The following is a 57,671-nucleotide window of genomic DNA, read 5'->3' on the forward strand; positions in this document are numbered from 1 at the left end:
AAAGCTTTATCCCAACCCCGATGTCTTTGACGTCACCCGCGTCCACACGACGCCGCTGCTGACTTTCGGTGGGGGACCCCATCGCTGTCTTGGCGGTGCACTTGCAACTCTCGAAATCGAGGAAATGCTCCTGGCACTCTCCCAGGGCTACCCCGAGGCCCGAATCGCAGGAGACGTCGAGATCGGAAACAACGGAGAGGTCCAATTCGTGACTTCACTTCCCGTCATCGCCGGGCAACGCGCCGCGGCAAAAGTATCAGCCTGAAAGGAAAGACCATGAAATTTGAAGTCGACTATGACAAGTGCATCGGGATCGGCATGTGCGAAGCCGTCGCCTCGGGAATCTTCGCAGTGAAGGACGACGGCACTTTGGACGTACTCGTCGATGTCGTACCTGAAGACGAACGCGCAGTGCTTGAAGAAGCGATCGCGGTATGCCCGACGTCCGCAATTCGCTTGATCGGAGACTAAGTCATGCATCTCGTAGTTGTAGGTGCGTCCCTCGCTGGGCTCAAGACAGTAGAAGCCGCGCATCGCAAAGGCATCGCTAAGCGCATTACACTTGTGGGCGCAGAACCACATGTTCCTTACAACCGTCCACCGCTGTCCAAGGAGTTCCTGGCCTCCGACCAGGGAATTGACTCCCTGGCCTTTCAACCAGAAGCTCACTTTGACTCCCTCGGAGTTGAGCTGAAGCTCGGAAACCCAGCCGAAAAGCTGGATCTCGCGCGAAGGGAAATCACGGTTGGCGGGGAGCAGATCGGCTTCGATGCCCTCGTGATTGCCACAGGGACCAGAACTCGCGCGCTCCCCTCAAGCCTTCCCGGCCACGACCTGGGAAACGTGTTCTATCTCCGCTCTATCGACGACGCGGCGGGTCTTCGCGCTTCGCTCAATAGTGCACAACGGGTTGTCGTAATCGGCGGCGGTTTTATCGGCGCCGAAGTTGCTTGCGCTGCGAAGAAGAAGGGCGCGGCCGTTACGGTGGTAGAGGCCGCCCCGGTGCCGTTGGTTAGAGCCGTAGGCGAGGACATGGGGGCATATTGCGCCGGGCTGCACGGACAGAACGGCGTGGAGTTGCACACCAGCGCAGCGGTGGTTGCCCTGAAGGGAACCGACTCGGTGGAAGCAGTCGTTCTGGCCGATGGGCGGGAGCTGGCCGCGGACGTGGTTGTAGTGGGCATCGGAGCTGTTCCCAACATCGAATGGCTAGCTGACTCCGGACTGGACGTCAGCAATGGTGTCCTCGCTGACGAGTTCCTAAATGTAGGTCATGAAGGTGTCTACGCGGTAGGCGACGTCGTTCGATGGCCGAACCCGCTCTTTCCCGGGACGATGCGGCTAGAGAGCTGGACTTCCGTTGTCGAACAAGCCGAGCGAGCAATTGGTCACCTCGCCGACCCATCGAACCAGCTTGCCTGTGCTGTTGTTCCGTATTTTTGGTCGGACCAATACGGGGCACGCATTCAGTGCCTGGGAGTGCCCACCGCCGAGCCGCCAGTTGTGGCACACGGGTCTCAAGACACAGGCCGGTTCCTGGCACTGTATCGGCGCGGTGACACTTTCTCGGGTGTCTTCGCCTTTAACAGTCCCCATCTGATCATGAAGTTCAGGCCGCTTATTCAGCGCGGCGCGAGCTGGGAAGAGGCTCTTTCCTTCTGCGCCTCCCTGCCCGACAGTGCCCCGGTGGTGGCCGTATGAGCCTCCGGCTCCTAAAGGGAATCCGCGTAGTCTCCATAGAACAGTTCATAAGCGCGCCCTACTGTACTTCGATGCTGGCGGACAGCGGGGCGGAAGTCATCAAGATCGAACGCCCGGGCTCGGGGGATCCCCGCCGGTCCTACGACCCCAAACTTGGACCTGAAGACGACTACCTGAGTGGAGGATTCGTCTCATACAACAGGGGAAAGAAGTCTGTGGAATTGGATCTTTCAGATCCAAATGACGGTGAGACGTTTGAACAGCTTCTCCGAGACGCGGATGTGTTCGTTCATAACCTCCGGCCAGGCAGTCTCGCCAAGCTTGGATGGGGTGCCGACGAACTGCGGAAACGCTTCCCTCACATGGTTGTCTGTGAAATATCAGGTTTTGGCGTCACTGGCGGCCCATATGCGAAGTGGCCGGCGCTCGACTCCGTCATTCAGGGAATGAGCGGTCTAAGCAGTCTCTTAGGCACCTCACCTGCGGCACCCCCCGGGCTTGCCCCCATGGGGACAATGGACATCCTCGCCGGCGTCTATGCGGCCGTTGGAATTCTGGCTGCTCTCGTCCAGCTGGAACGGACTGGCCAAGGATCCCACGTCGATGCTGCGATGTATGACATCGGAGCGGCTTTCCTTGAACGCCCCCTGACGCTGCACGAATTTACCGGGGAGCTCCCCGCGCGCGGACAGGACAATTACAGCCCCGTAGCTACCTTCCAGACCGGGGACAGTGCATGGATCTCGATTGTGATCCCAACCGACGACATGTGGGCTCGGACTTGTCGAGCGATTGAAAGACCGGATCTGACCAACCACCTTGAACTGGATACTAGCGTAAAGAGGGCTGCCAGAATGAGGGACACTGTCGTTCCGGCCCTCGAACTTTGGGCACGGGGTCTATCAGCCGATGAATGTCTGTCTGCCCTCCGCGCGGCGGGCCAACCCGCAGGTCTGGTGCAGTCGATCGCGCAGGTTCGAGCCTGTCCACAATTGGCTCACCGCGAGCTTTTCGTGGACGTTGAGGACCCGCGGGCCGTCCACGACGATGGGCGACACATAGCGCTGCCTCGGTTGCCGTTGTTGTTTGACGGTCGACGCGCAGAACCTGGGGCAGTACCCCGCCTTGGAGCGCACAACGAAACAACCCGCCAACCAGAATCGATAGTAGGACACCCGTGATTACAGCTGAACGAAACCTTTACGTTGGTGGGGATTGGACCCCGTCCTCCGATGGCCTTTGGCTGCACGTCGAGGATCCCGCTACCGCTACGCCATTTGATGCTGTAGCTGACGCGACGCCCAAAGACGGAATTCGAGCAGCGGAAGCAGCACATGCGGCGTTTGATTCATGGTCCGCCACCACCCCCAGAGAGCGGGCAGAGGTCCTCCGACGCGCCTTCGAGCTCCTGACGGAACGGAAAACCGAACTTGCCCACCTGATCGTCAGGGAGAATGGCAAGAGCCTTCAGGATGCGTTGGCCGAGGTGACGTACGCGGCCGAGTTCTTCCGCTGGTACGGCGAAGAAGCCGTCCGCAATTATGGCAACTTTCTTCAGGCGCCCAACAACCCGGATCGTAAGATCCTCACATTGGAGCAACCCGCAGGTGTTGCCCTGTTGATTACCCCATGGAACTTGCCGGCGGCGATGATTACGCGCAAGGTTGCGCCCGCACTGGCGGCTGGCTGCACCGTTGTCGTCAAGCCATCGTTCCAAACACCGCTAACAGCGCTGGCGATCGCGGCCATTCTTCAGGAAGCCGGTGTACCGGATGGAGTCGTCAACGTCGTCCCAACCACACGGGATAAGGAATTGGTAGCAGCAGTTCTGGAATCCGGAATCGTCCGTGTCCTTTCTTTCACTGGTTCCACCGAAGTTGGACGCGCACTGCTGCAGCAGGCCGGTGACCGCGTCATTAATTCCTCCATGGAACTTGGCGGAAACGCACCCTTCATCGTCTGCCAGGACGCAGATCTGGAAGCCGCAGTCGCGGACGCTCTCACGGCCAAAATGAGGCACAACGCCGAAGCATGTATTGCCGCGAACCGTATTTATGCGCACAACTCCATCCGCTCAGAGTTCGCCGAGCGCCTCGCCAGCGCCCTCGACTCACTCGTAGTGGGCGCAGGAAGCGACCCAGCGACTCAAGTGGGGCCGCTGATCAGCAGGGGATTCCGAGATCGGGTCCAGTCAGTCGTAGACAAAGCTGTCGCCTCCGGAGCCCGCATCTCTACCGGTAGCCGTCCACTGCCCGACGATGGTTACTACTTCTCGCCTGTAGTCCTTGACGGTGTCCATGCAAATGCCGACATTGTGCAAACGGAACTCTTCGCTCCTGTAGCACCAGTGATTGGCTTTGACGACGACGACCAGGTTATCGCTTACGCCAACTCCTCGGAAATGGGTTTGGGATCTTACGTCCAAAGCAGGGACCTGGGACGTGCTCTCCGCATTGCCGAGAAGCTGGAGGCGGGAATGGTGGGCATCAATACCGGACTGATCTCGGACCCAGCAGCCCCCTTCGGCGGAGTGAAGCAAAGCGGTATTGGCCGCGAGGGCGGTCAGCATGGGATGCACGAATTTACAGAGACGAAGTTCATCTCCGTGAGTTGGTCATAGGTGGCACGCACAGTTTCCAGCGGTTCGTTCGTGCCTTTCGCTGACGACCTCACCTTGGGTCGGAGCCTACCTCTCGCACCGGAAATCACCATCGACGAAGGCATAGCTGCTCAGTATCACGCAATTTCGGGAGACAGGATGCGCCTGCCCTTGTCGACCCCGCTGACTACAGCCGTTACGGGAGAACACCGGCGGTTGGTGAATCCCGGGTTGGTAATGCAGATAGCCATCGGACAATCAACCGTTGCAACCCGACGCGTCATAGCCAACCTCTTTTACCGGGGCGTCAAGATCCATCAGCCCGTTTACGTTGGGGACACGCTTTCAACCACTGTCACACCGATAGCGGCACGTTTAGCGAGCTCGGGGGAGCGCGCAAAAGTGTTGCTCCGCATGCTGACAACCTTAGGCGACGGGTCGACAGTCATCGACTTTGAGCGGGTGGCACTCATACCTGTTAAGGACAGGCAATCCTTCCACGAGGCCGGCGAAATCGGGATCGCGGACCGCGAAACACCCCTCCATGACTTCGTTCCGTTCGTGCCGGCCTCATGGACGGTGGAGGCGTATCCGTCGGTGACTCCTACCATCCGAGAAAACGTCATAGATGAGCTGCGTGAGCCGTTGACTGACTCGTTGGCTTTGGTCCGACTGACCGGAAACCACGCCGCCGCCCATAGGGACATTGATGCCGGCGTAGCCGGTCGGAGACTGGTCTACGGCGGCCATGTTGTGGCTCTGGCGCAAGCGGCGCTGACGCGACAAACTGATCCTTTGACGGTGATCGGCTGGCGCAGTTGCGACCATCTGGCGCCAACGTTCGAAGACGAATTGCTCCAGGTTTCGATCGGGCTGGAGGACACTCTTGGACTGTCCGCCGGCGCCGTTCAAGGCTATCGAGTTCGCGCATCGGTGAAAGGGTCCGATGGTTCCAGTCGGGATGTGCTGGACTGGCGCCCTGTCGTATTCACCGCTCCTGCCAGCTAGGCTCGGGCGGTAGCTCCCGAAGCCCCATTTAGTTGAGATGGTCTGATGCTGCACCCGCTCCAGCGGGTAAAAAGCTGGCCGTTGCAGATCGGTGACTGATTCATACAGGAAATAGAACGGCGGGATGAGTCCAGCGTCAAACGCTGCCTCATCCCGCCGTTCCGGTTAACTCCCGGGTTGCCGCATACGCATGCGAGCAAGCACCGCGGCACTGAGTAGGGTCCTATGACTTCAGCGGCCGAACAGTGACACTACCCGAAAGAACCGTTGAGAAGGGCAGGCTTGGTATCCGGAGAACCTAGAAACGCCAAGCCCATTTTCCGCCACCAAACGGCTACATCACCAGAACAGGCTTGATGACACTTCCGTCCCGGCTCGCTCGTTCGGCTTGGTCAATCTCCGAGAAGGGAAATGTCTGGATCAACCTATCGAACGGGAAGTCGCCGGACCGCCACATCTGCAGCATTTGTGGGATGAAAACAGCCGGCTGAGCTCCGCCTTCGCAGATACCTATCAAACTTCGCCCCTCCATGACCAGGTCCATTGGACCAATGACAGGATCTGCCGTCCGCCAGCTGACGACGCCGCAACGACCAAGGGGGCGAAGGACGCCAACGGCCGCCCGGATCGCCTCAGAAGCGCCCGTTGTGTCCAAGGTGCAGTCGAGGGCGCCGGCGGTGTCCTTGATCTCCTCCACCACGTCAGGTCCGGGGTTTACGGCGTGAGTGGCCCCGAGAGAGAGCGCTAGTTCCCGCCTGTATTTGTTGGGTTCAACGACAACAATCTTGCTGGCACCGGAAGCCTTCGCCGCCAGGACGCCGGCCAAACCCACGGCACCGCCTCCAAAAACGCCGATGCTTCCCCCAGGTCCAGGCTGGAGAACATTGAGGACAGCACCCGCACCGGTCTGGATACCACATCCCAGTGGGCCAAGCAGCTCCAGCGGAAGATCGCGATCGACACTGACGGCATTGCGTGCCTTTGCTACGGCATATGTAGAAAAGGAGGACTGACCGAACCACCGATGATGGATGGTCGCGCCAGCCTCATCGTGCGCCGTCCCGGCGCCATCGACAACGTGTCCTCGTGTATTCAGATCGATAAAACTTGTGCAGTAGGACGAAGCACCGCTTTGGCAGCTTCGACACGCTCCGCAGGAATCAAAACTAAGAACTACGTGGTCCCCGCGCTGCAGTCCGCGGACACTGGATCCCACATCCTCAACGACGCCGGAGCCTTCATGCCCCAACACGACAGGCAATGGGGCGATTCCGTTCCGAACGAGCAGATCGGTATGGCACATGCCAGCGCCGACAACGCGAACCAATACGTCGTCAGGGGCGAGCGGAGGAAGCCAGACTGGCTCCAGGGAGAATCGGCCCTCGACTGTCCGGAGCACGGCGGCTTCGGAGCGGACTTTAGGCGGGGTCTGTGACAGTAGTGGATTCAACATGCTCACGGGGTATCTCCTCAACGTTAAATTTACCTCAATATAGCGGAAGTGCTGGCAAATAGGGAGATGTACGAGTAATTTCGCTATAACCAACGGATTGTTGCTCTCCCAGAGCTGTCCGTACCCGCCAACATCCAGAAACACGGAAAAGGAGACTTCCATGCGCGACCTAAGCGCACTGCCCAAGGGGCATCTGCATGTTCATTTAGACGCGGCTGCACGCCCTGAAACGATCATTGAACTGGCGCGAGACCAAGGTGTCGCTCCTCCCAGGCTGTCCGGATTTACGAACTTTGATGAATTCATCAAGTCTTTCTTCGCTCTGTTGGAGGTCACATCATCGCCAGCTGCTTTGCGCCGAGTCATCGACGAGTCTGTGGCCGATGCAAAACGAGACGGCGTGCGCTACTTGGAACTAGGCATCAACCCTGCCTTCCGTGCGGAGGTTTTCGGGTCGGTAGAGGCTGCTTTGGAAACTATTCTGGACCAGGGCATGCTTTCCGCCGAGAAGCATGGAGTCAGCTTGGGGTTCAACCTCACGATTGATCGAATGGCGGGCTATGACCAGAGCATTGCTACAGCCCGTCTAGCTGCTCATTACGCCGACCGAGGCATCACGACCATTGGCTTGGCCAATGAGGAACGCGGGTTCCCTGTTACAGACTTCCGAGACGCATTCCGGATCGCCAGGGACGCAGGGCTGGGCATCGCCCCTCACGCCGGGGAGCTTGTAGGCCCGGAGTCTGTTCGGTCCTCCCTGGAGGTTGGGTCCACGCGCATTCAGCACGGTGTCCGCGCAGTCGAGGACCCTCGGCTGATCGAGAAACTGGCAGACGAGGCGGTCTGCCTTGATGTCTGTCCGACCTCAAATGTGGTGCTGGGTGTTTACGAATCCATTGAGAACCACCCGTTGCCGCAACTGCTGGAAGCGGGTGTCCGATGCTCGATAAATGCCGACGACCCTACGCTGTTCGCCAACAGTGTGACTTCGGAATACGAGCTGGGCCGTTCGACCCTGGGCCTCAGCGATCACCTGCTGGCCGCCTGTGCTTGGGCGTCAATTGACTGCTCAGCTGCACCGGAGGACGTGAAGGCGGCGGCGAAGAGGGATATTGACGGATGGCTCACCAATGATCTTTAGCCGCGGAGGGCCTTGCGGGGTGCAGCCCTTTCGCGCACCCCGCCGGCTTGACAGCAGCTCCAAAGGAGGGTTGGGGGAGATCCTCTATTGACCATCAACCATTTATAGTGTTTCCTATCGTATGTAAGGTGAATCACAAGCGGAACCGCAGTCTTGATTTCGGTTCAAGTTCTCTCACAGTCCACACCCGCGCAGTGATTCAAGAGGCGTCCCTCCTGTGGCCGCCTTCTTGAACCATCGCGGCAAGTTGTTTACAGGAACGAGTTACAGTGTCCCAAAACGTCATCGGAGAGACCGAGTCCCTCTCGTTCTTCCCCATGGATCGCGGATGTCCGTTCGCCCCGCCGCCCGAGCTGGTGAAGATTGCCAAAACCACGCCAACCCCGGAAGTTCGGCTGTGGAACGACACCACCATCCACTTGTTAACGAAGTGGGCCGACATTCGGGCCGCCTACTCCGACAGCCGGTTTAGCGCCAACGATAAATCGCCGGGCTATCCGCGTATCACTCCGTCCAATGCGAACACCATGGATCCCCAAGTTTTCCTGCGCCTGGACCCCCCGCAGCAACTGCAACAGCGCAGGATGGTGACCAAGTACTTTACCGCCAATGCGGTGCAGAAGTGGCGTCCCCACATTGAGGACATCACGGCGAAACTCATTGCCGAGATGCGCGCAGACGGCAATTCAGCAGACCTCGTCGCAGACTTCGCCGCCAAGCTTCCCGCGTACCTGATCTGTGACATCCTGGGCGTGCCGCGATCGGAACGACCACGATTCCAAGGGCACGCCGAAGTGCTTTTCGGAAACTCAGCGACGCCAGAGGAGGCCTACGCCTCCATCCGCATGATGGAAAATTTCCTGCGAGGGCTTCTCCGCGAACGGCAGGCTGAACCTCGTGACGACCTGATCAGCCAGTTAGTGCAGGAGCAGCTGGACACAGGAAATATTGATGAGCGCCACTTGGGCGGAATACTCGACCTGCTCCTTAACGCCGGCCACGACACGACCGCCAGCATGATCGCAATGAGCATGGGTCTCCTCCTCCAAGACGCCGATGCCGCCGACCGCCTGCGAAACGATGAGACCGTCCTAGCAACCGGGGTCGAAGAGTTGATCAGGATGTTGGGACCCGTCGAGTTGACCCAGACAAGGGTCGCCGTCGACGACGTCGAGGTCGGCGGACAACAGTTCCATGCAGGAGATGGAATCCTGCCGGTCATCTCTATGGCAAATCGTGATCCCGAGGTGTTCGAAAACCCCGATACGCTCCAACTCGACAGAAAAGACAATCCGCACCTGTCTTTCGGCTACGGAACCCACCAATGCCTGGGGCAGAACCTGGCCCGGCTGGAACTCCAGATCATCCTTCCTACTCTGCTTCGGGAGTTCCCGACCATGCGCCTTGCGATTCGCCCAGAGGATATTGTCCCCAATAACGGGTACACCATTTTTGGTATCAAGTCTCTGCCGGTTGTGTGGTGAACCAGATGCCCCTTCTGAATGACTCACTCAGCGTTTTGCCACCGGCTCTGACAATTAATGGAGCGGAGGTCTCCGCGCTCGAGAACTTCGACATTGTCAACCCGGCTACGGGCGCGGTCTTCGCGAAAGCTCCCAGCGCCTCGCCTGACCAGGTCAACGCCGCGATGCAGGCGGCCGCGAAGGCACAGTTGGAATGGGCGGACGACGAGACCGCCAGACGACGTGCTCTCCACTCGGTCGCCGACGTCCTCGTGGCAAATGTCGACGTGCTGAGCCGGACGCTCACGGCCGAGATGGGACGTCCGCTCGCTGGTTCCAGGTCCGAAATCGAAATGTCCGCGCAGTGGGCACGGTATTACGCCGAATTAGATACTACGCCCGAAGTCATCCAGGACGATTCCACGGCCAAGGCAGTCGTAAGGCATCGACCTCTTGGCGTTGTAGCGGCAATTACCCCGTGGAATTTTCCCATCTCCCTTGCGATGTGGAAGTTGGCACCAGCGCTGCTGGCCGGTAACGCTGTTGTTCTCAAACCGTCTCCCTATACGCCGCTGACGACCCTGCAGGTCGGTCAGCTTCTCCAAAAGGTGTTGCCTGCCGGTGTCCTCAGCGTCTTGACGGGTCCGGACCCTCTCGGAGCCCTTCTGACTGCTCACGAGATTCCTTCAAAGGTCGCATTCACAGGTTCTGTGGCGACGGGAAAGAAGGTTGCGGCCGCGGCCGCCGCGGACCTCAAGCGGGTCACTTTGGAACTCGGGGGTAACGACGCGGCAATTATTCTGGACGATGTCGACCTTGTCGATGCAGTCCCAAGGATCTTCTGGGATTCGTTCTACAACACCGGTCAAATCTGCTGCGCCATCAAGCGCGTTTATGCTCCGGCATCCCGCTATGGGGAAATCGTCGAGGCTTTGGCCGAATTCGCCCGATCGGTGCACGTGGGTGACGGCTTCGACGAGGGGGTGGAGCTCGGCCCGCTGAACAATGCACCCCAGTTGACCAAGGTTCAGAACTTTGTTGGTGACGCCTTGCGCCGTGGAGCAGCAATTGCCTCGGGCGGGAACAGGCTGGACCTTCCTGGCTATTTCTACGAGCCGACTATTCTCTCCAACGCACGTGATGGCATGCCGGTTGTTGATGAGGAGCAGTTCGGACCGGTGCTGCCGATCGTCTCCTATGACCGCGTTGAGGAAGCCTTAGCCGCCGCCAACGCAAGTCGGCTCGGACTAAACGGCTCGGTCTGGACGGCCGATCTGGACAGAGGCGCGGAGATCGCAGCGAGGCTTTCTGTCGGCACGGCTCTCGTCAATGCAGGGTCTGCACCCGAACCGCACTTGCCCTTCGGCGGAGTCGGTTGGAGTGGTCTCGGGCGGGAAAACGGTCGGTGGGGTTATGAGTCCTTCACCGAAGCCCAGACGCTGTATGTAAAAAGAGGAGGCAGGCAGGCATAGGTATCCCGTAGGCGGATAGGGGGTCTGCCTGACCTTTTTTGACACGAGACCCCGGCGCATTGGCTAGTCATACCTCGCCGGATCTAGGCGTCGCTCAAGAGAATATCCAGTACTCGAACAGGCTTGCTGCCTCTCGTGGCGATAGCGCACAGCCATTAGCCGCCGAGAGCCAACCCGGCCAGCCTTGCACGATCCAAAGAATCGCATCAGCCCCGGATACCCCTGGTATCCCGTATCTCCCACCCGTCCGAGAAAGGACAAAGGACATGGCAACAAAGAATGCAGGCATCGCCATCTTGGCGCTGCTGGGCTCCCTCGCGCTGGCCGGCTGCAGCAACAGTGCAGATGCTACAGCGCAGTCCACGGCAGGATCCAAAGCACCCGAAAAGCTGAAAGTCGCGGTACTCCTCGCAGGAGCAACGAGCGGATTCGGGCAAGCCGTTCACGACGGCTTCATGAACACAGCGAAGGACCTGAACGTAGAGGCCACGGCCTTTGACGCTGGCTTTGATCCCAACAAGCAGTTCAGCCAGCTGCAGACCGCAATCGCTTCCGGTCAGTACAACGCCATAGCCGTTCATCCGATTGCCCCGGAGCAGATGTGTAAGACCCTGCAAGCCCAGGCGGCGAAGGGCATCGCGGTGATTGCGATGGATCAGCCAGTGTGCTCCGACCCGTTGACGCCATTTGAGAAATCGGCACCAGAAGGGATCACAGCATTCGTCGGCGGTGACACGTCCGTTGACCAACTGGGGGAGTGGGCCAAGAAAGTTGTAGCGGACAACGCCGGCGGGAAGGTTCTTGTGCTCAACGGACCCGAAGGTTCAGCGATCACCAAAATCCTTGACACGGCCACACAACAGGCCGTAAGCGATTCCTCGGCTGGGAAGGACGTCAAGATCATCAACGCCTTTACCGACTTCTCCCAGGCAATGGCGCAGAGCCAGACCGCGAGCCTCCTGGTGTCCAACCCTGACATCAGCGTGATTGGCGTCAGCGGAGCAGAAATGGCGCGAGGTGCCCTCGCGGCGGTGAAGAGTACCAATGCGAAGAACGTCAAGGTATACGTCTACGCAGGTGACCAAGCCAGCATCGAGATGATGACCGAGGGGGAAGCAAGCGTGGTGCGTGCGGCGCGCCCGTTCACCGCCGGCATGGAAGCGGCCAAACTGTTTGCTGATCTTCAAGAGGGCAAATCCGTACCCCAACTCGTGTACACCCCCACGTCCGAACCCAACCGGCCTCCTGCCACACTTCTGACGCCGGAAAACCTCGGTAGCTACAAGGCGGAGTACTAGGCCGTGGAAACGCTCCATGCAGAGCAGCAGGCGGTGGGTCGTAGCGGCCCACCCCCAGCTGTCACCATTCGCGGCGTGCACAAAAGATATGGCGAGTTTGAAGCCCTCAAGAACATCAATCTTGAGATAGCCCCAGGGACAGTTCATGCTTTCCTCGGCGCCAACGGTGCCGGCAAATCCACTCTCCTTGGAATGATCGCCGGAAAGTCCGGCGTTAGCGAAGGAACCATCCACGCTCTGGGTACCGACGTGAGCCATGCAAGCCCCCGGCACGCCCGGGACGCTGGCATTGTGGCCATCTACCAAGAGCTGACGATCGTTCCTCGTCTCAATGCTGCCGATAATGTGTACCTTGGGAAGGAAAAGCACTCCCTCGGCCGACTTGATCGACGTGCAATGCGTCGATCGTTCGAACAATTGACCGAAGACCTTAAGGTCTCGATCCCCGCAATGACACTGGCCAGCAATCTCAGCGCCGGCGATCAACAGTGCATCGAAATCATGCGGGCCGTTGCCAGCCAGGCACAACTGGTTCTTTTGGATGAACCCACATCGTCTCTCGCAGGACCGGAACGTCAGGCACTGTTTGAGTTGATGCGACGCCTGCGATCTGACGGCGTCACGATGATTTTGGTCAGCCACGACCTCGACGAGGTACTCGACATCGCTGACCGCGCCAGCGTCTTCCGTGATGGCCAACTAATCGAAACCAAGGACACTGCGGACTGGACCAAGGATGATCTGGTCCGCGCCATGCTCGGGAAAGACATCGCTTCGGTCGCCCGAAGAGGCCCCGTCGCCTGCACCGACGCCAATGAAGAAGCTGGATTCGCGGTCCGGGGTCTCCAGGTTTCTCCCGCTCACGAGCCTTTCTCCTTTTCCGCACGCCCCGGCGAGATCGTGGGAATAGCGGGCCTAATGGGATCAGGGCGATCCAGCATCCTTCGGGCGCTGGGGGGATCCTGCGCTGCAACTGCCGGACAAATTCAGATTGGCGGAAGACTCATCCGTGCTCCGCGGACTCCAAAGGACGCCTTGGACCAAGGCATCGTCTTTGTTTCGGAAGACCGACGCGCTGACGGGTTTGTGCCGGCGCTTTCGGCAGCAGAAAACTTCTTCGTGGGCAACTCCTCGCCCGTATCTAGGCTGGGAGTCTTCAGCAAGGCTTCACTGCGGAAACGAGCAGCGGAGCTCGCCGATGTGGTCAAGCTGGCTGAGCACAGGCTCGCCCGTCGCGTTGACGAGCTCTCCGGCGGCAACCAACAAAAGGTGGTCCTGGGGCGGGCCATTGAACGGCGGCCCCAAGTGCTGCTGGTTGATGAACCAACCCGGGGCATCGACATTGGGGCCAAAGCTGAACTTTTGGCGGTACTACGGGACCTTGCCGTCCGCGGAGTTGCCGTGGTCATCGTGTCCTCCGAGATTGATGAGTTGCTCGAACACTCGGATCGCGTCCTCGTCGTCGCGCATCACCGCTTGGTGTCAGATATAGACAATCAGAACCGTCACCTCACTGAGGCCGATGTTCTGGAATTAGCTTTTGGAGTTGAGATCTCGTAATGCAACAGCAAATTGACACAAGGCCGGAAACGGTCGGCGCCGGGCGTACGCCCGTTGCCGGCCGGACTGGCCAGCAACGGGTTTCTTTCTCGTTCCGTGCTGCGTTCAGGGACTACGGCATGCTCTGGCTGCTGGGGCTTACCCTGGCGGTTACGGCCGTCGTGTACCCCAACTTCTTCACGCCAATCAACCTGCAAAATGTGTTGGTACAGAATACGCCGCTCGGGATCGTTGCAGTCGCAGTCACCTTGTTGCTGATCGCCGGCGGACTCGACTTCTCACCGGCGGGCACCTTCGCCCTCAGTGCGGTGGTTTTCGCTCTGATGGCAGACCGGGTTCCCCTGGGGCTCGCTTTGATTATTGCCCTCGTGACGGGGCTGCTGTGCGGACTCTTGACTGCACTGGCCGTGGAACTGCTCAGGGTCACAGACTTCATCGCCACCTTGGGCACCGGCTCGATCCTGGGCGGCTTGGCCTTCTTGATCAGCGGATCCAGCCCTGTTATCCCGGAGAATCTGGAATTCAGCCGAATCTCCACCACACTGATTCTCGGAATCCCCCTGCCGATCATTGTTCTGGCACTGGTCCTGGCTGTCGGGTGGTTCCTCTTGGAAGGAACGGTGTTTGGCCGCTGGCTCTACGTCGTCGGAGGAAACCGCGAAGCTGGGCGACTCGCAGGAGTGAATGTCCGTGTGGTCAAGGCTTCAGCCTTCGTCATCGTTGCAGTGGCTGCTGCACTGGCAAGTGTTTTGGCCTCGAGCCGGCTCGGAGTCGCTCAAGGAGGACTGGGCGGAAACCTGGCGCTGGACGCCTTCACCGTTGTCATCATCGGCGGCACTTCAATGTTTGGGGGTGAAGGGCGCATGTGGCGCACCGTGGTCGGCTTCGCCATCATCGCTTCCATCAACAACGTCTTCGACGCTCTTGCAGTCGACTCAAGCTGGCAGTCAGTCGCCAAGGGTGCCATCCTCGTTTGCGCCGTCGCACTCGACGGGTTGGCCCATCGGCGCCGATAGATAGCAATCCGAGACTTGGATCCTGCATCAGGTAGCGATCCAGACAGAAGTGACCGGCAAATGGAAGTGTTGGTCACTGGCAATGCGGTCGCCCGGAAGTTCGGCACTCAGCAACCGAAGTGCTCCCAGCAGTCGAGCGCTGGGGTGATAACGGTGGTGAGAATGGGCGAGGGTTGGAGCTCTCCGTTCTTTGGGGTGTCTTTACTTTCCGGGCGACCGTTATGAAGCTTACTTTTATAGCCCTCACGGGCACTGAGGAGAACACAAGTGACAGGCTCGTACATCAGGGTCAATGGTGAAAGCCGCAGTTGTGAGCGGGTTGGGCCACACACTCGGTTACTCGACTGGCTCAGGTCAGAGGGTTTAACAGGCGCGAAGGAAGGATGCGCTGAAGGGGAGTGCGGCGCCTGCGCCGTAATGGTCGCCCGCCCGGATGGCCCCGACCGTACCCGTTGGACGGCTGTCAACGCCTGTCTGCCGCCGGCTCTTGCTTTTGACGGCCAGGAAGTCGTGACCGCCGAAGGGCTGGGCGCGGCCAAGGGCCCAATCGCTGGCAGTAGCCTGCACCCCGTCCAACAAGAGATGGCTGCTCGTGGCGGGTCGCAGTGCGGGTACTGCACGCCTGGTTTCATCTGCTCCATGGCCGCAGAGTTCTACCGGCCTGGACGCACGGCAGTTCCGGACACGGACAGTGGTGTGCTTCAGGACAATGAGGAAACTCATCCGGGACATGAGTGCGGGCCTAACGGTTTTGACCTACATGCACTCAGCGGTAATCTATGCCGGTGCACGGGTTACCGTCCAATTCGTGACGCTGCCTATGCGCTGGAGCAACCGGACGAGAGCGATCCCTTGCACCGACGACAAAACCACCCGGCTCCACGTTTTCTGCCTACGAACGTCTCCGACGGAACAGCCCGTTTCATCAGGCCATCGACGTTGGACGAACTTCTTGCACTCCTTTCGCAGAACCCCGATGCCAGCCTCAGCGCAGGGTCCACCGACATCGGCGTAGAGGTAAATCTCCGACATTCCAGGAGTGCTTGGACCGTCGCAATCGACCGGCTGGAACCTCTTCGAGTGCTGCATATCGGCGCCGACTGCCTGGAAATCGGGTCGGCATTGACGCTTACTGAGATTGAACACGGCCTGGACGGACAGGTACCGCTTCTAGCGCAGTTGTTCCCACAGTTTGCCTCGCGCCTCATCAGGAACGCCGCAACCTTGGGAGGAAATCTTGGAACCGGGTCACCAATTGGAGACTCAGCCCCAGCCCTGCTGGCATTGAATGCATCAGTGGTCCTCGCATCACTGAATGGTGAGCGGCAGGTGCCCCTGGCCGATTACTTCACCGGCTATAGGCAAAGCGTGCGCCGACCGGGGGAGTTGCTCCGATCCGTGCGGATTCCACTGCCATTGGCAGAACATGCGGCTTTCTACAAGATCGCCAAACGTCGATTCGACGACATCTCCAGCGTCTCGGTGGCCATCGCCATGCGGATGGAAGAGGGACGGATCTCTTCGATCCGCGTCGGCATCGGAGGCGTGGCGGCCACGCCGCTCCGGGCCACCAAAACGGAAGCAGCTCTGCACGGTAAACCTTGGAACCTTGAAGTCATCCAAGCAGCCGCAGGGATTCTTGCTGGCGAGGGCACTCCCATAGATGACTTGCGAGCCACGGCGGCCTACCGTTCGGCCATGCTCGGCAACAGTCTGCTCCGATTCTTTTCCCAAACGAATGCCACACTTGCGGGGGTAACTCGATGACATCGCTAGCCACACGTCCGACAAATCCCGTCGTCGGGCTGCCGCTTTCCCACGAGAGCGCAGACCTGCATTCCACGGGAGCAGCGCTCTACACGGACGACCTGGTGGTCCGTCACCAGAACGTCCTCCACGCGTGGCCTGTCCAGGCACCATACGCCCACGCTCGAGTAACTTCCCTTCGAACCGGACCTGCACTGAATGTACCCGGGGTTGTTCGTGTGTTGACCGCAGACGATGTCCCAGGTGTGAACGATGCCGGCGTCAAGCACGACGAACCGCTGTTTCCCTCGGAAGTTATGTACTATGGGCATGCCATCTGCTGGGTGTTGGGTGAAACGCTTGAAGCTGCCCGTCTGGGATCGGATGCGATTGAGGTCGAATACGAACCGCTGGCCTCCATTCTGACGCTTCAGGAAGCCATCACACACGGTAGCTATCAGGGACACAAGCCAGTGGTTTCACGGGGCGACGCAGCCGCAGGACTCGAGAAGGCTGATCATGTGTTCTCCGGCGAATTCGAATTCGGCGGACAAGAACATTTCTATCTGGAGACCCACTGCTCGTTCGTCCATGTCGATGAAGGCGGACAAGTCTTCGTCCAGTGCAGCACGCAACACCCCTCTGAAACACAGGAAATCGTCGCCCACGTCCTTGGGCTGAACAGCCATGAGGTCACTGTCCAGTGTCTGAGGATGGGCGGCGGGTTCGGCGGCAAGGAGATGCAGCCACATGGGCTAGCGGCAATTGCGGCCTTGGGTGCAGTGTTGACTGGCCGTCCCGTACGTTTGAGGCTGAACCGTACCCAGGACATCACCATGTCTGGGAAACGCCATCCTTTCCATGCCCGCTGGGAAGCGGGATTTGATTCTGACGGCCGTATATTGGCCCTTGACGCAACCCTCACTAGCGACGGCGGTTGGAGTCTGGACCTTTCCGAACCTGTTTTGGCGCGGGCACTATGCCACGTCGATAACAGCTACTTCATACCAGACATTCACGTTCAGGGCCGGATTGCGAAAACAAACAAGACCTCCCAGACTGCATTTCGTGGGTTCGGAGGCCCTCAGGGCATGCTCGTTATCGAAGACCTGCTCGGCAGGTGCGCGCCACTTCTCGGTTTGGATCCGGCTGAACTTAGGCGCCGCAACTTCTATACTCCCGGACAAATTACTCCGTACGGGCAGCCCGTAAGGCATGCCGAACGGCTCGCGCAGATCTGGGAAACCCTCAACGAGCGGGCTGATATCTTCCGCCGGCAAGAAGAAATCGCAGCTTACAACGCAACCCATGCCCACACCCGGCGAGCCCTCGCCATAACACCCGTGAAGTTCGGTATCTCCTTCAACTTCACAGCCTTCAACCAAGCAGGAGCCCTAGTCCACGTCTATAAGGACGGGTCGGTGCTCATCAATCATGGCGGGACTGAGATGGGCCAGGGGCTCCACACCAAAATGCGGCAAGTAGCCGCCACTGCCTTGGGAGTCCCGCTCGATTTTGTCCGGCTGGCGCCAACCAGAACTGACAAAGTACCCAATACATCCGCCACTGCAGCGAGCTCGGGTAGTGACCTAAACGGCGGTGCGGTAAAAGATGCATGCGAGCAAATCAGCGAACGGCTCGCTCAAGTTGCTGCCCGGAAGATGAACATCCACCCGGACGATGTCCGCTTCGTCGACGGTAAAGTCACAGGAATAGGATTCCATGATCAGGAAATCAACTTCACAGATCTGGTTAGCGATGCATACTTCCAGCGAATCCAATTGTGGGCGGCAGGATTCTTCCGAACAGAGGGCCTGCACTGGGACAGCACGCGGATGCAGGGAGAACCCTTCAAATACTTCGCGTACGGGGCATGCGCTGCCGAAGTCGAAGTCGATGCATTTACCGGAGCATACCGGCAGCTACGCACAGACATTGTCCAAGACGTCGGTGACAGTCTGTCACCACTTATCGACGTTGGACAGATCGAAGGGGGATTTGTTCAAGGCGCTGGTTGGCTAACACTGGAACAGCTGCTGTGGGACGAAAGTGACGGCCCGCACCGCGGCCGGCTGGCAACCCAATCCGCCAGCACTTACAAGCTGCCCAGCTTCTCGGAAATGCCCGAAGAATTTAACGTCCATCTCTTTGAGAAAGCGACGGAAGACGGTGTCGTATACGGCTCTAAGGCGGTCGGTGAGCCTCCCTTCATGTTGGCATTCAGCTTGAGGGAAGCTCTGCGGCAAGCCATCGCGACCTACGGTCGGGGCACTGCGGCCGTAGAGCTCAGCAGCCCGGCCACCCCGGAGGCTGTTTTCTGGGCAATCCAGGCTGCGAAGGATTCTTCATCCACGAGTACCACGGTCACCACACAAACATTGGCAGGGGCACCCGCCCCTGCCCACTGACATGGACTGGCTTCAGGCACTCGCGAAGCTGCGCTCTGAGGGCATCGCGAGTGTCCTCGCAACCGTTATGGACGTCAAAGGACACGCACCCAGAGAGGCCGGGGCAAAGATGGTCGTCACAGCGTATGAAACGTGGGGGACGATCGGCGGGGGTAACTTAGAAGCCAGCGTCATCGACCGCGCCCGAGAATTGCTCAGCAACGGTGCAGACTCGCCGGAGAACCTTACTTTCCGCCTCAACGAGCACGCCCCAAATGAACACGGCAGCCAGTGCTGCGGAGGTACAGCAAGCGTATTCATCGAACCGATGCGCTCCCGTGCAACGGTGGCCATTTTCGGCATTGGCCACGTTGGTCTGGAACTTGCGAGAATTCTCTCTCGGCTTCCGGTACACCTGCTCCTCGTGGACAGCAGGCAATCACAGCTAAGTCCCGAGAGGCTCGATGCCGTGACCCGCGGGACGGCTGATGTTCACCCGGAGCACTCAGCTGTTCCTGACTCCCTTATCGCCAAGCTCCCACCGGGAGCCCACGTCTTGATAATGACCCATGACCATGCGGAAGATTTTCTGCTGTGTGACGCGGCCATCCGCAGGGAGGATCTTGGTTCCCTCGGCCTCATTGGCTCCTCCGCAAAATGGTCGAGGTTCCAGCAGAAACTCCGGGCCGAAGGGCACCTGGACACGGCCATCGCTCAGATCCAGTGCCCCATCGGCATTCCCGGTATCCCGGGGAAGAGCCCGGCGGTCATCGCCATCAGCGCCGCGGCCGCCCTGCTTCGAGCATTCTCGAACGCTCAGTCCCATGCCGGATAAATGATTTCCACTTATAGGCTTCACAACAAACCAGGGAGACGAAATGCGATGGATACTCCAACACCGCAGTCACGGTAGGTTAGACCGACCAGTTCGGCCGCCAGTGTGCTCCAGGGCTCTTCGTCGGATCCCTCATACGTGGTTGGCCGGTGCCAGACGGGCCACCGGTCCCCGTCAAATGACACCACCTCCGGATGCCGAGCGTTTGGTTGCCTCGCCGTGGGTTGGGTTGTATCCCACCAGTGACTACTGCTGACGCTGCCCACGCCGTCAGAACATATCCATGGAACCCAAAAGCTCAATTCAAAAGGGAAAGAAACCCGAAAATGGCACTACATAATCACGCGACGTGGAATTGCTTGGTGGGGGCCTACGTCGAGATGCGGAGAAAGGGCGAGGTTTTCAGGGCTGGGACTGTGGAAGACGTCATGCACGACTCGTCGGCGCTCTGGCTTGCGGCCGAAGGGGCTCATTCCCGGGCCATCTTTGAAGCGGCAGATGGATTCGAAGTCTGGATAGATTCTCGGCAACTGGCGCACAGGGGTTGTGGAGAGTTCAACCCCATTCTGCTTTATCCGATGCCCTGAGCCGTCGGGTCCGTCCGACCCGAAGCTTAAACCTCCAAGCCACGGTTCTTTAGTCGCTGTGGAGAGAGTCTTTCCTCATGACCCAACGACGGGGCGCATTGTGCGCGCATCTGCATTGATTGTGACCAGCATGGCCTCGGCAAGGAAGAAGTAAACCAAGGCTCAGGTCCCTGTCACGACCGGATCCTCCGTTCCTTCAATGGAGAGAGGCCCGGTGCTCCACCCATCGCCAAACCTGCAGACCGGGATTGACAGTTCCTGACAGATTCCCATGGATATGCAAACAGGGGCGACTGCTGGGTGACCAATTCTGGAACGTCGCTGTGTATTTTGGCGTGCCCTCCTAGCAAACTGATCCCGAGCCTTAACATAGTTTGGGTATGGTCCCTGATTGACTCGCAACTGAGGCTCACCGGCGAATCTTATTGCCAGGGCTGGTGGAGAGGATCGACGGTTCGTTCACCAATTGGAGGCGTACACCGTTCAGATTTTCGGGAGGAACGCGGAATCAGCGTCGGATATACCCACGGCGAGGCCGGTCAGCAGGTTCTCGGCGTGGTGATTTCGAACCTAGTTGCGCTCGATTCGGGCTGGGCGCCCGACAGCTCCGGCCTTCAAATCGGGCACATCCGGTTCCGGATGCTGACCGTCAAAAGCGGCCTGTCGACTCCATGCAGCCAGGCATGGGAGTTCTCCCCGGGCGCACTCTGCCTTTGATGATTGGCGCGCCCGGCGAGAAGGTTTAGCTGGCGTTCTTCTATCCCTTGTGGTTTACAGGCAATGCAGCTTCCCTGGCTTGGCGAATGCGTTCGGCATACCATCTGAAGCTTTGCTTCGGCGTGCGTTTCTGGGTGCTGTAGTCCACATATACGAGTCCGAACCGCTTTGAAAAGCCTTCCGCCCATTCGAAGTTGTCCAGTAGCGACCACGCCATGTAACCGCGGACTTCTACCCCTTCATCGATGGCTTCGGCCACAACATCCAGATGCCTGCTGATGTAATCGATTCGTTCTCCGTCATTGATAACTCCGTTGGGAGCGATGTAGTCGTGAAAGGCGCCACCGTTCTCTGTTATGTAGACCGGAAGCTTGTAGCGGTCGCGGAATAGCTTTAGTACGGGAAGCAATCCATCCGGCACGATCGGCCATCCGAACGCTGTGGTCGCGTATTCGCTCGGTATTTCTTGTCGGACGCCGAGTCCGGGCGGCACGCCGGGACCGCCGGGCCCGTTCTGGTCTGCTACGACGTATAGCGGCGCGTAGTAGTTCAGGCCGTAGTAGTCGAGCTGGGCCGCGGCGTCGTGCAAGTCACCGTCTTGGATGAAGGGCTTACCTCCGATTCCGTTATGCCACTCGATTAGTTCTGCGGGGTACTCCCCGTGGACGAGAACATCCATACAAGATCGGTTGATGACGAGGTCGAGGTGCCCAACGGCTTTCTCATTCTCGGCGCCAGGTGCGAAGGGCTGAAAGGGCCAATAGGAACCGACGATGCCGAATTCTCCGTCTGGCTGGGAAGCGCGCATAAGAGTTATGGCCCGCCCGTGAGCGACCATCTGGTTGTGGATTGCTGGTAGCACTAGGAGCTGATCATTGAGGGCAGGCGGGAAGTAACTGGTCCCGACACCGAACCATGCCGTCAGGCCCACTTCATTCATCGTCGACCAGAGGCTAACTCGGTCCTGAAGCCGCGCGTGAACGACCCGAACGTAACGGACATATGCATCGATGGTGTCGCGATTGAGCCATCCTCCGCGTTCGGCCAGCGGAAGTGGCAGTTCCATGTGGTTCAAGGTGACCATCGGGGTGATGCCACGCGACTTCAGTGCGTCGATAAGCCGGCTGTAATAGGCAAGGCCCGCCTCATTTACGTCCCCAATCCCGTCTGGGATCACGCGAGTCCATGAGATCGAGAGTCTATAGGTATCAACGTTTAGTTCACTAAGAAGATCGAAGTCTTCAGCGAAACGATGGTAGTGATCGACGGCGATGTCAGCTGTATCCCCGCGGTGTATCGTACCTGGCTGGCTTGCGAAGCTATCCCAGTCTGTTGGGCCGCGACCGTCTTCGGCGGTTGCCCCTTCTATCTGGTAGGCCGACGTGGCGGTTCCCCAGCGGAACGTGGAGGGAAATGTCATAGCAGGTATCTTCCTGTTAACGATGAATGTCGATTGGGGTCGGGGACTGCTAGCGTTTACGAATTTTTGCAATGAGCGGAATGCCAGCAAGCGTAATTACCGCTCCGGTGACGAACAGAGCGACGTAGTTATCGCCAGTTCCCCCAATTCCAAGTAACAATGGGGCGGCCAGAGGCACAAGCGAGCTAGGCAGCGTGAGCGTCAGGTTGACCAGTCCGAGGTCTCGCGCATTCGACGTCGAGTCGACGAGAGTAGTCCGAGCAACCGCTATGTACATGCCAGCCAGAAACCCGTAGCCAAGACCTGCGATCGAGACACCAGCGAACAACACGGGGAGGTTAGGGGCCAGTGCAACGACGACTGCGGCGCCGGCGAGCGCCACGCCACCGAGACCGAAGATTACCCGCCGGCCTCCGAACCGGTCGGACAAGGCGCCAGACACGAAACTCACCACAATTGAAATCACGTTCATCACCAGGACGAGGTAGAAGACTACGGTGGGGACTTGGTCCTCGGTTACGTCTGAGTTCGCAGCGGCAAGGAAGAAGAGGTAAGTCTGCACGACAGCCAAGCCGACGCAGATCAGGAATAGAGAGAGCAGGAACCAGCTGAACGATGGCTGCTTGCGTGGACTGACTACGAATGTCCGGGAAAACTCCTTGAACCCAAAATGACCTCGCTCGGAGCGGTCCAGTACCCGGTCTCTAAGAACGAATAGGAAGACCGTGATCGTAATCACCGCGATCCCGGCCGGCAGCACGAAAATCATAAACGTGTTGTCCGGGACCAACTGGGTTATGAACGACCCGGCTAGAATGGCGGCGACAGGCATGGTTCCCACGATGCCTGACAGCAGGCCGGTCTGTTCTTCAGGGATCTGGTCTGCGACCACCGCTACCAAAGCTGCAAGAGCCGCATTGACCAGCGTTTGCATAAGTGCCCAGCCCAAGAACAACATGGGGACAGTGGGGGCTAAAGCCAACAGCACGGCCGCAAAGGCCCCTCCCGCAGTGCCAAGGACAATCCACGGGCGTCGCATGCCGAAACGTGACGTTGTATTGTCGCTGAGGCGACCGAACAACGGGTTCGCTACGAGAGCAAACAGTGCACCCGCTCCGGCAACGAACGAGTAGCTGTTGGCTGCGTTGTCCGGATCAATCTGACTTATCCTCAATGCCAGACTCACCACAGCGGGAGTCATGATGAGGATTGAGATGCCGAACAATGCTAGGGCGTAGGCAGCGATGAAGCCCAGCCCCACCGTGGGCAAGGGTGAGCGCGGCGGGGAATTCTCCGCAACCCGGGCTGCGACTTCTTCTGGGTTAGAGCGCTCCCCAGCGACTGCGTTCGGCAGCTGTGACATCTCTTCATGCGTCATTGCAATACTTTCGTGAAGGAAATCGGAATCGGTTCCGGAATCGGTTCCGTTTAGTATGAGAGTATAAATACTTAGTTGTCAAGCAAAGGGTTTTCATGGACGAACTCCACCGCAAGGTTTCCTTGGCCGATGTAGCGAGGGCGGCCGGCGTCGCCAAAGCCACTGCCTCAAGAGCGCTGTCGGACCGCCCCCAAAGGGATATCGGCTCCCGCACCCGGGACCGCGTTCGGTCGGTGGCCGCGGAGTTGGGTTACACGCCGAATCGAGCAGCCCAAGCGCTGAGAACCGGGACTGTCCGAGCCTTGGGTATCGTGGTCCCGGTGGACGCGTGGAGCTGGTGGGCGCCCGTCGTGCAGGGAGCAGCGGCCGAAGCCTCACGTGCAGGAGTTCAACTGTCCATTGACCCCGTGGAGCACACCGCGGAACTGGACGAAATGTTGGACCAGCTCCATGCCCGGGCTGTCGACGGTGCCATCATACTGACCGATCATCGAGTCTCCCATCGAGGGGAAGCTCGCATGCCTGTGCTGCTAATTGACGACATCGAACTCAGCCCGTCCCTGCCGACCATTCGATCGGCGAACTTTGAGGGAGGATATGCCCTGGGCCGGCACCTCGTGGAACAAGGCCGACGCTTCCCGTTAATTATCGTTGCCGACCTTGACGCTCATTACACTCAGGAAAGAGTCAAAGGCTTCCGAGCGGCATTTGCTGAGGCTGGCCTGGCGGTCAAATCTACGCACGTACACGTGGTGGAGGAGGTAATCGACCTCAATCCAGCTCTCCACGCAGGTATTGAGAAAGCCATCGCATCCGTGGAGGGGTCAATCGATTCCATCTTCGCGATCGCGGACTACATGGCCGCCTCCGTCCTTCGTACGTTGCGCCAAAGAGGGTTCACCGTGCCAAAGGACATCGCAGTTGTGGGCTACGACGACGAGCGGGCCGCGCTTCTTCTGGACCCTCCGTTGACGACCTTCCATCAACCGCTGAAAGAGATGGGGGCTGCAGCGGTGCAATCGATGATTCGGCATCTAAACAATGAGGAGATACCGCTGATTCAGATGCTTTCCGGGCACCTTGTCATCCGATCCTCAACCTGAAGCAGTGCGGCGTGGTGGATGTAGTCGGCTCCGCAATGAAGGCCCGGAGCCTCGTGGTGGGGCTCCGGGCCTTTATCGGTTCGATAACTGCAGTCGGCGAAAGTTAGCTACCGATGTGGACGCCATTCTTGCGCTTTGCAGCCAGATAAATAACAACACTGAGGAGACACAGTGCGGCTATATACACGGCAAAGAGCCAGCCAAGATTGAGGGACTGGAGCCAAACCAGGAGGTATGAGGCCGTCCCGCCGAACAGAGCAACACCAATACCGTAGCCGAGCGCGACCCCTGTGCCTCTGCTGTTCTTAGGCATCAGGGAAGTGCTCACGACGTTGTAGAGGGTGGTGTTCAGGACAAGAACAACAGATCCTCCAAGCAGCACGAAAGCGAAACCCGCCAAGCCCGGTTGCACGTAGAGAAGCATGAGAAACACAGATGGAACGGCCAGCAGCCTTGTGGCGATGAACCAACGAGAAAGCTGGCGCCCATCCGCCGCCTTGCCAACAATCCAACTGCCGACCATCATGATCACACCCATGATGGTCGTGATCGCAAACACGGCGGTGGGATCTTCGTTGAAGCTGCTCCGGGCTGCGTTGGGCAGGCCTACGCTCCAGGCGTAGTTGTAGGCCTGCGCCGTTCCGGCGACAAGCATAATGGCCACAACGGAAAGCCAGCGCTTACGGACATCCGCCCACACGGCGCTTGATGATTCCGCCTTTTCCTCAGGACTTAGCGTCTCGGGCAATGCACGGCGAAGGTACAGCACAACGACGCTGAACAATGCGCCGACGATGAAGGGCACCCGCCAGCCCCAGTCGGCCATGATCTGACCCCCCAAAATGAGGCTGGAGAAGTAACTAACCAACGAGGCAAGGAGGATGCCTACGTATACATAGAACCCCATCATCCCTGCGATATATCCTTCGCGTCCTTCGGGGGCTAGTTCTACTGCATGTGAGGTATTCAGGGGCGCCTCAATGCCAGTGGAGATTCCCTGCAGCGCACGGCAAGCCAGGAGGATGATTCCCGCCCAGGGGCCGATCTGTTCGTAGGTTGGACAGACCGCAATAATCAAGGTTGTGCCAGCCATGAGCATGATTGAAAAGAGCATGATGCGGCGGCGGCCGATTCTGTCGGCCAAGGTCCCTAGCAGGACGCCTCCGAGCGGTCGGAATGCAAAACCTACAGCGAAGACGGCTAAGGCATTCAGTGTGGGGGAAAGCGGATCAGTGCTAGGAAAGAAGCTTGGGCCAATGAAGGCGGACAGGAGGCCGAATACCATCCAGTCGTACCACTCCATGGAGTTGCCGACACCGAGTCCCAAGAGGCCTCGTCGGACCTCCGGAGAGAAGCGGGCGGGTTTTGTTTTTTGCTGAGGGTGCGCGACGACGGTGTCGGGCGTTTTGATCTCGGTCATGTTGGTCCTTTGGACAAGGGAAAGAGGCAGTCAGTATTCGACTGACCACTGCGGTGGACGCAGTGGAGTTGCTGATGTCGACATAAATACTTGCTGGCTACTCGTGGCCGATTCTTCGCTTCGACGGGTTGCTGGACTTCGGCCTACAGACGCCTGGTTTTGGAGCAGGCGTCGCGGCCTAAGTCATAGTTACACGACTGACGAAGAAGACGGCGGGCGCAGCCGGGCTCCAGAAACCTGCGAATGTCTCCCAGTTACACCTGTCGCTCGAGCCTGTGAGCTGGACCATAATCTATGGAACAACACGCTGCTAGTAGTGTCAAGTGATGAATTTGTTCATTGCCGCAAGTAAATCCGCTAAGAAATGGGATGGGCAAACGCGAGTCAGTGTCGAGCAGCAGAGGCCACTAATCGCAGGAGGGCTAGGCCGCAACGGAAAAGTGCTGGTCTAGAGGGTGTGAAGGGAGCAGCTTCAAATCCAACATGATCGGGTGCGCCTTACGGGGTCGATCATGTGTTGCCATCAAGGAATCTTCACGCCCTCCCTTTGCGGCAATCAGATGAGCAGTTCTCCGCTCGATATGGGCAAGGCCTAAAGCGGATCGACGGATGTTCCGCCACCTTGCTCGCGGAGGTTCAGGCGGGTTCTGAACTCTACCTTGCCGTAGCCGGCGGACTTTATCAGTAGCTGAAACGCGTTGGAATCTTGGGTCGAGTTCAGCGATCCCGCTAACGCCCAAAGCCAAGACCTCTCACTTGCGAGGAGGAGGCCTTGGCTTTGGGCGGACGTGCGGTTGAGCTTGATGCGTTGTAGACGACGAAGACCTTGCGCAGGCGCTCGTGAACCGTCCACGTTCCTGTCCAACCAATCGGGAAGTAGGCGGTGTGGCCGGGGGACAGGAGTACTTCCTCACCGCGGTCGCACTGAACGGTCATTGCGCCTGAGAGCACATGGATGATTTCGCCGTTGTTGAAGAACTCCCAACGCGACTGGCCGATTTCGGTCTCCAAGGTCCCAGAGGCGATTCGGCCATCTTTGGATTCAAACGCCCGGCGACTGCGGACAGTGATGTCGCCACTGAGCGGCGTAGCGCTGGGTGGTGCAATCAAGGATTCTTCCAGGTCCCGGCGGTGAGGCCCGTGGCGCGCGGTATGCGGTGGTCATGTCATCTGTCGCTTTCTTTCGTTATGGGCGTGGGGTGGAGCGGTGGGCCGGACATACCATGGTTCTTCATTGCGTTCAATGCTGCCGGATAGCCGCTGGGACGTGCTCGTTTGGGTTGGTTAGGCTGTTTTCCCGGCCAAGGCTGTGTTGGCTTCGACTCCGGCGGATGCGACGGCGTGATCGTTTTCGACGGTGCTGCCGCTGACGCCGATAGCCCCCACAACTACTCCTTCGACGGCCAGGGGCAACCCGCCGGGGAAGGAGATCAGACCGTCGTTGGAGACCTCGATGTTGTAGAGCGGACCGCCAGGCTGGGACAGGGATCCGATGTCACCGGTGGGCATGTCGAAGTAACGCGCGGTGCGGGCCTTCTTGATTGAGATGTCGATGCTGCCCAGCCACGCACCGTCCTGCCGGGCGAAAGCCTTGAGGTTCGCTCCGGCGTCGACGATTGCTACGTTCATTGCGAGTCCGCGGGCGGTGGCATCGGCAAGAGCGGCCGCCAGGACGTATTCGGTTTGCTCGAGGGTGATGTCAGTCACTGGTGCTTTTCCTTGTGATTGGGATGAGAACTTGTACGGGGAGGTTCGCCTTCAGGCGTTTGAGGTCGCGTGGGGAGCGGCTGATTGGGCTGCATCGAAAGCAGTAAGCAGACGTTCGGTGTCCTTCATTTGTTCGACCCAGATGTCGCGGACGATGTCGATCCTGTCCTCGGATTCCTGGAGGCCGGAGATGTAGGCGCCGATGTTTCCGCCGTTTTCGCCAGCACGGTTGTGCAGGGCGATCATTCTGGCCACGATCTTGGCTTGCATCCCATAAACGGGGATCTGCGGTCCGCGGGGTGCGATCATACCGACGTAATACAGCTTTTCGAGTCCTTCGGGGATGATCCCTGCGCCGTAGCGGATAGGAGCGCCTTTGCGGCGTGGTACCAGCCTGGTATCCAGGAAAGGAACACTGGAGTGGAATCCTGTGGCCCAAAGGATGGTGTCGTACTCGCGGGATGTTCCGTCGGTGAAGTGGACGGTGTTGCCCTCGAAGCGTTCGATGCCCGGCACGATGCCTACCCGGCCATGCTGGACCCAGTAGAGCAGGAGGCTGTTGACGACGGTACTGCCTTCGGCCAGGGTTCGGTGCTTGGGTTCCGGCATGCCAGGGTAGTCGCTCCACTCTCCGATTGACACCCTGGCCAGGAGACGGCTGATGAGGTCCACTTCGTCCGGCGCGAACTGCTGGAGGAACTCCAGTTCCTGACGGGGCTTGCCGAAGTAGGCTTTGGGCTGGAAGTAGGTGCCTTCGCGGATGACGATGTCAGCTTCGAGACGATGCTGGGCGACGTCTACGGCGAGGTCGCAGCCGGAGTTACCGGCCCCGACGACAAGTACCCTCGTGCCTTCGAGGTCTTTGACGTTGTTGTATTCGCTGGAGTGCAATTGCTTGCCGGTGAATTCGCCTGGGAACTGCGGGACTTTCTTGTCCCATAGGTGGCCGTTGGCGACGATAACGCCGTCGTAGGTGTCCGAGCCGTGCGAGGTGGTGACGTTCCACCCGGCCGAGCCAACAGCGCCTTCGGTGGAGACGGGGGTGACGGAGAGGACTTCGGTATTGAACTGGATGATCTCGTAGAGGCCGTGGTGGCGGGCGTATGACTCGATGTAGTCGCGAACCTGATCCCGCCGTGGGAAGTGCGGGTAGTGCGCCGGCATCGGGAAGTCTTCAAAGTGTGTCATGTCCCTGGCGGTGATGAGGTGAAGCGCCTCGTAGTCTGTGTGCCAGTGGCCGCCGACGCGGCTGCTTTTCTCGAAGCAGTCAACCTCGTAGCCTGCCTGACGCAGTTGCTGGAGTGCTGAGATGCCGGCGGCGCCGGCCCCGATGACGCAGTAGCGGGTCATGGTGGTATCCGTTCAAGTAGAAGTTGTAGTTAAGGGAGCACGCGGTTGATGCCGCTTAGCGGATGACGTCGCCGCCGGAGAGCGTGATGGTTTCGCCGGTCATGAAACCGGCGGCATCGCTCCCGGCGAGTAGCCACGCCCACTGGGCGATTTCCTCGGGTTGCGCCACCCGCCCCACCGGAATGGTGGCTGCCGCGGCCTCCATTCGGCCGGTGGCGCGATTGCCGGGTGTATCAACCCATCCCGGCGCTATTGCATTGACGCGGATTTTCCGGTCGGCTAATTCCAACGCGGAGGCCTTGGTTAGCATGATGACCGCTGCCTTGGAGGCACCGTATACGAGCTGCCCCGGGGAGACTTGGTACCCGTCCACCGAAGCGAAGTTCACCATGGCCGAGCCTTCAGGCATGGAGCGCTTTGCAGCGGCCATGACATTCATGACACCCAGGACGTTGACGTCGAAGACCAAGCGGTAGAGCTCCTCGGTGAACGTATCCAACGTCGACGGCGGGTAGACGCCAGCGACGTTCACAACGGCATGGATGGCGCCGCCGACGTTGGGCAGGACAGCATCGAGTTTGTCTTCCAAAGCAGCCCTGTCCCGTACATCAGCCACGAGTGGGGTAACGCTGGCCGCACGGCCGTTGAATTGGGGAGCAACGACGTCGACGGCGATGACGTGCCAGCCGTTATCGACGAAAACCTCAGTGGTGCTTTTTCCCATGCCGCTTCCGGCACCGGTGACCAGTGCGACGCGCAGGTCCTGTGTCATCGCACCGTAACCCCGCCGTCAATAAGGAAATCCGCGCCGGTGGCGTAGGAAGATGCATCAGAGGCCAGGTAGACGACAAGAGGAGAGATCTCCTCCGGGCGGGCGCGTCGCCCAAGCGGCGCGCTGGAGGACGTACCACCTTGGGGTTCATCGTTGTTCATGGGAGTTTCCACGCCGCCGGGACTGATCGAGTTGACACGTATGTTGTCTGGCGCATACTCCAACGCCGCGGCACGGGTCAGGGCAAGGACTGCCGCTTTCGAGGCGGAGTAGGCGCCGTAGGCCTCTGCTCCGCGGTGGGCTGCGGTCGAAGCGACGTTGACGATAGTGCCGCCGCCACGTTTCAGCATCGCCGGGAACACAGCTTGCATGCCGAGCAGGACGGACGTGGTGTTCACCTTTTGGAGCAGATTCCATTCGGCGAGGTCCAAATTGTTGAGGGTAGTTACCCGGATGATGCCGGCATTGTTGACCAGGGTGTCCAGACCGCCGTCGTGTTCTTCGATGTCGTCGACGGCGGCGGCCCAGGCGCCGGGATCTGTCACGTCAAGATGGAGGTAGCGGACGGCGAGGCCTTTTTCGGCCAAGGCTGCTGCCGTTTTTTCGCCGACTTCGTCCAGGACATCGGCGATGACGACCCTCGCGCCTGCCACTGCCAGGGCTTCGGCATGAGCGGCGCCTTGGCCGCGGGCGCCGCCAGTAACGAGGGCGACTTTTTGGGTTTGTTCAGTCATTGTGGTTTCTCCTGGGTGGTTGGCTGTCTAGAGCATGTCCGGTTCGCCGACTTCGGCGGCGGTGGGGTCCATTCCGTATTTCTTCAGCAGGTCGGCGATGGTGCCGTCCTTGCGAAGGTCGGCGATGTTCTCATTCAGGGCTTTGGTCAGCGCGTCGTTGCCAAGCTTGGTGGGCCAGTTGAGCTGTCCAGGGTGTGCTGAGACCGGAATCCTGGGATCGGACTGCAACGGAATGACTTGGGCGTCTTTGACGGGTTTGGACTCGAAGCGTGCTGTGGTTGCTCCCACGCTGTCGATCACGGCGTCAATGCGGCCGGCTGCAAGGTCGTTGAACACGGCTTCGGGATCCTGATAGACGGCAAACTTGTCGCCGAAGACCTGGGTGAATTCGTCGTTCCAAAGGTTGCCGGCTACGGAACCAATCTTTTTGCCGTCCAGTTCGGCGATGGTTTTGTAGCCTGCGGTGGAGACCAAGGCTCCCTGGTCCAAGTAGATCGGGTCGCTGAGGGCTACAAGCTTTGCCCGGGCCTGGGTGCGCCACCAGTCGCCGGCTGCCAAATCGGCCCGTCCAGCCTGAACAGCGGGAATGGCAGCGCCGGCACCGCCGGAAGCCTCCACAGTCACCGTGAGGCATTCGCGCTTGGCGATCTCATTGAGCAGGTCACCTTCGACGCCTGCGAGTTTGTTTCCGTCGAGTTTCATGTGCGGGGCGAAGTCGTAGGTGGAAACGGTCAGAGTGCCGGAGCTGATGGTTTGGAAGCTATGTTTCGGAGTGCATGAGGGATCGACGGCGGCTGTTGCGTTGGTACCGCAGCCGGACAGAGCAAGGGCAAGGATGCCAACGGCGGCTGTGGTAGCGCCGGTGACTGCGAGGCTACGGGTGTTGGTGCGTTTCATGGAAGGTCCTTTTGGTGTGTTGGGAGGAGGAAAATGTCAGAGGTGGCGGTTGAGTCGGCGTTCGCCGAGCCGGACAAACGCCAGGGCGATCAGGGTGATGGATCCGTACAGCACCGAGGTGAGCAGGAAGACACTGAGGTATTCAAAGGTGATGGATCCGAGGGCGTATGCCTTGGACATCAGTTCAGGAACGGCGATAACGAAGGCCAGCGAGCTGGTTTGGAAGATGGTGACCGCCAGGCTGGCCAGCGGCGGCGTCGATATCCGGATGGCCTGGGGGAGGATGATGTGCCGGAAGCCGGACCACCCGTTCAGGCCGGAGGTGAGGGCGGCTTCGCGCTGGCCTCGCGGGACCGAGGCGAGCCCTGAGCGGAAAAGTTCACTGGAGTAGGCGCCGGTGGTCCACGAGAGCGAGATGACGGCAGTAGCGAAGGCCGGCAAGGTGATTCCGCTTTCGGGGAGGCCGAAGTAGAGCAGATACAACAGAACCAAAGCCGGAGCGCCTCGGCCCACTTCAATGAGAACCAGGGCGGGGAACCGGAGTGCCGTCTGTCTGCTCTCTAAGGCGAGGGCGAGGAGCAGCCCAAAAGGCATCCCGAAAAGCAGGCACAATCCTGTCAGGCCAAGGCTGACGCTGAGACCCGGTGACAGGGCCGGGAGCCAGCTGATCCACTGGTCAATGAGACTCATCAGGCCACCTCAAGTTTCTGACGGAGCGTCCGGTCCACACGGCGGGCTGCTAATGCGAGCGGGACGCTCAAGGCGATGTAGAGCAGCCCGGCGATGCTGAATGCGAGTAGTCCTTGGTGGGAGGACTTTGAAACCAATCCGGCTTGGTAGGTGATTTCGTGGACGCCGATGGTCGATGCCAGGGCCGAATCTTTCAGCAGGGCGATAGCGTAGGCGGCGACAGCCGGCAAGGTGACTTTGAACGCCTGCGGCGTAATGATGTGGCGCGTTGCGGGGAGGAACCGCATGCCCAAAGCGGTGGCGGCTTCCCATTGCCCCCGGGGGATGCTAAGGAGGCCGGCACGGTAAGTTTCGGCCATATAGGCGGAGGCGATAACGGAGAAACCCAAGATGGAAGCGGAGACCGAGTCCAACCGCAGCGCGTACTGGGGAAGTCCGAAGTAAATCAGGAACAGCCAGGTGATCGGCGGGATGGCCCTCACCACGTCGATGTAGATCGTGGCAGTTACTCTCAAGGGTGTGATGGTTGACCTCCGGGCGGCTACCAGGGGCAGTGCCAGTACAGCACCAATGGCCAAGGAAGCTGTGGTGATCAGGAGCGTCATTCCAATGCCGGAAGCTATCTGCAGAAACATGGTGCTCACCGGTCCAGGACAGCGCGTAGGAACTTCTTGGTGCGCTCGTGGGTGGGAGCGGTCATGACCTGCTGGCTTGGTCCCAGCTCCAGAACTTTGCCACCTGCCATGACCATGACCCGGTCGGAGACGTCACGGGCGAACTGCATTTCGTGAGTAACCACAATCATGGTCATGCCCTCGTCAGCGAGGTCGCGCATAACGGCGAGCACTTCCAAGCCGAGTTCCGGGTCCAACGCGGAAGTAGGTTCATCAAAGAGCATTACTTTAGGTGTAAGCGCCAAAGCGCGGGCGATCGCAATGCGCTGCTGCTGACCGCCGGAGAGGCGGGAAGGGTGCTGGTCGCTCTTTTCCGCCAGTCCGACACGCTTCAGCAGCGACTCTGTTACCGAATGTGCCTCGTCGCGGCTGCGTCCGAGGACCTTTTGCTGGGGCAGGGAGATGTTCTCCATTACCGTCAGGTGCGGAAAGAGGTTGAAACCCTGGAACACCATGCCGGTGACACGACGCAGGCGCTCAAGGCTCGCGCGGTCAGGACGTTTGGCGCCGGCATCAACGGTTGTGCCGCCAATGGTTATGGTGCCTTTGGTGGGTGCTTCAAGGTAGTTCAGGCACCGGAGGAAGGTACTCTTGCCCGCTCCTGATGGACCAATGATCGAGACCACCTCGCCCTCAGCCATCTGGAGGCTGACATCATGCAGGACTTCGATAACGCCGTAGTTCTTGTGTAGGCCTTGAACCTGCACCGCACCCAACGTAGGGGGTGACTCTCTGCGGACTGATGCTGTTTCCATGTGGATCATCCTTCGCGGTATCCATAGGGTTTGGCTGTGAATGAGAATGATGTAATCAGGATCACCTTTGGATGACAAGACTTTTCCGAAGATTTCTTTCGGGCTGCCCGCAAACCAAGCGTTTTCCTCCAGTGCCTAGCAAATGCCCTTGCATAGGATCCCCCTATGCATGAGAGGGTGATGGCCTATAGAGTTTCGGGGGAAGGAAAGAGGAGAAAAATGACGATCCTGCAGGTGAACTACTTCCTGGCGGCCACCACGGCTGGCTCGTTGACGCAGGCGGCAGAAGAGCTCGGGGTATCACAACCGACCCTGTCGGAGCAGATCCGCAAGCTGGAACAAAGTGTTGGCGTTGCGCTGTTCACGCGGGCAAAGCAGGGCCTGACCTTGACCGAAGCGGGTCAGCGTTTCTTGCCCCACGCCCGTAAAGTCGCCCGGGACTACCAGATCGCAATGGACTCCGTGTCAGGAATCCGTGATCGGCAAGATGGAACGGTAACCTTTGGCATGTTCAACAGTGGGCAATATGTCCTATCCGGGTTGATCCCTGCTTTCCGCTCGCTCTACCCCAATATTCACGTCCGGTTCATCGGATCGAACTCTGCCCAAGTTGCAGATCAGGTTCGATCCGGAAAGCTGGAAGCCGGTGTTGTGGCGCTCCCGATCGATGCCCGGGGTCTCACCATCAGTGACGTTCTCTGGTCCTGTGAGGCCGCCTACTTCCACACAAAACCGGCGCTTACCCAACCGGTGACTGTCGAGGATTTGCTGAAGAGGCCGCTGGTTCTGCCGGATTCCGGATTTTCACAAAACGACCCAACAAGGCGCCAACTCAGCGAACGAGCCCAGACTCTCGGCATCCCGCTGACGCCCGATATCGAAGTCGAGACCGGCTCAGCAGCCCTGGCCATCGCCGCCACAGGCACTGCGGGTGCCGTGGCCTCGGTCCCCGTGGCCCAGGCCCTGGGTTACACCGAAAAGCTCAAGTGGGTCAGTCTGGAACCGCCCCTGATCGAGACGTTTGCCATCATCAGCCGCGATCCATCAAGCCTTTCTCCTGCGACTCAGGCACTGATAAAGCTCGCCGAAGAACATATGCGAATGCTGCATCGGGAGTTTGTTCCGTCGTAGCTCCCGGAGGCCCCCGCCTGGCCCTCGGCTGACCCGGGGAGTCGGGTCGGAAGGAACTGGTGCCCGTAAGCGTGCGGGGCGCGGACCGTACGTCTCTTCGCGGAGGGCATTCCATAGTCGGTGATGTACTGCTGTGGGGCCAAGGCTTGGGTGCCAGATTTCGTCTCATCTTAGGATTCACCCTTGTCACCCATAGGCATTGGTGATGTAATTCACGTATCCAAAAGCAAAACCTTTAGGTGGAGATGTGAGATGTCATCGCAAGTTCCTATGAAAATCGAACGCTTGGTTGCCGCGTCGGAAGCCGCTACCAGGCGGGTCGATCAGCTGGACGTCACTACCCCTGAGTGTGATGCATCCTGCCCCTTCTGCTGGGGTCCGGAGACTGACTGAGAAGCGACGTTCAGGACAGGAGTAAATACCATGGTCAAGATCCGCACGTCGACGAAGTGCGGCGTGACTGCCAAGTTTGTTGGCGGCCGTTTCGCCGTCCTACACAATGGTGTAACGGAGTGGGCTGCGCTGTCACCGGCTCCTCGCTGCGAAGTCGAAATAATGCAGGCGCTCGAGTGCATCGTCCGCGAGTTTGCGGCCCGTACCAACGCCTGACACTTCAGGCCCCCGCTATTTGATTGCAGCGCCTGAGAGGCGTCCGCGCATCGACGCATCGAGCACGACCCCGGCGCTTCGGAGGCGCCAAGTTTCGCTATATTGTCCGCCCTTCGCCCGGATAGTTATGTGCGTGAGTTGGGTCAGGACTGGAGGCGCTGCCCGCCGCGGCGCATTCGAGGATGGGTCGCCCGTGTTGGCCCACAGTCGGCGGTGCGATGCTCACGGGTCCGACTCTCGGGAGGCTTCATCGCTACGGACTGTATGTACGGAATAGTGCTCCTTAGCGAAGCTGCAGATTCAATGCCGGCGATCGCTCACCCGCCACACTAGCCGTGGAGTCGAATCTTTCGGCGTTGGTGGTGAGGGCCGGTGGGATCGATCCCTATATATGAGGCTGACCGTCAAAAGCTTCGCACGTCAAAGTGAGCGCAGTTTTGAGAGGGTTTTCGGTAACTCTGGAAGGTATTGTTGTATTGTGCTACAACTTAATCAAGAGGGTTCGTTTTCCGGCCTTCGCTGCCTACCTCTGAAGCTGCCGTAGATCCAAGCGACCTTCTGCGAGGAGGGCCGACCCTGACCTCGAAACCCAGCTGTCGTGGCCGTCATCGCGAAACGGCAACGATGGCAATTCGAGGGCGCCAGGTCATCCGCAATGTCGATGTCGGCAGCCCGATCATCAACGAAGGAGCACCACATGACGTCCGACATTTCTCGTCCTGCATACGACCCTCCATACTCCGCCAGTCGGCGAGTAGGAAACATCGTCTGGACGTCCGGAGTCGCCGGCTACTACGCCGACCGGCGTCTCGACGAGTCGTTTGAAGAGCAGGTGCACGTTACGTTTACGAACCTTTTGGCCGCGCTCAGCGGCAGTGGCGCAACTCTTAAAGACGTCGTTTCGGTCGAGGTGTTTATTGTCCGTTCTGATGACTACGACCAAATGAACGCCTTGTACCGGAGTTACTTCGTGGAAGACCCGCTGCCTGTGCGCACCACGGTCACGGTGGGCCTGCGCCCGGGAGTGCTGTTCGAAATGAACGCCGTAGCCGCCATCGATGATGGGGATACAAAGTGAGTAACGAACCGGCCCGTAGCGAATCGATCGACGCAGATTTCAGCATAGACACTATTCGGAGCGCCGCGACAAGGTTGCGAGGCCGAATAGCGCGCACCCCGCTCCTCGAGTCACCGCAGCTCAATAGCGCGGTAGGCGGACGCGTCTTAGTGAAAGCTGAATCACTGCAGGTCACCGGATCGTTCAAAATCCGCGGTGCGATGAATGCCGTTCTGTCGCTGAAGCCGTCGGAGCGAGAGAAAGGGATCATCACCTACTCGGCCGGCAATCACGGTCAGGGTGTGGCGGCGGCTGCCGCCGCAGTAGGGGTTCCGTCCGTGGTCGTTATGCCATCCGAAGCGCCTAGGAACAAGATTGAGCGATGCCGGTGGTGGGGGGCAGAAGTCGTATTCTTTGACCGAGCCAACGAGAGCCGCGAAGCCGTAGCCAATGAGCTGATTGAGCGGCGTGGTCTAACGTTCGTGGCGCCTTTCGATCACGTGGATACGATGTCCGGGCAGGGGACCATTGGCCTGGAAATCGCTGAAGATCTCCAGGAGCGAGGCATTCATCCTGACGGCTTAGCCGTCAATTGCAGCGGTGGGGGTCTTGCCTCCGGTGTCGCTGAAGGTTTGCGGCACTTTTATCCCGAGCTGCCGATCACCCTGGTGGAGGCAGCGGCGGTGCGTAAGTGGCCGCGGGCGCTGGCGACGGGATCTCCTGTCACGCTGGATACTATTCCGCCCACTGTTATTGAGGGAATGGCTGGGCCAACCACTGGAACCCTGTGCCTGCAGTCACTGAGGGCCAAAAATCCGTCCACGGTCGAGATCTTCGACGATGAGGCCCTGCGGGGCGTGAAGGCTGCATTTGAGACCATGCGTCTGGTGGTGGAGCCAGCGGGGGCATCTTCAATCGCGGCATTGCTGGAGGGTAAGATCCCGGCTCGGGGGCGAGTCACCGTTGTTGTTGCCTCAGGTGGAAATATCGATCCTGCGGTACTTACCAAAGCTCTGGCGGTGTAGCAGGAAGCCGAGTGCCCCCTTCTGGTCATTACTAACCAGAAGGGGGCACTCTTTCGTTGTTTGCACGTTTGACGGCGACGAACTTGTCCGTGCAATTGGCTGGTTGGCGCAGGCCCCAATGTTAACGGGATTCCAAAAATAAGAATTAACTACAAAGTCGCTCCAAGGTTGAGAAAAAGAGACGAATCGCTCGAGTGGTCGGACGGGTAGCCACACAACTCGTTGGCCATCGAGAGTGCGTCCCTCGGGGGTCTTTGCCCTTTATTTGTAAGGAAATAGTCTTGCGGCGGCATCTAGGCTGTCGATTGTGGGGGAGTGGTCCCGGTTCCATTCTTCCGTCATCCCTATTGACAACTCGATTCTCACTTTGAGATGCTCTTAGGACTTGGAAAGCATGGCATGGATCACTTTCCGCCTCCCAGACCACCCCACCAGGATCGTTAATGACTTCAGCAACGGACTTTGCGCCCCAAGGCCGCCACCGCCTTGGATGGGACATCACAGAGTCGGCCACGGGAGGTCTCATTACGGACGCCCACAGCGTCCAACGACTTATCGAACGGAGACCATTGGACTCGTTAAAGGCTCTCGCGAATGTGCCGCTGGACGGCACGTATAAGGGCATTCCTCTCGGCGCTAATGTGCGGCTGGCAGACCTGGCCTCTACCGGCTGGAACGTTGCCAACGGTGACCTGTCCTACCCGGTGACAACCCTCAGCCAGGACGCCCTCACTAATAACGCACGCACCATGGCCGAGTACTGCCGACGCAATGGGGTTTTGCACGCCCCGCATGGGAAAACTTCCATGGCACCTCAGTTGTTTGCCGCACAACTTGATGCTGGCGCGTGGGGGATTACCGCTGCTACTCCCACTCAGGCGGCCGTCATGCGAAAGTTCGGCGTCCCCCGAGTATTGCTTGCGAACGAAGTCACTGACCCCGCGGCACTCCGCTGGATGGCTGGTCAGATGCGCGATGACCAGTCAGTTGAGATCTACTCCCTGGCGGACAATCCGGACGTGGTCCGGTGGGCTGATGCCGTACTCACGGCTGATGCTGCCGCTCAAGGAACTGGAGTGCAACTCCCGGTCTTCGTGGAAATCGGCTCAGCCGGGGGGCGATGTGGCGTAAGAAATGATGAGGAACTACTCGCTGTTGCCGAGGCCGTCAAGAACTCCCGACACCTGCGTTTAGTTGGCGTGGAGAGCTTTGAGGGAGCAGTAGCTGTCGGCACTCCGCAAGAAGCGATCGCGGCCGCGAGAAGATTCTTCGACCGAACCCGCGCGGCAACAGAATTGCTCCTGAGCGCAGATGTCTTTGAGTCAGACCAGGTACTGGTCAGTGCCGGCGGAAGCGGTTACTTTGACGTTGTCATCGAACAGCTGGGCAGCGGTTGGGAGTCATCCGTAAAGCCGGTCCAACTAATGATACGCAGCGGTGGCTACATCAGCCACGATTCAGGGCGAAGCTCAAGAGTTTCCCCCCTGGATGGGAGGCGGTCCGACTCCGAATCACTGTTACTCAAGAATGCTCTCGAGGCTTGGGCGCGGGTAGTTTCGCGGCCGGAACCTGGAATAGCGATGCTTGCCATCGGTAAACGGGACGTTCCCTTCGATGTCGATTTGCCCGTGCCCCTTCGTTTCCATAAAGCCGATGGGACCGTCACTACGGAACTCGAAGGCGCAAGTGTGGTCAACCTGATGGATCAACACGCATTCCTCAAAGTTGACCCCGCACAGCAACTTGAACCCGGTGACTTGGTCGTCCTGGGAGTTTCCCATCCCTGCACGGCCTTTGATAAGAACCGATTCCTTCCTGTCGTCGACGATCAGTACAACGTCGTTGACGGTGTCCTAACCTTCTTCTAGGCCAAAGGAGCCAAAATGAGCACCCCCAACACTGAAACCACACCGCTGACCTTCGGACACTATTCATCTGCTGTTCGACGCGGAAACCTGGTCTACACATCCGGTTTAGTCGGTTACCATGACGCAGAGCGCACTATCGATCCCGATTTCGGCAGCCAGGTACGCCGTACCTTCGAGAATCTGGAAGTCTCCCTGCGTTCCGTTGGCGCCACTCTCCAAGACGTCGTATCCGTCAACGCCATCCTCGTTCACGAGGCCGACAACGCTGAATTCAACAGGATCTACGAGGAATACTTCACCGCGGAGCCGTTGCCTGTCCGGACGCGGATCTTCGCGGGATTATCCAAGGGCGTCCTGTACGAAATGAATGCCCAGGCGATTGTCGCCGAGTAAACCGTCGCCAGTAAGGCTGGGATAGCGGCCGATCACACGGCCTGATCCAAGCTGAAACGCGGTTCAAGCAGGTTCCACCCGGCGGGTTGCCGGGTGGAACCGAACCCGGCTTCTCAGACGTAGCGGAGTAGCGGGACATGACTTCGGGTCATCTTCATCTGAGTGGACAAGGGACACAAACCCCAGCACCCAGCGTCACCGAGTTCCCATCATGACCGAGAAATTCGGCATTAACTCGTAGACACAGACTCACGTGATGGGAGTGTCCCTTCGAATTTTCAGACTTCAGATTCTCAGCAGTACCCGTTCAAAGGAGCACGACATTGTCCAATGGAGTAACCGCTCGTGAAGGCACGCGACACTTCCATGGTGGCGCCCTCGGAGCCCTTTTCCCGTTCATCGCCTTCGTCGTAGGCATACTGTTTCTGGCGACCACAGGCGATCTTTCTTCCGCAACCGGAGGAGCCATCGCGTTCGTGAGCTTCGTGCTCGTGTTTTTCCTGATCAAGAACAAACAGGAGTTCAGCGCAATAGTTTTCCGCGGTCTGAAGAACGACATGCTCGTGGTTTTGCTGGTTTCATTCCTCTTGGCGGGGGTTATGGCCAAGACTTTGGAGACGGGCGGACTCATCGGGGCATTGGTTTGGGGAGCCACTGCACTCAACATTCAGGCGTGGATGGTTCCCGTCATCCTGTTCATATTCGTCACACTTATCGGCTTAGCCACGGGAACCAACGCAGGCACAGTTGTCACCACACTTCCGATTCTCCTGCCACTTGGCATTTCACTGGACGTGAATCCAGGACTTGTTATTGGTGCAATTGTTGGCGGTGCCATGTGGGGCGACAACCTGGCCCCAATTTCTGACACTACGATCGTCTCGGCCGCAACCCAAGAGACCACAGTGGCACGCGTTGTAAAAGCGCGCCTCAAGTACGCTGGAATCGCCGGCGCTTTGGCTATTGTCGGATACGTCGTCCTGGGACTCATTCTTCCGCCTGTGCCCGGAGGAGGTCCCGGCGCTGCAGTGCAAGACGCAAACCCCTTGGCTCTCATCCTCTTGCTTGCTCCAGCTGCCATTATCTTTCTCATGCTGCGCGGCAAGGACATCATTTTCGCTTTGTCCATTGCCGCCACTTTCTCCATAGTCCTTGCCCTCGTGACCGGCCTCATCCAGCCGGGCCAGATTGTTTCGTCCAAGGGTGTGATCGTCAGCGGATTTACCGGCATGATGGGCATCTTCCCCTTCTTCCTATTCCTTTTTGTTCTCATCGAGGGTTTGCGTTTTGCAGGTGCCATTGAATGGGTAGGCAACCAGGCGCTGAAGGTGAGTAGGACCCCTCGCACAGCCGAGGCGATGAGTGCAGTGATTGCTGCGACAACCTACTTGGTAACCACCGTTCATTCCGTCAGCGTCGTCGTGAGTGGGCCAATCGTACGAACCGTCATGCGTAAATTCAACGTCGATCGCGCGCGGGCGGCCAACATCATAGATTGCACCGTCAGTGGTCTCCACGGCATCATGCCCCACAGTGCTATAACAATCATCGCAATGGGTTTGATAGCGCAGTCGGAGTGGATACCGGACGGCTTCAGTGCTACCGATTACCTGCCCTTCGTGCTTCCGAGTTTGTTCCTCCTCGTTGTATTCGCTGTAGCCATCACCACTGGGTGGGGGCGCAAGAAGGAAATGTCTGACGAGGAATTTGCAACAGAAATGACTAATGAAAGCAGCAATGAAAATGTCTAAACGAGCCGTAGTAACCGGTGCAAGCTCGGGAATCGGCGCAGCGTCGGTTCGTGCTCTACGAAGGAGCGGGTGGGACGTGGTCGCCGTCGCCAGGCGGGAAGACAGATTGACCGCCTTGGCCGCCGAAACAGGGGCGACGGCTGTAGTCGCAGACATCACTGACAGCGTCGCTGTCGAACGCGTAGTCGCCGAAGTGCTGTCAGGGGGAGGCATTGACGCATTGGTGAATATCGCTGGTGGTGCATTAGGCGTAGATTCTCTGGCCGTCGGTAAGTTGAGCGACTGGGAAGTGATGTATGACATCAATGTGCTCGGAACCCTGCGGATGGTCCAAGGATTCCTGCCGGCTCTCAGAGAAAACGGCGAAGGCTCCGTCGTCCTTTTGACTTCAACAGCTGGGCTGGTGACCTACGAAGGCGGCGGTGGGTATGCCGCCGCTAAGTTTGCTGAACATGCGCTAGCCAACACTCTGCGCTTGGAAGAAGCCGAGCACAACGTTCGAGTTATCGAGATTGCGCCTGGACTCGTGCACACCGAGGAGTTCTCTCTTAATAGGCTTAAGGGGAATAAGGAAGCTGCAGACAAAGTCTATGCAGGTGTCGAAAAGCCCTTGCTTGCCGGGGACGTGGCTGACGTCGTGGCTTACTCTTTGAATCTGCCCCACCACATAAACCTCGACCAGGTAGTCATGAGGCCTGTTGCGCAGGCCGCAGCTCATAAATTGATCCGGAAGGCTCCGCGCAGCTAGAAGTCCGGACGCGGGTACCCTGCGTCCGAGCAGAATGCCTCGTCCAGCCAATGATGGACGAGGCATTTTGCTTTGGGGCAATTCCCGGCAGGGCAGTCGCACGGGACGGTTCGACAAGGAGTGGGTTTTAACCTGATCAATGTGGGCATCTTTACGCCGGGCATTCGCTAGACCGTGCAATATTGTCCGAGCAGGCGACTGTGCTGTCTGCGTTATGGGCTCAAAGACGGAAGCGCCCGTTGCCGCGTGAGCCAGGACTATGGGTCTGACGGCATAGAGATCACTCTGAAGAGTCCGCATGGCCCGCGGAAGAAGAACATCGACGAAGGCACCCAATGCTTCCGCACAAGGCAGCCCCATTGGACGTCGCCCTCAGGCATGAGTCGCGCCTGGCAACTCAGGGTGCTGTCACGCGCGCGCCGCTTATGCACCCTTCCATCCGGATAGATGCACTTAGACCTCAGGCTCGGGGTATAGGCATGGAGTTGCTTCGCGTCAGCGCTGGAAGCGTCAACCTATATCGCGAGGTACCTTCCAGTTCACGCGGCTTAACCCACGCTTCGTATCCCGAGGCGGATTCGTACATTGCTCGGTCCTGTATCCCGTCCCGGGCCAACCAAAGTATTGAAGAGTCATTCGTAGCGTTATCAACGATTCCTGTTGCAACGCGCATTCCGCTGTGTCGTATCTCCACCACAACGCCGATCAGTTCTCGCCAGTGGCGATGTCGAAGTGACATCTGCTCTGCGGACTCCAGGGTTTCTGCCCAGACTTCAAAACCAAGGGCTGCCTCGAACATGGTCCGCTCACGCATTCCATCACGCTCCAGCCACAGAACTGAAGAATCACCTCGTGCGTCCGCAACCTTTCCTGACGCTACGCGCGCGCCGTGCCGTCGAATATCTACGAGGGCTCCCACCAGATCACACCAATTGATGTGCTTGACTAACACTTCATGCCTCCAAAAACTGAGCGGCCCGCCAGTACTTAGCTTGGGTGACAGCCCAAAAACAGGTTCCAGCAGGGAGTGGACAGGACTGGGATTCTCATAGCTCCTGAGCCGTGCCAAGGAAATTTCCGGAGGACACCGGTGAGGGGCCCGAGCAGGTCCACCGGGTCCTGCCTTTGGCTTTAGTGAGCCGAGAGTGAAGCGTTCCGCACCTTTTGGCGGAATGATTCCTCGAAGCCGTCAATAACTGCAAGCCTGTCCACCACGGGCCTGACATCCTGTTGGGGAACGACAGCAACTCCATCGTCGTCTGCCACAATCAAGTCGCCCGGGTTAACAACCACGCCGCCGCACGCGATGGGGGTCCAGACCTGGCCGGGACCGTACTTGGATGGGCCGGCAGGGGATACGCCCCGCGCCCAAATCGGCAATCCGAGGGATTCGATGACGGCTCGGTCCCTCGTTAGTCCATCAAGGACTACTCCAGCGATGCCCGCCGCCAGGCAGACTTCTGCGAGGAGATCGCCGAAAACTGCGCGTGCGCTGCCGCCCAAAGCACTAATCACAAGGACATCTCCAGGTAAAGCATCATCAAGGGCCCTGTGTATTGCCAGGTTGTCGCCGTCGCGGGTCAGGACTGTAAGTGCCGGGCCGGCGCACCTTCCACCGCTCCACTGCGTCTTGATCGAAGAATCCATCAAGTTCAAGCGATCCATAGCATCACCAACATTAGCGGCCGGGTACTGGCTCAGCAGGGGGACGAGGTCAGTCGCAACTGCCGGGCGATCCTTGACTTTTAGAGTGGTGGTAGGGGCGTCTATGAACATCATGTCTCCTGGCGGCTATTGATAATTGGATTCGGATTGGTAAACTATTCTCAGTTTGAACCATAGTTGGCTGTCATGCAAAGCGGGGGTTTCGCCCCGTTCCGGTGGGCGGCCAACATCATGTCGCCTCGCATAGGAATGGATCCAATGACGACCTACCGATTGAACGAAGTAACCGCCGTGGGCTCCGATGCAGCAGAACGCATCGCCAAGGCCTCTCGCCGCCCCTCATCGCTGGGCGCAACACCTACGGGTGCGATCGCCTTGTCGATGGGCGAGCCAGACTCTGGAACGCCGGACCGAATTGTGGAGGCCGCAGTTGAGGCACTGAGGAATGGGCGGACGCGCTATACAAAGCTCACGGGTGCACCTGAACTGCAGAGTGCTCTCGCGGTTAAGATGTCGGCAAAGGCAGAACGGGTTGTCTCCCCAGATCAAATTGTGATCACGCACGGCGGAAGCGCTGGCCTTGCAGCGACCATTCTGGCCGTAATTAACCCAGGGGACCGTGTGCTGATACCTGAACCGACGTACTCTTTGTACGCGGACCACTTGGCGATGGCGGGCGCGGAGGCGGTCTGGATCCCCAATAAACCCGATGGCAGCCTCGACCTTCGACGGATTCAGGCAGAGTCTGCTGTAGCCAGGATGATTATCCTCTGTAATCCAGGAAATCCGAGCGGTAGGATCTATGGCGTCGAGGAGTTGCGCTCTTTGGCTGGGATCATGGAGGCGAACCCGCACATGCTGCTTCTCTCCGATGAGGCGTACTCGGATATCGTCTTTGACGGGGCAAAATTCCTGTCAGTCCTGGAGCTGGAAGCAATCGCCGACCAAGTCATTCTGTGCAGCACTTTCTCGAAAACGTACGCCATGACAGGCTGGCGGCTCGGTTACGTCGTCGCTCCTGCGGTTCTCGCGGACAAAATCAACCTCGTCCACCGCTCCATAAATGGTGCTCTTAACACTTTCGTCCAAGACGCTGCCCTGGAAGCGCTTGAAACGGACCCCGCGACTCTGGAGAAGCTTGCGCTGTCATACCAGTTGCGGCGGGACATTGTGGTCGATCTCCTGTCCGGGGAACCTGGGATTTCGCTTCTTACCCCTCAGGGCGCGTTCTACGCTTGGGTGCGAATCGACTCCTCTCTTAGTTCAGATGAAATGACAGCTCGGTTCGCTGAGGGAGGCGTGATTGTGCGCTCGGGCAGCGAATATGGACCATCAGGCGAGGGCTACATCCGCATCTCCTTCGCCACTGATTCTGACAGCTTGAAGGAAGGCCTCCGGAGGTTCGTCGACGTTGTGCGATCTCTAGTGTGACTCTGTACTGCAGGCTTCTACCGCCAGAGTCATGAGCTTTCTGGGACAATTGGGGCACGATATTCCCGGCAGATGAGGAACACACTTGCGTAGCGACACGCGGCGAAACTTGAACAGTCTCCTTCGAGCTGCCGCAGAGGAAGTGACTCTGAATCCGAAGGGTCTGTCAATGCAAAGCGTTGCAGCCCGGGCGGAAGTCGGTGTCACGAGTGCTTATCGGTATTTTCCGTCCTTGGATGAGCTTTTGAAGGCTTATATGGTGCGGATCCTGAAGTCGTTGGAGGATTTTTCGGTTGGAAGCGAGCTTCGAGGGCCTGCACTTTTTATTGCTGTGATGAACCGGTGGGTGGAGCTGGTGCTGGAGCACGGTCGGGTGATGGTGCAGCTGAGGTCCAGGGCTGGCTTCCTCGAGCGTTTGGACGGTGGGGACAGTGTCATCGCCGTGTCCAAAGCCATTTGGGAGCGGCCTTTGCGTGAGCTCATTGACGATCTGCGGCTGCCACCGGAAATGCTCCGGCAGGCACTGTTTATTTGCAACGCACTCTCTGACCCCAGGGAAATTTTGGACCTTCGTATGTCGGAAGGCCTCAGCGCCCAACAGATATCGCAGCGCATATCCGGGGCAGTTGGCGGGGCATTGACGCGTTTGAGTCAGCTTCAGGAGAAGACCGGTACATCACTCGACAGAAGGAGTCCTGTTGCGTAGCGATACTCGACGCAATATTCAGCGACTGCTCGACGCCGTAAATGAGGAGGTGTCCATCAATCCTGGCAGCTACTCGATGGCGTCGATTGCAACGCGCGCGGGGATCGGCACTGCGAGTGCTTATCGGTATTTTCCGTCCTTGGATGAGCTTTTGAAGGCTTATATGGTACGGATCCTGGAGTCGTTGGAGGATTTTTCGGTTGGAAGCGAGCTTCGAGGGCCTGCACTTTTTACTGCTGTGATGAACCGGTGGGTGGAGCTGGTGCTGGAGCACGGTCGGGTGATGGTGCAGCTGAGGTCCAGGGCTGGCTTCCTCGAGCGTTTGGACGGTGGGGACAGCGTCATCGCCGTGTCCAAAGCCATTTGGGAGCGGCCTTTGCGTGAGCTCATTGACGATCTGCGGCTGCCACCGGAAATGCTCCGGCAGGCACTGTTTATTTGCAACGCACTCTCTGACCCCAGGGAAATTTTGGACCTTCGTATGTCGGAAGACCTCAGCGCCCAGGAGATAACGCAACGGCTGGCGACATCGGTCATGGGTGCTGCGGAGGGCTACCGTCCAGGTGGGGTGAATTAGCCGGCCAGATTCTCGTGGTGACCTTCCTCATGACGGGCTACCAAGATCCTGCAGGACTCTTTAAGATTCTGGCTCATGAGTACGGCGGCTTCATCGCGTCTGCCGCGGGCCAACATCTCATATACTTGGCGGTTCTTTTCCACAAACGGTGCGTGCCACTCGCGGGGGTGTCCCCACGCAGACACATGAAGTCGCGTTTCGGCCAACAACGACCTCATTATTGCATTCTGCCGAGAACTCCCGGCCAGCGCCACAATCGCCCGGTGGAAGGCAATATTGGCCGTGCCGACCCCCAGCCAATCGTCTTTCTCAACCATTGTCCTTGCACTCTCGACAGCCGCGGCTATAGCTGAAATATCCGCGTCGGCGGGGCAATCCCGGAGTGCATTCACTTCGAGGAGCTCTCTGACTGCGTAGACGTCGCGTATGCCGTCAACCGTCACCTTGACGACCGAAACACCGCGGTTGATTTCGTGAACGAGCAGTCCCTCGTGAATCAGTGTCTTGAAGGACTCACGCAGAGTATTTCGCGCAACGCCTAGGGACGCAGTGAGGGCTTCCTCCTGAAGCTTCATGCCAGGAGTGAGAACACCGGTAGTGATCGCCTCCCTGATGACATCGGATGTTTGCTCCGCCGAGGTAAGACGGTGTGGCTTGTTGGGGCGCAAGCCGTCAATGATCTGGCTGGTCTTTTGGTTCATCCGTCCTCCGATGCGATAACTGCGCGAAACTGCCCATTACTAGACTAGCAAGACTCGGATGAATTGAGGTCTTGTTGCACAATACAACAATCAGCGATAAGGTGTGGTTGATATCACAACCCTTAGGGGTCATGCAGAGAACCATCGAAAGGTGAAACCCGTGCCAACCCAACAGCGCGTACACGGAATCCTCCTCCTGAGAGCCGCGCGCCGAGCATGCCTGATGTTCAAGAACGCACGACCCCACCAGGGTGTCACTGGCCAAATCGCGTGCTGGCATCTACCGGGCGGCACCCTTGACGCCAAGACCGGCGTTGGTGAGTGAGTTGCTTGCCCAACAAATCAGCATTCGAGACTGCGGTGACTCAGCCTTGCGGCTAACGGCTGCCTATTCCGATCGAGAACGCAACTGGCTCACCGTTCAGGCTCTCGCAGTATGGCTCCGCGAGTATGACGTCCCTGGAGTAAGAGGCGTAGTCCCAACGTACGATTCGCTGCTTGTCGAGTTTGATCCGGTCACCACAGACCATCAGAACTTGCGTTATATGATCTCGCTCAGGTTGGAGACCCTCGACGACGGAATGCTGGGAAATCGCGCCTCAGGTACGGTGTTCCACGTTCCCGTGGTTTTCGGAGGTGAGTACGGTCCAGATATCGAGTCCGTGAGTGAGAAGCTAGCGCTCCCGATACGGGATGTGATCGGAATCGTATGCCGCTCAGCACTGAAAATTCGGTGCCTGGCCCAGGCCGGAGCTCCCATGCTGGACGGGCCAGGATTCCCTTCCCCGGTGGCCCGTCGGCAGGATCCACGAACGAGCGTACCGTCCGGATCGGTGGTCGTCGCCGGTATACAAGCCAACGTTATTCCTACTCCCGCTCCGTGCGGATGGCAGTTGTTAGGCAGGACGCCGCTCACGCTCGTTGATGTCCAGAACAGCCCTATTCTGGCCTACCGTCCCGGAGATTCTCTAAAGTTCTTTCCTATCAAAGAGGCGGAATGGGAGAAGTACCAGAACACTCCGTTAGGAGAAATCGATGCCCGCTGAACTGACCATCAAGAAATCCGGCATGGCGGTTGTCACGGACCTGGGGCGACACGCAACCCATCTCGGGCAATCTACCAACGGTGCTTTGGACCAGTTCGCGGCCAGAGTCGCCAACACCCTCGTGGGTAACGAACACAATGCGCCACTGATTGAGATGACCCTTGCCGACTTCCGTATGACAGCGGACTCCGATCTCCTCATCGCCGTGACAGGCGCCATGGCGGAGATCCGCATTGACGGCGTCCTCCGCTCCTCGTGGGAGACTATGCCTCTGATGTCAGGGCAATTGCTTGAAATCCAACAAAAAGGAAATGGCCTTCGGAACTACCTTTCCGTCTCTGGCAATTTACAGGTCCCTATGCTGCTCGGTAGCTGCGCCCCTGATACTTTGATCGGCTTCGGCACGCACCTCAGCGATGGAGCACGCGTCGGCGCGCGTCACAACACACCACTAACTGCGCTCAAATACATGGACGTACCCTTAGCCAGGCCAGATGTTCCCTTGCGACCACAGAACAACAAACCGGTTGTGACTGTGACGGAAGGACCCGACTACCACGAGTTTGGTGCGAGCATCCGTCGACTATTCGAGGAAAAGTACACGGTAGGTGCGCGGAGTAACCACATCGGCATGAGGTTGCAAGGAAGAGTCCCGGTCCGTCAGACGATTGGGGAGCTCCTCTCGACTGGAGTTCCCTTAGGAGCCGTTGAGGTCCCCTCGGAGGACGAATTGCTGGTACTTCACCGCGGACGGGGCGTGACTGCCGGATATGCGGTCCCGGCAGTTGTCACGGCAGTGGGACTGGATATTCTTGCGCAGTCGAGACCGGGTGACTTACTGACGTTCGAAATGGTTGAAACCCGCGAAGCGCTGGAACGAGTGCGCGAACAGCACCGCCAACTCAAGCACCTCCGGAGCCGGATGGAGATCATCCTTCGAGGTCACGGTATCTCACCGGCATGGGATATTGAATCTCACGGGTCGCCGCCGCGGGCGCACAGCCATTTTGCAACCCGTCGGCCCGCCTGACCCTCCCATGCTGATCCTGTGGGGTCTGCAGCTCGTTTGATTCGCTGCCCGTTCGAAATACATCAAGGAGTGAACCCGGACAATGACTAACTCATCGGAGACCGTCCACACCGCAGCCCGGCTGCGAGAGCTGATATCTGCTGGCCACTGGAACAAGACAACGGCAGGGCTCCTGCCAGGGAAGCAGCAGGCCAATCTTGTCATCGTCCCTAAGGACAAGGCCTTCGAATTTCTCTTGTATTGCGTGCGAAATCCTCAAGCATGCCCCATTATCGCTGTCACAGAGCCGGGCAACCCCATCGTGACGTTGGGTACCACTGTGGCCGATGTCCGAGTCGCTCTACCCCGTTACAGGGTCTGGGAGCACGGAGAACTGACCGCCGAACCTGAGGACGTCATCAACTACTGGCGCCCGGACTCCGTAGGCTTTCTTCTGGGATGCAGTCACACATGGGAGGGTCCTCTGGAGCGAGCCGGAGTTGATTTTGGCCGAAGTCCTCAGAGTCCAGCGCCGGCGGCCTATGTTAGTAATCTCCCCACCAACCCTGTCGGCGAAATGGGGGGCCCTTTGGTGGTCAGCGTGCGCCTAATTCCAGAACGTCAGGTTTCCAGGACTTTCGAGATCACCGCACGATATCCGAAAGGCCACGGCGCACCGGTTCACGTAGGGGATCCATCGGCGATTGGCGTGCAGCTGTTGAGTCCGGATTTCGGGCCGGTTCCGGAGCCCAGACCCGGTGACGTCCCCGTTTTCTGGGCCTGCGGTGTGACACCCCAGCTTTTCCTACCCCACATCGGTGCAGATGCGGTGATCAGCCACTACCCAGGTCACATGTTTGTCTTTGACCATGACGTGGACGAGAACCCGCAGCAGGTTTAACCCAGGCAGCCTGCGGGTCTGGATCCGACCTGAAGGATGCCAATAGGCCCAACCCGACAGACTCTGGCGATGAGAGGACCTATGGAATGAGACATGCCCAACCATCCGAAGCTAAGGCTGAAGCCAATGAAACGGGCTATCGTCACCGAGCCAAAGAGAAGGCTCGCGAGACGCTTCAGAGCCAACAGCTGAGACACGCCCTGTTGGTGAATCGTCAGTGCCTCAGCCATGCCACCAGCAGAGCCCGGGACCTCGCGAACTCCGTTAATGAGCAGATCGGCCAGGCCGTTATCGATGGGATTCCGCTCCGTGCTATTGCGGTGGCTGCGTCGGAAACGGCCAGGAATATCAGGCTGATGGGCGTCGCCTTCCAAGATCTGCACCCGTCCCAAGAGCCCGCGCAGAAAGTTCTTGCCAGGTTGACGGCTACGCGGCGCGAATTGCAACTAGCGCGCACGGAGAAAGCCAAACTTGAGGAGCAACGTGACCAGTTGCTTGTCATCGGCTATAAGACGAGGGTTTGGGACCCGATCGATGCATCTACCTTGTGCGGGCTGAATCAGGAACAGACGCAACGCTTGGCTCGGGGTTTACCTGTAGCCCCTAAAGGTGAAGACAGGCGACACGCGCGACGCCGAACCCACTTGACCTAGGTTCCATCAGGTGTCGGACTGTCCAAGAAGACCTTCTCGTGTTCTACATTCACGAAGATTTGGGCAGCCGCCTGAGACCAGCCACGCGCGGCGCCGTAAAATGCCTCGGACAGGAGGAAAGCAAGCTGCTTTCTCGTCAGCCCTTCGGTTTGAAGAAGGTCCCCGATCTCACGGGAATCGAGAAGTGTGTTGGATAGGAACAGGCAATGTCGTGTGTGTTTCTCCGAGATACCAAGTTCCCTCAGTACCTCCCGCACGGGCCGTTCCCAAGTGTCTCTGATAACGGTTGCAACGCTGTCATCGACGTCGAGGCGCTCCAGAAAACCCTGGGTTGATCGAATTTGTGTAAGCGCCGGACCGTACATTTCCAGAGTTTCCACCCAGTTCAGGCACACAGCTTCAAAGAGCTGTGTGCCACGAGCTTGTGAGCCAAAGCTAAAGTCACGGACTGCGACCAAGATGCTGTAAAGAAACTCCGTATGAAGATGCTGGAGCGTAGGGAAGTACCGGTAAGCAGTCGCGGGAGAGACATTCGCCTTTTCCGCTATGTTCTGCATGCTCGCCTCGGACGGATTCGAACGTAGCAGGTCACCTGTAGCCCGTAAGAGCTGTCCGATATTCCGCAGTGCGTCCCTGCGGAGCCCGGATTTATCGATGAGGCCTACATCGGGCAAAGGGTCCAACCTCCGAAGATTTTAATCACTCTGAACCAAGTCCAGAGTGAGGGGTTCCTGGGCGCCCATGGGACGCGCAGGAAACCCCGGCGAAGCCTGCGAATCCCGTCAGGCCACATTCCACTCTAGCGGCTAAAGCACCCTCGCCAAGAAGTCTCGAGTACGTGCATGCTCAGGTGTTCGTAGCACCTTATCCGGGTCGCCGGCCTCGACTATGTAACCGTCAGCCATGAAGACCACTTGGTCGGCGACTTCCCTGGCGAAGTCTATTTCGTGGGTTACTACGAGCATCGTGATACCTGTCTGAGCTACTTTCTTCATCAAGGTGAGAACCTCGCCTACAAGTTCTGGGTCCAGCGCCGACGTCGGTTCGTCGAAGAGGATTACTCTCGGATCCATTGCGAGGGCCCGGGCAATAGCAACTCGCTGTTGCTGGCCGCCGGAGAGCTGCGCTGGGAAGGCATTGGCGCGGTGTCGCAGTCCGATTGAGTCCAGCAGTTCGTAGGCCCGCGCCTTCGCCTGTTCCTTGGGCCTCTTGAGAACCTTCACGGGTCCTTCAATGATGTTCTCCAGGACGCTCTTGTGGGCGAAGAGATTGAATCTTTGAAACACCATGCTGGTGATTGCCCTCTGCCTGGCCAGTTCCTTTTCGGACAGCTCGCGGAGGGTGTTCTCGTCAACACGCTTATATCCGATGTGGTGGCCGTCCACGAGAATTTCGCCAGTGTCTACGGTCTCTAAGTGGTTGATACACCGCAGCAGCGTTGACTTGCCAGACCCGGACGGGCCAAGGATGGCCACGACGGTGCCTTCCGCCACTGAAAGACTGATGTCTTTCAGCACTTCGTTGTGCCCGAATTTCTTTCCGACGTTGTGGATTTCGACCATGTTCATTTGGCTTCGCCCTTCTCGGTGGCTGGGATGCCGGCCAGTGCTGACTCGGCGGTGAACGTAGTAAAGCCCTTGCCCACTTTTCGCTCGAGGAAGTGCTGACCAATACTGGCAATGGAAACGACTACCAAGTACCAGAAGCAGGCGGTCAACAGTAGGGGGATCACCGCGAAATTAACTGAATAGATGTCCTGAACTGCCGTCAATAGGTCACCGCCAGCGATGAAAGCTACCAAAGAGGTTGCTTTGAGCATGCTGATTGCCTGGTTCGCTGTGGGTGGGACAAGTACGCGCATGGCTTGCGGCAGCACTATCCGCCGCATCGTCATGCCGCTTCCCATGCCGATTGACTTCGCGGCTTCGGCCTGACCCGTATCGACGGCGCCGATGCTGGCGCGGACGATTTCTGACATATATGCAGCCTCATTCAGAGTGAAGCCCAGCAGTGCCGCGACAAAGCCAGTAATTGCGGTATTGGTATCGATGCTGATTCCAAGGCTGGTAAAGGGGATGCCGATCCCGAGTGTGGGAAATATTGCAGCCAAGTTGTACCAGATAATCAGCTGCACCAGCAGCGGGGTGCCCCGAAATATCCAGACGTATCCGACTGAAATGACGCGCAGCACCTTGTTATTTGACAGTGCCATGGTTGCCAGAAGGACACCAAGAAGCGTGCCTGTGATCATGCAAATGACGGTCAGAACGACTGTGGTCCAAAGCCCCTTAAGGACCTGAGGGTCCCATACGTGTTCCCACATTGTGGACCACTGCATGTTGGGATTTCCTGCAAGGTTAAGCACCAGTGCAGCCACGAGGACAGTCATTGCAACCGCGAGGATGACCTGACCGGTCTTTTTCTTTCGAATGATGCGAAGAGGGCGTCGCGAAGAGGGCTCCTGAGTCAGGGGAGTCGCTCCAGTTGGGGTGGTAGTCATTGTTCCTTCCGTGGTTAGCCGGAGTCCGTCAAGTACGGGGCTGAGAACCGAAGAGTTAGATCGATGGTGGCCGCGGTGGAGCACCTTCGGAACGCAACATCGAGGGATGCATGTAAGGTGGCTCACAAATAAGAATGCACTCTTGAGTAGCATTTGTCACCCCCTTTCTCGAGAAAGTTTGAGACAGATCCCCGTGAAGAGCCGATGGGGCATGCGTCCTAGGGGGCCATCCTTATCCCAGGAATGCCCGCCTTGTGGGAGATTTGGTTCAATTTCTCAAAGCTATTGACGGGGCGTGAGGTCAACTGAGAAGCTTTACCCACATCAGACTACGGTCTTAGTTACTGGACTCTGCGTCATTCGATACGCGGCCTTCACCCGAAAAGGGGCAACATGCGCAAACAATTCATGGCTGGTCTGGCGGTAGCTTCACTGCTGGCAATGACGGCCTGTTCCAGCACACCGTCAGCGACATCATCCGGGGCGGCACCTCAAGCCGGCGGGTCGGCTGCGGTCTCAAATTTGGCCGCTTCGGACGCCGTCGGGGATCTCGCGGTCAACAGTAAGGCGCGCGACCTGCTGCCAGCTGCCATTAGGGACAGGGGCGTCCTGAAGGTTGGCGGAGAAACCTCTCAGCCCCCGTATCTGTTCACCGACGGCGCCACCATCAAAGGGCTTGAAGCGGACTTCATCGTTGCCGTCTCCAAGACTTTGGGCTTGACCCCCGAGATTACCAACACAAAGTTTGCCGCGCTCGTGACCGGTTTGACCTCGCGAAGGTTCGACGTTGCAATGGCGAACTTCAGCGATACTAAGGCCCGACAGGAACAGATCGACTTCGTCGACTATGCAAAGAGCCAACAGACCTTCGTCGTCAAGAAGGGGAACCCGACCAAAGTAACGAGTATGGAGGAACTTTGCGGACACAAAGTCGCCGGCGCGACAGGAGCGAAGTCCGTAATCCTGGCGACCGAGCAGGGTAAAGCATGTGTCGCCGCCGGGAAGCCCTCCGTTGACGTTCAAGGATTCCCCACAGTAGCCGACGCCCAACTCGCCCTTACCAACGGGCGGGTCGACGCACTGCCCATCGAGTACGCTCTGGCCCGCGCCCAGGTCCAGGCCTCGAACGGCGAGCTCGAACTTGTGGACACGTATTACGGACCCGGGCTTAACGGCGCCGGCATTCGCAAGGGCGAATCGGATTTGCAGAAAGCACTGCTCGAAGCTCTGCAGACGTTGATTGACGACGGAACGTACCAGAAGATCCTCGATAAGTGGGAGCTGCCCGCCATGGCAATCGAGAAGCCAGTGGTCAACGGGTCAAAGTAGCCAGCAAGCCGCAGACCTCCCTAGTCAATTCGATTCCAAGCGCACGAGGCCGTCATCTGATGACCCGGAAGACGGCCTCGTGATTGATCCTCGCATCGACGCTCCAGACGGACCGCCGAGCAATAATAGAAAGAGAAGAAATGCCTCCGCTCACCCCGTCCCCCATCGTGGATAGACTCCGTTCCGGCAGCCTCCGTCCCGGTATCGTCAGTATGGAGGGGGATGTAGTCTCTCTCGGGAGCGGAGACCCCGATTTCGAAACACCACCGTTGGTCGTTGACGCTGCAATCGAAGCATTGCATGACGGCTGGACACACTACGGAGATCTGAACGGGGATCCGGAACTCCGGGCCGAAGCCGCCCTTGAGGCATCACGCGTCAGTGGGTACACCTACGGCGCCGAACATGTCCTTATCACCAACGGAGCCAGCTCCGGTGCAGCGGCAGCAATGGCAGCCATTCTGTCGCCGGGGGACAAGGTCCTCCTACCCGACCCGACGTACTCCCTTTTCTCGGCAGCAGTTCACATGGCCGGGGCCGAAGCCGTATACGTGCCTTTGGACCATACCGGGCACCTTGATCTCGACGCCATCAAGGACGCCCTTCCGGGATGCACTGCTTTGATTCTGGTGAACCCCTCCAACCCCAGTGGCGCGGTGTTCTCCAAGGAAGAGCTGACACAACTGGCCGAACTGACCTCGGCGCATGGCGTCATCGTCATCGCCGATGAAGTTTGTGATCGATTCGTCTTCGATGGAAGGTCTTTCACCTCCGCCTTGGCGATCGACGCTTGGCGAGAGCAGTTGATCTACTGCCAGAGCTTTTCAAAGTCCTCCGCCATGACGGGGTGGCGGGTGGGGTACACCGTCGCTCTTCGGCCCCTGGTCGACGACATTCGCCTCATTCACCGCAACACGCTTACGTCCATCAACGCGGTAGCGCAGCGCGCAGCGCTGGTTGCGCTCCGCGCACGATCTCCGTGGGCGGATTCGATGCGCGACGTTTTGCAGGATCGTCGGGATTTCGTAGTCCGCGGCCTTCAGGACGTTCCAGGAATTACCGTGGCGGTTCCGGAAGGCGGGCTCTTCGTTTTCCCTCGTTACAACTCCTTGCGGCCATCACTCGATGTGATTAAGGAATTGGCCCAAGCAGGCGTCCTGGCCAGGGCAGGACGGGAGTTTGGGCCGGCAGGTGAATTCCATATACGACTGTCGCTCACCGCCGAAAAGGACGTCCTGGGAGAGGGCGTTCGACGCATCGCCGATTACTTCACGGCAAATCATCGCTGAGTCAGCCGACTGCCCGAGACTACATTCTCGGAAGAATCACTCACCGACCTGCGCGAGCAAGGCCGGCACATCAACAGCAAAGGGAAGCACATGGAACCCATCATCGTCGTCGGCGTAGACGGCACCGACACAGCAGCGAAAGCAGCCCGCTCCGCCAAGCAGTTAGCTGTCGCCCTTGGCGCTACGCTCCACATCGTTACGGCGTTTGAGACTGACAGAAGCGGCATTGTCAGTAACGACAGCGACAGATGGATGGTGGCGGACAAGGACAGAGCTGCGGCAGTGGCGCGGAAGACCGCTGATGCGCTCGGTGCGTCCGACGTGAAGATCGAATCGTTTGCCGTCGAAGGGCCCCCTGCCCTGGCCCTGATGAAGCACGCAGAGGGTTGCGCTGCTTCTGTTATCGCAATTGGAAACCGCCGGATGCAAGGCTTCAAGCGCGTCCTTGGCAGCGTTGCGAACACCGTGGCACACAATGCTCCTTGCGATGTTTACATCGTCAAAACGGACTGACATGACGTCGACGAGCGGACCCGTACTCCTCCTCTTGGAGGGCGCCGCGAGAGAATCGAGCCGTCCCTTTAAGATGACCGCCTGGAATCCCCTTGAGCTTCCGATTCACCCTCTCGATCTGGGGGTTACACGCGGTGACGGCGTCTTTGAGTCAGTCGGCGTCATCGACGGCCGACCGATGGAGCTCCACGCACATCTAGAAAGGCTAGAGCGCTCAGCGGAAATGCTTGACCTGCAAGCCCTTCACATTGGCGCCATCGGCGATGGCGTCGTTGCTGCGATTAGGCAGCACGACCCGGTGCCAGAGTTGCTGGTCAAAATATTTGTGACACGAGGTCGCGAACACGAATTTGATCCAACTGTCTGGATCTACGGTATGGAGGGGCCCGACTACTCGTCTGACCGTAGCAACGGCATCGATGTGGTCACACTTAACCGTGGTTATCCACGCAACATTGCGCAAGTGGCGCCATGGTTGCTGCAAGGGGCAAAGACGCTTTCGTATGCCGTCAATAGAGCAGCTCTACGGGAAGCTGCACGCCGCGGCGCAGATGACGCCGTATTCCTCAGCAGCGACGGCTACGTTCTCGAAGGTCCGGCATCTACCCTAATAATCAGGGACAGCACCGGCTACCGCACGCCCCCCGCCGACGACGGAGTCCTTCCGGGCACTACGCAGGCCCGCATTTTTGCCGGACTTGAGGCTGCTGGGTATCGAACCCTTACAGGGCCCATTGAAGAGAAGGAGCTGCGAAGCGCCGAGGCTGCCTGGCTCGTATCCAGCGGACGCATGTGCGTCCCGATCCGTGCCCTTGATGGATGCGGCATGGAGATCGACCATCAGGCCACTCAGCAAATGATGGCAATTTTAGTTCGTCCCTCACAT

The 57,671-nt window shown here is 58.6% G+C and carries 53 protein-coding genes and 1 pseudogene (1 of these 54 running past the window's edge); 35 read left to right on the plus strand and 19 right to left on the minus strand.

Annotation, left to right across the window (positions count from 1 at the left end):
* The 6 genes from ACIQH5_RS19280 to ACIQH5_RS19305 all read left to right on the plus strand — a co-directional run.
* The coding region (locus ACIQH5_RS19280) for a cytochrome P450 (protein ID WP_400406566.1) at positions 1–265 on the plus strand (265 nt) is incomplete at its 5' end.
* Between the two features lie 11 nt (positions 266–276).
* Positions 277–471, plus strand: a complete 195-nt coding sequence (locus ACIQH5_RS19285; protein WP_400406568.1) for a ferredoxin — start codon at positions 277–279, stop codon at positions 469–471.
* 3 nt (positions 472–474) lie between these two features.
* Positions 475–1,701, plus strand: a complete 1,227-nt coding sequence (locus ACIQH5_RS19290) for an NAD(P)/FAD-dependent oxidoreductase (RefSeq protein ID WP_400406570.1) — start codon at positions 475–477, stop codon at positions 1,699–1,701.
* Positions 1,698–2,882, plus strand: coding sequence for a CaiB/BaiF CoA transferase family protein (locus ACIQH5_RS19295; protein ID WP_400406572.1), 1,185 nt, complete (start codon positions 1,698–1,700; stop codon positions 2,880–2,882). The genes ACIQH5_RS19290 and ACIQH5_RS19295 overlap by 4 nt, the downstream gene beginning before the upstream one ends.
* A complete protein-coding gene (locus ACIQH5_RS19300; protein WP_400406574.1) occupies positions 2,879–4,321 on the plus strand; it encodes an NAD-dependent succinate-semialdehyde dehydrogenase in 1,443 nt (480 codons plus the stop codon). The genes ACIQH5_RS19295 and ACIQH5_RS19300 overlap by 4 nt, the downstream gene beginning before the upstream one ends.
* Positions 4,322–5,308, plus strand: a complete 987-nt coding sequence (locus tag ACIQH5_RS19305; protein ID WP_400406576.1) for a hypothetical protein — start codon at positions 4,322–4,324, stop codon at positions 5,306–5,308.
* Positions 5,309–5,642: 334 nt separating this feature from the next.
* Here the strand turns inward: ACIQH5_RS19305 and ACIQH5_RS19310 are convergent, their stop codons facing one another.
* Positions 5,643–6,140, minus strand: coding sequence for a zinc-binding dehydrogenase (locus ACIQH5_RS19310; protein ID WP_400406711.1), 498 nt, complete (start codon positions 6,138–6,140; stop codon positions 5,643–5,645).
* A 186-nt stretch (positions 6,141–6,326) separates the two neighbouring features.
* Positions 6,327–6,923, minus strand: a pseudogene (locus ACIQH5_RS19315) (alcohol dehydrogenase catalytic domain-containing protein); the annotation flags it as partial.
* On the opposite strand from ACIQH5_RS19315, the gene add reads away from it, so the two are divergent.
* The 10 genes from add to ACIQH5_RS19365 all read left to right on the plus strand — a co-directional run bounded on the left by add (position 6,922) and on the right by ACIQH5_RS19365 (position 20,266).
* Complete coding sequence (add, locus tag ACIQH5_RS19320) at positions 6,922–7,902, plus strand: adenosine deaminase (protein ID WP_400406578.1); 981 nt, start codon at positions 6,922–6,924, stop codon at positions 7,900–7,902. The pseudogene ACIQH5_RS19315 and the gene add overlap by 2 nt on opposite strands.
* Positions 7,903–8,171: 269 nt before the next feature.
* Positions 8,172–9,386 (plus strand): cytochrome P450, encoded by a 1,215-nt coding sequence (locus tag ACIQH5_RS19325; RefSeq protein WP_400406580.1) that lies wholly within the window; start codon positions 8,172–8,174, stop codon positions 9,384–9,386.
* Between the two features lie 5 nt (positions 9,387–9,391).
* Positions 9,392–10,837, plus strand: coding sequence for an aldehyde dehydrogenase family protein (locus ACIQH5_RS19330; protein ID WP_400406582.1), 1,446 nt, complete (start codon positions 9,392–9,394; stop codon positions 10,835–10,837).
* Positions 10,838–11,103: 266 nt separating this feature from the next.
* On the plus strand, positions 11,104–12,135 hold the full coding sequence (locus ACIQH5_RS19335; RefSeq protein ID WP_400406584.1) for a sugar ABC transporter substrate-binding protein: 1,032 nt from the start codon (positions 11,104–11,106) through the stop codon (positions 12,133–12,135).
* A 75-nt stretch (positions 12,136–12,210) separates the two neighbouring features.
* Positions 12,211–13,695 carry a sugar ABC transporter ATP-binding protein gene (locus tag ACIQH5_RS19340; protein ID WP_400406586.1) on the plus strand — a complete coding sequence of 495 codons (1,485 nt, stop codon included), beginning with the start codon at positions 12,211–12,213 and terminating at the stop codon, positions 13,693–13,695.
* Positions 13,695–14,711 carry an ABC transporter permease gene (locus ACIQH5_RS19345; protein WP_400406588.1) on the plus strand — a complete coding sequence of 339 codons (1,017 nt, stop codon included), beginning with the start codon at positions 13,695–13,697 and terminating at the stop codon, positions 14,709–14,711. Before ACIQH5_RS19340 ends, ACIQH5_RS19345 begins: the two co-directional genes overlap by 1 nt.
* Positions 14,712–14,978: 267 nt before the next feature.
* Positions 14,979–16,478, plus strand: coding sequence for a xanthine dehydrogenase small subunit (locus tag ACIQH5_RS19350; RefSeq protein WP_400406590.1), 1,500 nt, complete (start codon positions 14,979–14,981; stop codon positions 16,476–16,478).
* Complete coding sequence (gene xdhB / locus ACIQH5_RS19355; protein ID WP_400406592.1) at positions 16,475–18,865, plus strand: xanthine dehydrogenase molybdopterin binding subunit; 2,391 nt, start codon at positions 16,475–16,477, stop codon at positions 18,863–18,865. The genes ACIQH5_RS19350 and xdhB overlap by 4 nt, the downstream gene beginning before the upstream one ends.
* Position 18,866: 1 nt before the next feature.
* Complete coding sequence (xdhC, locus tag ACIQH5_RS19360; protein ID WP_400406594.1) at positions 18,867–19,679, plus strand: xanthine dehydrogenase accessory protein XdhC; 813 nt, start codon at positions 18,867–18,869, stop codon at positions 19,677–19,679.
* 242 nt (positions 19,680–19,921) lie between these two features.
* The gene (locus ACIQH5_RS19365) at positions 19,922–20,266 is read left to right on the plus strand and encodes a hypothetical protein (RefSeq protein ID WP_400406596.1); all 345 of its coding nucleotides are present in this window, start codon (positions 19,922–19,924) and stop codon (positions 20,264–20,266) included.
* Positions 20,267–21,023: 757 nt separating this feature from the next.
* Here ACIQH5_RS19365 and ACIQH5_RS19370 read toward each other — a convergent pair.
* Together ACIQH5_RS19370 and ACIQH5_RS19375 are read right to left on the minus strand one after the other, a co-directional pair.
* Entirely contained in the window at positions 21,024–22,403 is a 1,380-nt protein-coding gene (locus tag ACIQH5_RS19370) for a GH1 family beta-glucosidase (RefSeq protein WP_400406598.1), read from the minus strand.
* Positions 22,404–22,452: 49 nt separating this feature from the next.
* Positions 22,453–23,781, minus strand: coding sequence for an MFS transporter (locus ACIQH5_RS19375; protein WP_400406600.1), 1,329 nt, complete (start codon positions 23,779–23,781; stop codon positions 22,453–22,455).
* Between the two features lie 95 nt (positions 23,782–23,876).
* Between ACIQH5_RS19375 and ACIQH5_RS19380 the strand changes: the two genes are divergently transcribed.
* Positions 23,877–24,884, plus strand: coding sequence for a LacI family DNA-binding transcriptional regulator (locus tag ACIQH5_RS19380; RefSeq protein ID WP_400406602.1), 1,008 nt, complete (start codon positions 23,877–23,879; stop codon positions 24,882–24,884).
* 103 nt (positions 24,885–24,987) lie between these two features.
* Here the strand turns inward: ACIQH5_RS19380 and ACIQH5_RS19385 are convergent, their stop codons facing one another.
* From ACIQH5_RS19385 to ACIQH5_RS19430, 10 genes are all read right to left on the minus strand, one after another.
* A complete protein-coding gene (locus tag ACIQH5_RS19385) occupies positions 24,988–26,304 on the minus strand; it encodes an MFS transporter (protein ID WP_400406604.1) in 1,317 nt (438 codons plus the stop codon).
* A gap of 729 nt (positions 26,305–27,033) precedes the next feature.
* Positions 27,034–27,414 carry a cupin domain-containing protein gene (locus ACIQH5_RS19390; RefSeq protein ID WP_400406606.1) on the minus strand — a complete coding sequence of 127 codons (381 nt, stop codon included), beginning with the start codon at positions 27,412–27,414 and terminating at the stop codon, positions 27,034–27,036.
* Positions 27,415–27,588: 174 nt separating this feature from the next.
* Positions 27,589–28,011, minus strand: coding sequence for a heme-binding protein (locus ACIQH5_RS19395; RefSeq protein ID WP_400406608.1), 423 nt, complete (start codon positions 28,009–28,011; stop codon positions 27,589–27,591).
* Between the two features lie 51 nt (positions 28,012–28,062).
* Positions 28,063–29,361 carry a flavin-containing monooxygenase gene (locus ACIQH5_RS19400; protein ID WP_400406610.1) on the minus strand — a complete coding sequence of 433 codons (1,299 nt, stop codon included), beginning with the start codon at positions 29,359–29,361 and terminating at the stop codon, positions 28,063–28,065.
* A gap of 55 nt (positions 29,362–29,416) precedes the next feature.
* Positions 29,417–30,133, minus strand: coding sequence for an SDR family NAD(P)-dependent oxidoreductase (locus ACIQH5_RS19405; protein WP_400406612.1), 717 nt, complete (start codon positions 30,131–30,133; stop codon positions 29,417–29,419).
* On the minus strand, positions 30,130–30,867 hold the full coding sequence (locus tag ACIQH5_RS19410; protein WP_400406614.1) for an SDR family NAD(P)-dependent oxidoreductase: 738 nt from the start codon (positions 30,865–30,867) through the stop codon (positions 30,130–30,132). Before ACIQH5_RS19410 ends, ACIQH5_RS19405 begins: the two co-directional genes overlap by 4 nt.
* A 27-nt stretch (positions 30,868–30,894) precedes the next feature.
* Positions 30,895–31,764, minus strand: a complete 870-nt coding sequence (locus ACIQH5_RS19415; RefSeq protein ID WP_400406616.1) for an ABC transporter substrate-binding protein — start codon at positions 31,762–31,764, stop codon at positions 30,895–30,897.
* Positions 31,765–31,800: 36 nt separating this feature from the next.
* Positions 31,801–32,454 carry an amino acid ABC transporter permease gene (locus ACIQH5_RS19420; protein WP_400406618.1) on the minus strand — a complete coding sequence of 218 codons (654 nt, stop codon included), beginning with the start codon at positions 32,452–32,454 and terminating at the stop codon, positions 31,801–31,803.
* Positions 32,454–33,089 (minus strand): amino acid ABC transporter permease, encoded by a 636-nt coding sequence (locus tag ACIQH5_RS19425; protein ID WP_400406714.1) that lies wholly within the window; start codon positions 33,087–33,089, stop codon positions 32,454–32,456. The genes ACIQH5_RS19420 and ACIQH5_RS19425 overlap by 1 nt, the downstream gene beginning before the upstream one ends.
* Positions 33,090–33,094: 5 nt before the next feature.
* Complete coding sequence (locus ACIQH5_RS19430; RefSeq protein WP_400406620.1) at positions 33,095–33,883, minus strand: amino acid ABC transporter ATP-binding protein; 789 nt, start codon at positions 33,881–33,883, stop codon at positions 33,095–33,097.
* Between the two features lie 219 nt (positions 33,884–34,102).
* Between ACIQH5_RS19430 and ACIQH5_RS19435 the strand changes: the two genes are divergently transcribed.
* The 7 genes from ACIQH5_RS19435 (at position 34,103) to ACIQH5_RS19465 (ending at position 42,465) form a co-directional block, all read left to right on the plus strand.
* Positions 34,103–35,014 (plus strand): LysR substrate-binding domain-containing protein, encoded by a 912-nt coding sequence (locus ACIQH5_RS19435; protein ID WP_400406622.1) that lies wholly within the window; start codon positions 34,103–34,105, stop codon positions 35,012–35,014.
* A 1,306-nt stretch (positions 35,015–36,320) separates the two neighbouring features.
* Positions 36,321–36,701 carry a RidA family protein gene (locus tag ACIQH5_RS19440; protein WP_400406624.1) on the plus strand — a complete coding sequence of 127 codons (381 nt, stop codon included), beginning with the start codon at positions 36,321–36,323 and terminating at the stop codon, positions 36,699–36,701.
* Positions 36,698–37,705 (plus strand): threonine/serine dehydratase, encoded by a 1,008-nt coding sequence (locus ACIQH5_RS19445; RefSeq protein WP_400406626.1) that lies wholly within the window; start codon positions 36,698–36,700, stop codon positions 37,703–37,705. Before ACIQH5_RS19440 ends, ACIQH5_RS19445 begins: the two co-directional genes overlap by 4 nt.
* Before the next feature lie 443 nt (positions 37,706–38,148).
* Positions 38,149–39,573 carry an alanine racemase gene (locus ACIQH5_RS19450; protein ID WP_400406628.1) on the plus strand — a complete coding sequence of 475 codons (1,425 nt, stop codon included), beginning with the start codon at positions 38,149–38,151 and terminating at the stop codon, positions 39,571–39,573.
* 15 nt (positions 39,574–39,588) lie between these two features.
* Positions 39,589–39,966 (plus strand): RidA family protein, encoded by a 378-nt coding sequence (locus tag ACIQH5_RS19455; RefSeq protein WP_400406630.1) that lies wholly within the window; start codon positions 39,589–39,591, stop codon positions 39,964–39,966.
* Positions 39,967–40,289: 323 nt separating this feature from the next.
* Positions 40,290–41,717, plus strand: coding sequence for a Na+/H+ antiporter NhaC family protein (locus ACIQH5_RS19460; RefSeq protein WP_400406632.1), 1,428 nt, complete (start codon positions 40,290–40,292; stop codon positions 41,715–41,717).
* Complete coding sequence (locus ACIQH5_RS19465; protein ID WP_400406717.1) at positions 41,704–42,465, plus strand: SDR family oxidoreductase; 762 nt, start codon at positions 41,704–41,706, stop codon at positions 42,463–42,465. The genes ACIQH5_RS19460 and ACIQH5_RS19465 overlap by 14 nt, the downstream gene beginning before the upstream one ends.
* Positions 42,466–43,596: 1,131 nt before the next feature.
* Here the strand turns inward: ACIQH5_RS19465 and ACIQH5_RS19470 are convergent.
* A complete protein-coding gene (locus ACIQH5_RS19470; RefSeq protein WP_400406634.1) occupies positions 43,597–44,244 on the minus strand; it encodes a hypothetical protein in 648 nt (215 codons plus the stop codon).
* Between the two features lie 144 nt (positions 44,245–44,388).
* Here ACIQH5_RS19470 and ACIQH5_RS19475 point away from each other — a divergent pair, with 144 nt between their 5' ends.
* From ACIQH5_RS19475 to ACIQH5_RS19485, 3 genes are all read left to right on the plus strand, one after another.
* Positions 44,389–45,561 carry a pyridoxal phosphate-dependent aminotransferase gene (locus ACIQH5_RS19475; RefSeq protein WP_400406636.1) on the plus strand — a complete coding sequence of 391 codons (1,173 nt, stop codon included), beginning with the start codon at positions 44,389–44,391 and terminating at the stop codon, positions 45,559–45,561.
* Between the two features lie 169 nt (positions 45,562–45,730).
* The gene (locus ACIQH5_RS19480) at positions 45,731–46,267 is read left to right on the plus strand and encodes a TetR/AcrR family transcriptional regulator (protein WP_400406638.1); all 537 of its coding nucleotides are present in this window, start codon (positions 45,731–45,733) and stop codon (positions 46,265–46,267) included.
* Positions 46,260–46,844 carry a TetR/AcrR family transcriptional regulator gene (locus tag ACIQH5_RS19485; RefSeq protein WP_400406640.1) on the plus strand — a complete coding sequence of 195 codons (585 nt, stop codon included), beginning with the start codon at positions 46,260–46,262 and terminating at the stop codon, positions 46,842–46,844. Before ACIQH5_RS19480 ends, ACIQH5_RS19485 begins: the two co-directional genes overlap by 8 nt.
* On the opposite strand, the gene ACIQH5_RS19490 is transcribed toward ACIQH5_RS19485, so the two are convergent.
* Complete coding sequence (locus ACIQH5_RS19490) at positions 46,841–47,545, minus strand: GntR family transcriptional regulator (protein WP_400406642.1); 705 nt, start codon at positions 47,543–47,545, stop codon at positions 46,841–46,843. The genes ACIQH5_RS19485 and ACIQH5_RS19490 overlap by 4 nt on opposite strands.
* Before the next feature lie 317 nt (positions 47,546–47,862).
* On the opposite strand from ACIQH5_RS19490, the gene ACIQH5_RS19495 reads away from it, so the two are divergent.
* The 4 genes from ACIQH5_RS19495 (at position 47,863) to ACIQH5_RS19510 (ending at position 51,154) form a co-directional block, all read left to right on the plus strand.
* Entirely contained in the window at positions 47,863–48,591 is a 729-nt protein-coding gene (locus ACIQH5_RS19495; RefSeq protein WP_400406644.1) for an allophanate hydrolase subunit 1, read from the plus strand.
* Complete coding sequence (locus tag ACIQH5_RS19500) at positions 48,581–49,621, plus strand: biotin-dependent carboxyltransferase family protein (RefSeq protein ID WP_400406646.1); 1,041 nt, start codon at positions 48,581–48,583, stop codon at positions 49,619–49,621. Before ACIQH5_RS19495 ends, ACIQH5_RS19500 begins: the two co-directional genes overlap by 11 nt.
* Before the next feature lie 82 nt (positions 49,622–49,703).
* Positions 49,704–50,501 (plus strand): D-glutamate cyclase family protein, encoded by a 798-nt coding sequence (locus tag ACIQH5_RS19505; protein WP_400406648.1) that lies wholly within the window; start codon positions 49,704–49,706, stop codon positions 50,499–50,501.
* 86 nt (positions 50,502–50,587) lie between these two features.
* Positions 50,588–51,154 carry a hypothetical protein gene (locus tag ACIQH5_RS19510; RefSeq protein WP_400406650.1) on the plus strand — a complete coding sequence of 189 codons (567 nt, stop codon included), beginning with the start codon at positions 50,588–50,590 and terminating at the stop codon, positions 51,152–51,154.
* On the opposite strand, the gene ACIQH5_RS19515 is transcribed toward ACIQH5_RS19510, so the two are convergent.
* The 3 genes from ACIQH5_RS19515 to ACIQH5_RS19525 all read right to left on the minus strand — a co-directional run bounded on the left by ACIQH5_RS19515 (position 51,151) and on the right by ACIQH5_RS19525 (position 53,654).
* A complete protein-coding gene (locus tag ACIQH5_RS19515) occupies positions 51,151–51,837 on the minus strand; it encodes a TetR/AcrR family transcriptional regulator (RefSeq protein ID WP_400406652.1) in 687 nt (228 codons plus the stop codon). The genes ACIQH5_RS19510 and ACIQH5_RS19515 overlap by 4 nt on opposite strands.
* A 123-nt stretch (positions 51,838–51,960) precedes the next feature.
* A complete protein-coding gene (locus tag ACIQH5_RS19520) occupies positions 51,961–52,716 on the minus strand; it encodes an amino acid ABC transporter ATP-binding protein (protein ID WP_400406720.1) in 756 nt (251 codons plus the stop codon).
* Positions 52,717–52,718: 2 nt separating this feature from the next.
* The gene (locus ACIQH5_RS19525) at positions 52,719–53,654 is read right to left on the minus strand and encodes an amino acid ABC transporter permease (protein ID WP_400406654.1); all 936 of its coding nucleotides are present in this window, start codon (positions 53,652–53,654) and stop codon (positions 52,719–52,721) included.
* 393 nt (positions 53,655–54,047) lie between these two features.
* Here ACIQH5_RS19525 and ACIQH5_RS19530 point away from each other — a divergent pair, with 393 nt between their 5' ends.
* From ACIQH5_RS19530 to ACIQH5_RS19545, 4 genes are all read left to right on the plus strand, one after another.
* Positions 54,048–54,983 carry a transporter substrate-binding domain-containing protein gene (locus tag ACIQH5_RS19530; protein WP_400406656.1) on the plus strand — a complete coding sequence of 312 codons (936 nt, stop codon included), beginning with the start codon at positions 54,048–54,050 and terminating at the stop codon, positions 54,981–54,983.
* A 140-nt stretch (positions 54,984–55,123) separates the two neighbouring features.
* Complete coding sequence (locus ACIQH5_RS19535; protein WP_400406658.1) at positions 55,124–56,272, plus strand: pyridoxal phosphate-dependent aminotransferase; 1,149 nt, start codon at positions 55,124–55,126, stop codon at positions 56,270–56,272.
* A 90-nt stretch (positions 56,273–56,362) separates the two neighbouring features.
* Positions 56,363–56,785, plus strand: a complete 423-nt coding sequence (locus tag ACIQH5_RS19540; RefSeq protein WP_400406660.1) for a universal stress protein — start codon at positions 56,363–56,365, stop codon at positions 56,783–56,785.
* A gap of 1 nt (position 56,786) precedes the next feature.
* Positions 56,787–57,671 carry the 5' portion of an aminotransferase class IV gene (locus ACIQH5_RS19545; RefSeq protein ID WP_400406663.1) on the plus strand. It continues 63 nt past the right edge of the window, so 885 of the gene's 948 nt are visible here — the first part of the coding sequence; its start codon is at positions 56,787–56,789; its stop codon lies off the right edge, out of view.

Origin of the sequence: Paenarthrobacter sp. NPDC091711 (genome assembly GCF_044756605.1) — a bacterium.
In the GTDB taxonomy this organism is placed as follows: Bacteria; Actinomycetota; Actinomycetes; order Actinomycetales; family Micrococcaceae; genus Arthrobacter.

Coding starts and splice junctions, on each gene's coding strand:
- ACIQH5_RS19510 (WP_400406650.1), top strand. CDS start 50,588: ATGAGACATGCCCAACCATCCGAAGCTAAGGCTGAAGCCAATGAAACG.
- ACIQH5_RS19465 (WP_400406717.1), top strand. CDS start 41,704: ATGAAAATGTCTAAACGAGCCGTAGTAACCGGTGCAAGCTCGGGAATC.
- ACIQH5_RS19420 (WP_400406618.1), bottom strand. CDS start 32,454: ATGAGTCTCATTGACCAGTGGATCAGCTGGCTCCCGGCCCTGTCACCG.
- ACIQH5_RS19375 (WP_400406600.1), bottom strand. CDS start 23,781: ATGACGCATGAAGAGATGTCACAGCTGCCGAACGCAGTCGCTGGGGAG.
- ACIQH5_RS19415 (WP_400406616.1), bottom strand. CDS start 31,764: ATGAAACGCACCAACACCCGTAGCCTCGCAGTCACCGGCGCTACCACA.
- ACIQH5_RS19490 (WP_400406642.1), bottom strand. CDS start 47,545: ATGAACCAAAAGACCAGCCAGATCATTGACGGCTTGCGCCCCAACAAG.
- ACIQH5_RS19500 (WP_400406646.1), top strand. CDS start 48,581: ATGCCCGCTGAACTGACCATCAAGAAATCCGGCATGGCGGTTGTCACG.
- ACIQH5_RS19430 (WP_400406620.1), bottom strand. CDS start 33,883: ATGGAAACAGCATCAGTCCGCAGAGAGTCACCCCCTACGTTGGGTGCG.
- ACIQH5_RS19295 (WP_400406572.1), top strand. CDS start 1,698: ATGAGCCTCCGGCTCCTAAAGGGAATCCGCGTAGTCTCCATAGAACAG.
- ACIQH5_RS19285 (WP_400406568.1), top strand. CDS start 277: ATGAAATTTGAAGTCGACTATGACAAGTGCATCGGGATCGGCATGTGC.
- ACIQH5_RS19450 (WP_400406628.1), top strand. CDS start 38,149: ATGACTTCAGCAACGGACTTTGCGCCCCAAGGCCGCCACCGCCTTGGA.
- ACIQH5_RS19410 (WP_400406614.1), bottom strand. CDS start 30,867: ATGACTGAACAAACCCAAAAAGTCGCCCTCGTTACTGGCGGCGCCCGC.
- ACIQH5_RS19440 (WP_400406624.1), top strand. CDS start 36,321: ATGACGTCCGACATTTCTCGTCCTGCATACGACCCTCCATACTCCGCC.
- ACIQH5_RS19290 (WP_400406570.1), top strand. CDS start 475: ATGCATCTCGTAGTTGTAGGTGCGTCCCTCGCTGGGCTCAAGACAGTA.
- ACIQH5_RS19455 (WP_400406630.1), top strand. CDS start 39,589: ATGAGCACCCCCAACACTGAAACCACACCGCTGACCTTCGGACACTAT.
- ACIQH5_RS19435 (WP_400406622.1), top strand. CDS start 34,103: ATGACGATCCTGCAGGTGAACTACTTCCTGGCGGCCACCACGGCTGGC.
- xdhC (WP_400406594.1), top strand. CDS start 18,867: ATGGACTGGCTTCAGGCACTCGCGAAGCTGCGCTCTGAGGGCATCGCG.
- ACIQH5_RS19540 (WP_400406660.1), top strand. CDS start 56,363: ATGGAACCCATCATCGTCGTCGGCGTAGACGGCACCGACACAGCAGCG.
- ACIQH5_RS19530 (WP_400406656.1), top strand. CDS start 54,048: ATGCGCAAACAATTCATGGCTGGTCTGGCGGTAGCTTCACTGCTGGCA.
- ACIQH5_RS19370 (WP_400406598.1), bottom strand. CDS start 22,403: ATGACATTTCCCTCCACGTTCCGCTGGGGAACCGCCACGTCGGCCTAC.
- ACIQH5_RS19345 (WP_400406588.1), top strand. CDS start 13,695: ATGCAACAGCAAATTGACACAAGGCCGGAAACGGTCGGCGCCGGGCGT.
- ACIQH5_RS19475 (WP_400406636.1), top strand. CDS start 44,389: ATGACGACCTACCGATTGAACGAAGTAACCGCCGTGGGCTCCGATGCA.
- ACIQH5_RS19380 (WP_400406602.1), top strand. CDS start 23,877: ATGGACGAACTCCACCGCAAGGTTTCCTTGGCCGATGTAGCGAGGGCG.
- ACIQH5_RS19505 (WP_400406648.1), top strand. CDS start 49,704: ATGACTAACTCATCGGAGACCGTCCACACCGCAGCCCGGCTGCGAGAG.
- ACIQH5_RS19385 (WP_400406604.1), bottom strand. CDS start 26,304: ATGACCGAGATCAAAACGCCCGACACCGTCGTCGCGCACCCTCAGCAA.
- ACIQH5_RS19425 (WP_400406714.1), bottom strand. CDS start 33,089: ATGTTTCTGCAGATAGCTTCCGGCATTGGAATGACGCTCCTGATCACC.
- ACIQH5_RS19520 (WP_400406720.1), bottom strand. CDS start 52,716: ATGGTCGAAATCCACAACGTCGGAAAGAAATTCGGGCACAACGAAGTG.
- ACIQH5_RS19405 (WP_400406612.1), bottom strand. CDS start 30,133: ATGACACAGGACCTGCGCGTCGCACTGGTCACCGGTGCCGGAAGCGGC.
- add (WP_400406578.1), top strand. CDS start 6,922: ATGCGCGACCTAAGCGCACTGCCCAAGGGGCATCTGCATGTTCATTTA.
- ACIQH5_RS19330 (WP_400406582.1), top strand. CDS start 9,392: ATGCCCCTTCTGAATGACTCACTCAGCGTTTTGCCACCGGCTCTGACA.
- ACIQH5_RS19335 (WP_400406584.1), top strand. CDS start 11,104: ATGGCAACAAAGAATGCAGGCATCGCCATCTTGGCGCTGCTGGGCTCC.
- ACIQH5_RS19535 (WP_400406658.1), top strand. CDS start 55,124: ATGCCTCCGCTCACCCCGTCCCCCATCGTGGATAGACTCCGTTCCGGC.
- ACIQH5_RS19400 (WP_400406610.1), bottom strand. CDS start 29,361: ATGACCCGCTACTGCGTCATCGGGGCCGGCGCCGCCGGCATCTCAGCA.
- ACIQH5_RS19470 (WP_400406634.1), bottom strand. CDS start 44,244: ATGATGTTCATAGACGCCCCTACCACCACTCTAAAAGTCAAGGATCGC.
- ACIQH5_RS19525 (WP_400406654.1), bottom strand. CDS start 53,654: ATGACTACCACCCCAACTGGAGCGACTCCCCTGACTCAGGAGCCCTCT.
- ACIQH5_RS19480 (WP_400406638.1), top strand. CDS start 45,731: ATGCAAAGCGTTGCAGCCCGGGCGGAAGTCGGTGTCACGAGTGCTTAT.
- xdhB (WP_400406592.1), top strand. CDS start 16,475: ATGACATCGCTAGCCACACGTCCGACAAATCCCGTCGTCGGGCTGCCG.